General features: G+C 37.9%; 53 protein-coding genes (2 of these 53 running past the window's edge). 44 read left to right on the top strand and 9 right to left on the bottom strand.

Going from position 1 to position 57,671, the window contains the following annotated elements:
* Positions 1-555, top strand: the 3' portion of a protein-coding gene (locus tag KJS36_RS05180; RefSeq protein ID WP_213535020.1) for an L-lactate dehydrogenase. It extends 420 nt beyond the left edge of the window; the window shows 555 of its 975 coding nt (coding positions 421-975); the start codon falls outside the window, past its left edge; its stop codon occupies positions 553-555.
* Between the two features lie 62 nt (positions 556-617).
* Here KJS36_RS05180 and KJS36_RS05175 read toward each other — a convergent pair whose 3' ends face one another.
* The 5 genes from KJS36_RS05175 to KJS36_RS05155 form a co-directional block, all read right to left on the bottom strand.
* The gene (locus KJS36_RS05175; RefSeq protein ID WP_213535018.1) at positions 618-1,571 is read right to left on the bottom strand and encodes an ABC transporter permease; all 954 of its coding nucleotides are present in this window, start codon (positions 1,569-1,571) and stop codon (positions 618-620) included.
* Positions 1,571-2,650: an ABC transporter permease gene (locus KJS36_RS05170; RefSeq protein ID WP_213535017.1), complete on the bottom strand. Its 1,080-nt coding sequence runs from the start codon at positions 2,648-2,650 to the stop codon at positions 1,571-1,573. The genes KJS36_RS05175 and KJS36_RS05170 overlap by 1 nt, the downstream gene beginning before the upstream one ends.
* Positions 2,643-4,163: an ABC transporter ATP-binding protein gene (locus KJS36_RS05165; RefSeq protein WP_213535016.1), complete on the bottom strand. Its 1,521-nt coding sequence runs from the start codon at positions 4,161-4,163 to the stop codon at positions 2,643-2,645. The genes KJS36_RS05170 and KJS36_RS05165 overlap by 8 nt, the downstream gene beginning before the upstream one ends.
* A 64-nt stretch (positions 4,164-4,227) precedes the next feature.
* Positions 4,228-5,058 carry a putative RNA methyltransferase gene (locus tag KJS36_RS05160; RefSeq protein ID WP_213535015.1) on the bottom strand — a complete coding sequence of 277 codons (831 nt, stop codon included), beginning with the start codon at positions 5,056-5,058 and terminating at the stop codon, positions 4,228-4,230.
* 74 nt (positions 5,059-5,132) lie between these two features.
* Positions 5,133-6,752 (bottom strand): Rqc2 family fibronectin-binding protein, encoded by a 1,620-nt coding sequence (locus KJS36_RS05155; RefSeq protein ID WP_213535014.1) that lies wholly within the window; start codon positions 6,750-6,752, stop codon positions 5,133-5,135.
* Between the two features lie 248 nt (positions 6,753-7,000).
* Between KJS36_RS05155 and KJS36_RS05150 the strand changes: the two genes are divergently transcribed.
* The 18 genes from KJS36_RS05150 to KJS36_RS05065 all read left to right on the top strand — a co-directional run bounded on the left by KJS36_RS05150 (position 7,001) and on the right by KJS36_RS05065 (position 27,538).
* The gene (locus tag KJS36_RS05150) at positions 7,001-7,435 is read left to right on the top strand and encodes a hypothetical protein (protein WP_213535013.1); all 435 of its coding nucleotides are present in this window, start codon (positions 7,001-7,003) and stop codon (positions 7,433-7,435) included.
* A gap of 309 nt (positions 7,436-7,744) precedes the next feature.
* Positions 7,745-8,035 carry a WXG100 family type VII secretion target gene (locus tag KJS36_RS05145; RefSeq protein ID WP_373306160.1) on the top strand — a complete coding sequence of 97 codons (291 nt, stop codon included), beginning with the start codon at positions 7,745-7,747 and terminating at the stop codon, positions 8,033-8,035.
* 58 nt (positions 8,036-8,093) lie between these two features.
* Positions 8,094-8,567 carry a type VII secretion protein EssA gene (gene essA / locus KJS36_RS05140; RefSeq protein WP_280520332.1) on the top strand — a complete coding sequence of 158 codons (474 nt, stop codon included), beginning with the start codon at positions 8,094-8,096 and terminating at the stop codon, positions 8,565-8,567.
* Positions 8,564-8,836: an EsaB/YukD family protein gene (locus KJS36_RS05135; protein WP_213535009.1), complete on the top strand. Its 273-nt coding sequence runs from the start codon at positions 8,564-8,566 to the stop codon at positions 8,834-8,836. The genes essA and KJS36_RS05135 overlap by 4 nt, the downstream gene beginning before the upstream one ends.
* Positions 8,823-9,938, top strand: coding sequence for a type VII secretion protein EssB (gene essB, locus KJS36_RS05130; protein WP_213535007.1), 1,116 nt, complete (start codon positions 8,823-8,825; stop codon positions 9,936-9,938). Before KJS36_RS05135 ends, essB begins: the two co-directional genes overlap by 14 nt.
* Positions 9,939-9,947: 9 nt before the next feature.
* The gene (gene essC / locus KJS36_RS05125; protein ID WP_244842691.1) at positions 9,948-14,408 is read left to right on the top strand and encodes a type VII secretion protein EssC; all 4,461 of its coding nucleotides are present in this window, start codon (positions 9,948-9,950) and stop codon (positions 14,406-14,408) included.
* Position 14,409: 1 nt separating this feature from the next.
* Positions 14,410-14,865 (top strand): DUF4176 domain-containing protein, encoded by a 456-nt coding sequence (locus KJS36_RS05120; RefSeq protein ID WP_213535004.1) that lies wholly within the window; start codon positions 14,410-14,412, stop codon positions 14,863-14,865.
* Between the two features lie 11 nt (positions 14,866-14,876).
* A complete protein-coding gene (locus tag KJS36_RS05115; RefSeq protein ID WP_213535002.1) occupies positions 14,877-15,155 on the top strand; it encodes a hypothetical protein in 279 nt (92 codons plus the stop codon).
* Positions 15,155-15,511 (top strand): hypothetical protein, encoded by a 357-nt coding sequence (locus KJS36_RS05110; protein WP_213535000.1) that lies wholly within the window; start codon positions 15,155-15,157, stop codon positions 15,509-15,511. Before KJS36_RS05115 ends, KJS36_RS05110 begins: the two co-directional genes overlap by 1 nt.
* Positions 15,502-16,752 (top strand): hypothetical protein, encoded by a 1,251-nt coding sequence (locus KJS36_RS05105; RefSeq protein ID WP_213534999.1) that lies wholly within the window; start codon positions 15,502-15,504, stop codon positions 16,750-16,752. The genes KJS36_RS05110 and KJS36_RS05105 overlap by 10 nt, the downstream gene beginning before the upstream one ends.
* A gap of 9 nt (positions 16,753-16,761) precedes the next feature.
* Positions 16,762-17,430, top strand: coding sequence for a hypothetical protein (locus KJS36_RS05100; RefSeq protein ID WP_213534997.1), 669 nt, complete (start codon positions 16,762-16,764; stop codon positions 17,428-17,430).
* The gene (locus KJS36_RS05095) at positions 17,423-17,728 is read left to right on the top strand and encodes a DUF4176 domain-containing protein (RefSeq protein WP_213534995.1); all 306 of its coding nucleotides are present in this window, start codon (positions 17,423-17,425) and stop codon (positions 17,726-17,728) included. The genes KJS36_RS05100 and KJS36_RS05095 overlap by 8 nt, the downstream gene beginning before the upstream one ends.
* 162 nt (positions 17,729-17,890) lie before the next feature.
* The gene (esaA, locus tag KJS36_RS05090; RefSeq protein WP_213534992.1) at positions 17,891-20,677 is read left to right on the top strand and encodes a type VII secretion protein EsaA; all 2,787 of its coding nucleotides are present in this window, start codon (positions 17,891-17,893) and stop codon (positions 20,675-20,677) included.
* A gap of 481 nt (positions 20,678-21,158) precedes the next feature.
* The gene (locus tag KJS36_RS05085) at positions 21,159-22,841 is read left to right on the top strand and encodes a SpaH/EbpB family LPXTG-anchored major pilin (protein ID WP_213534990.1); all 1,683 of its coding nucleotides are present in this window, start codon (positions 21,159-21,161) and stop codon (positions 22,839-22,841) included.
* A gap of 46 nt (positions 22,842-22,887) precedes the next feature.
* The gene (locus KJS36_RS05080; RefSeq protein ID WP_244842689.1) at positions 22,888-23,775 is read left to right on the top strand and encodes a class C sortase; all 888 of its coding nucleotides are present in this window, start codon (positions 22,888-22,890) and stop codon (positions 23,773-23,775) included.
* A 37-nt stretch (positions 23,776-23,812) separates the two neighbouring features.
* Positions 23,813-24,520 carry an LPXTG cell wall anchor domain-containing protein gene (locus tag KJS36_RS05075; protein WP_213534986.1) on the top strand — a complete coding sequence of 236 codons (708 nt, stop codon included), beginning with the start codon at positions 23,813-23,815 and terminating at the stop codon, positions 24,518-24,520.
* Positions 24,498-26,846 carry a lectin-like domain-containing protein gene (locus KJS36_RS05070; protein ID WP_213534984.1) on the top strand — a complete coding sequence of 783 codons (2,349 nt, stop codon included), beginning with the start codon at positions 24,498-24,500 and terminating at the stop codon, positions 26,844-26,846. Before KJS36_RS05075 ends, KJS36_RS05070 begins: the two co-directional genes overlap by 23 nt.
* A 107-nt stretch (positions 26,847-26,953) precedes the next feature.
* The gene (locus KJS36_RS05065) at positions 26,954-27,538 is read left to right on the top strand and encodes a hypothetical protein (protein ID WP_213534981.1); all 585 of its coding nucleotides are present in this window, start codon (positions 26,954-26,956) and stop codon (positions 27,536-27,538) included.
* 129 nt (positions 27,539-27,667) lie between these two features.
* Here KJS36_RS05065 and KJS36_RS05060 read toward each other — a convergent pair whose 3' ends face one another.
* Both KJS36_RS05060 and KJS36_RS05055 read right to left on the bottom strand, forming a co-directional pair.
* Entirely contained in the window at positions 27,668-27,823 is a 156-nt protein-coding gene (locus tag KJS36_RS05060; RefSeq protein ID WP_213534979.1) for a hypothetical protein, read from the bottom strand.
* Between the two features lie 106 nt (positions 27,824-27,929).
* The gene (locus KJS36_RS05055; protein ID WP_213534977.1) at positions 27,930-28,466 is read right to left on the bottom strand and encodes a TetR/AcrR family transcriptional regulator; all 537 of its coding nucleotides are present in this window, start codon (positions 28,464-28,466) and stop codon (positions 27,930-27,932) included.
* A gap of 131 nt (positions 28,467-28,597) precedes the next feature.
* Here KJS36_RS05055 and KJS36_RS05050 point away from each other — a divergent pair, with 131 nt between their 5' ends.
* A complete protein-coding gene (locus KJS36_RS05050; protein ID WP_213534975.1) occupies positions 28,598-30,958 on the top strand; it encodes a YhgE/Pip domain-containing protein in 2,361 nt (786 codons plus the stop codon).
* A 58-nt stretch (positions 30,959-31,016) separates the two neighbouring features.
* Here KJS36_RS05050 and KJS36_RS05045 read toward each other — a convergent pair whose 3' ends face one another.
* A complete protein-coding gene (locus tag KJS36_RS05045; protein ID WP_213534973.1) occupies positions 31,017-31,871 on the bottom strand; it encodes a MetQ/NlpA family ABC transporter substrate-binding protein in 855 nt (284 codons plus the stop codon).
* Positions 31,872-32,041: 170 nt separating this feature from the next.
* On the opposite strand from KJS36_RS05045, the gene KJS36_RS05040 reads away from it, so the two are divergent.
* The 15 genes from KJS36_RS05040 to KJS36_RS04975 all read left to right on the top strand — a co-directional run bounded on the left by KJS36_RS05040 (position 32,042) and on the right by KJS36_RS04975 (position 45,576).
* Positions 32,042-32,377: a metal-sulfur cluster assembly factor gene (locus tag KJS36_RS05040; RefSeq protein WP_213534971.1), complete on the top strand. Its 336-nt coding sequence runs from the start codon at positions 32,042-32,044 to the stop codon at positions 32,375-32,377.
* 185 nt (positions 32,378-32,562) lie between these two features.
* Entirely contained in the window at positions 32,563-33,198 is a 636-nt protein-coding gene (gene liaF, locus KJS36_RS05035) for a cell wall-active antibiotics response protein LiaF (RefSeq protein WP_213534969.1), read from the top strand.
* Between the two features lie 69 nt (positions 33,199-33,267).
* The gene (locus tag KJS36_RS05030; RefSeq protein ID WP_213534967.1) at positions 33,268-34,239 is read left to right on the top strand and encodes a sensor histidine kinase; all 972 of its coding nucleotides are present in this window, start codon (positions 33,268-33,270) and stop codon (positions 34,237-34,239) included.
* Positions 34,226-34,855 (top strand): response regulator, encoded by a 630-nt coding sequence (locus tag KJS36_RS05025; protein WP_213534964.1) that lies wholly within the window; start codon positions 34,226-34,228, stop codon positions 34,853-34,855. The genes KJS36_RS05030 and KJS36_RS05025 overlap by 14 nt, the downstream gene beginning before the upstream one ends.
* A gap of 57 nt (positions 34,856-34,912) precedes the next feature.
* Entirely contained in the window at positions 34,913-35,716 is an 804-nt protein-coding gene (locus tag KJS36_RS10810; protein WP_244842682.1) for a Cof-type HAD-IIB family hydrolase, read from the top strand.
* 75 nt (positions 35,717-35,791) lie between these two features.
* Positions 35,792-36,382: a peptidylprolyl isomerase gene (locus tag KJS36_RS10805; RefSeq protein WP_244842680.1), complete on the top strand. Its 591-nt coding sequence runs from the start codon at positions 35,792-35,794 to the stop codon at positions 36,380-36,382.
* Positions 36,383-36,883 carry a S1 RNA-binding domain-containing protein gene (locus KJS36_RS05015; protein WP_213534962.1) on the top strand — a complete coding sequence of 167 codons (501 nt, stop codon included), beginning with the start codon at positions 36,383-36,385 and terminating at the stop codon, positions 36,881-36,883.
* 14 nt (positions 36,884-36,897) lie between these two features.
* Complete coding sequence (locus KJS36_RS05010) at positions 36,898-37,503, top strand: TVP38/TMEM64 family protein (protein ID WP_213534960.1); 606 nt, start codon at positions 36,898-36,900, stop codon at positions 37,501-37,503.
* Positions 37,504-37,675: 172 nt separating this feature from the next.
* On the top strand, positions 37,676-38,920 hold the full coding sequence (locus tag KJS36_RS05005; protein ID WP_244842668.1) for an FtsW/RodA/SpoVE family cell cycle protein: 1,245 nt from the start codon (positions 37,676-37,678) through the stop codon (positions 38,918-38,920).
* An 81-nt stretch (positions 38,921-39,001) separates the two neighbouring features.
* The gene (locus KJS36_RS05000; protein WP_213534958.1) at positions 39,002-39,433 is read left to right on the top strand and encodes a flavodoxin family protein; all 432 of its coding nucleotides are present in this window, start codon (positions 39,002-39,004) and stop codon (positions 39,431-39,433) included.
* A 245-nt stretch (positions 39,434-39,678) separates the two neighbouring features.
* Positions 39,679-41,124 (top strand): ribosomal protection-like ABC-F family protein, encoded by a 1,446-nt coding sequence (abc-f, locus tag KJS36_RS04995; RefSeq protein WP_213534956.1) that lies wholly within the window; start codon positions 39,679-39,681, stop codon positions 41,122-41,124.
* An 83-nt stretch (positions 41,125-41,207) separates the two neighbouring features.
* Positions 41,208-42,110: a DMT family transporter gene (locus KJS36_RS04990; protein WP_213534954.1), complete on the top strand. Its 903-nt coding sequence runs from the start codon at positions 41,208-41,210 to the stop codon at positions 42,108-42,110.
* Positions 42,111-42,173: 63 nt separating this feature from the next.
* Entirely contained in the window at positions 42,174-42,770 is a 597-nt protein-coding gene (locus tag KJS36_RS04985) for an HAD-IA family hydrolase (RefSeq protein WP_213534952.1), read from the top strand.
* 127 nt (positions 42,771-42,897) lie between these two features.
* Complete coding sequence (gene gyrB / locus KJS36_RS04980) at positions 42,898-44,853, top strand: DNA topoisomerase (ATP-hydrolyzing) subunit B (RefSeq protein ID WP_213534950.1); 1,956 nt, start codon at positions 42,898-42,900, stop codon at positions 44,851-44,853.
* Positions 44,854-44,943: 90 nt separating this feature from the next.
* Positions 44,944-45,576: an NAD(P)-dependent oxidoreductase gene (locus KJS36_RS04975; protein WP_213534948.1), complete on the top strand. Its 633-nt coding sequence runs from the start codon at positions 44,944-44,946 to the stop codon at positions 45,574-45,576.
* Here KJS36_RS04975 and KJS36_RS04970 read toward each other — a convergent pair.
* Positions 45,573-46,556, bottom strand: a complete 984-nt coding sequence (locus KJS36_RS04970) for a Gfo/Idh/MocA family protein (RefSeq protein ID WP_213534946.1) — start codon at positions 46,554-46,556, stop codon at positions 45,573-45,575. The genes KJS36_RS04975 and KJS36_RS04970 overlap by 4 nt on opposite strands.
* A gap of 234 nt (positions 46,557-46,790) precedes the next feature.
* Between KJS36_RS04970 and KJS36_RS04965 the strand changes: the two genes are divergently transcribed.
* The 9 genes from KJS36_RS04965 to KJS36_RS04925 all read left to right on the top strand — a co-directional run.
* A complete protein-coding gene (locus KJS36_RS04965) occupies positions 46,791-47,246 on the top strand; it encodes a MarR family winged helix-turn-helix transcriptional regulator (protein ID WP_213534944.1) in 456 nt (151 codons plus the stop codon).
* Complete coding sequence (locus KJS36_RS04960) at positions 47,239-48,792, top strand: MDR family MFS transporter (protein WP_213534943.1); 1,554 nt, start codon at positions 47,239-47,241, stop codon at positions 48,790-48,792. The genes KJS36_RS04965 and KJS36_RS04960 overlap by 8 nt, the downstream gene beginning before the upstream one ends.
* Positions 48,792-49,616 (top strand): DUF4811 domain-containing protein, encoded by an 825-nt coding sequence (locus KJS36_RS04955; RefSeq protein WP_213534942.1) that lies wholly within the window; start codon positions 48,792-48,794, stop codon positions 49,614-49,616. Before KJS36_RS04960 ends, KJS36_RS04955 begins: the two co-directional genes overlap by 1 nt.
* 233 nt (positions 49,617-49,849) lie before the next feature.
* On the top strand, positions 49,850-52,438 hold the full coding sequence (locus tag KJS36_RS10890; protein WP_213534941.1) for an LPXTG cell wall anchor domain-containing protein: 2,589 nt from the start codon (positions 49,850-49,852) through the stop codon (positions 52,436-52,438).
* Positions 52,439-52,494: 56 nt separating this feature from the next.
* Complete coding sequence (locus tag KJS36_RS04945) at positions 52,495-54,183, top strand: O-linked N-acetylglucosamine transferase, SPINDLY family protein (protein ID WP_213534940.1); 1,689 nt, start codon at positions 52,495-52,497, stop codon at positions 54,181-54,183.
* Positions 54,184-54,337: 154 nt separating this feature from the next.
* Complete coding sequence (locus KJS36_RS04940; protein ID WP_213534939.1) at positions 54,338-55,549, top strand: phosphopentomutase; 1,212 nt, start codon at positions 54,338-54,340, stop codon at positions 55,547-55,549.
* Entirely contained in the window at positions 55,549-55,827 is a 279-nt protein-coding gene (locus KJS36_RS04935; RefSeq protein WP_213534937.1) for a zinc ribbon domain-containing protein, read from the top strand. Before KJS36_RS04940 ends, KJS36_RS04935 begins: the two co-directional genes overlap by 1 nt.
* 61 nt (positions 55,828-55,888) lie before the next feature.
* A complete protein-coding gene (deoD, locus tag KJS36_RS04930) occupies positions 55,889-56,593 on the top strand; it encodes a purine-nucleoside phosphorylase (protein ID WP_213534935.1) in 705 nt (234 codons plus the stop codon).
* 151 nt (positions 56,594-56,744) lie between these two features.
* A protein-coding gene (locus KJS36_RS04925; RefSeq protein WP_213534933.1) for a formate--tetrahydrofolate ligase crosses the window boundary here: on the top strand, positions 56,745-57,671 show its 5' portion. Its footprint extends 741 nt past the window's final position; 927 of the gene's 1,668 nt are visible here — the first part of the coding sequence; it begins with the start codon at positions 56,745-56,747; its stop codon lies off the right edge, out of view.

The following is a 57,671-nucleotide window of genomic DNA, read 5'->3' as shown; positions in this document are numbered from 1 at the left end:
CGTGTGATTGGTTCAGGGACTTCTCTTGATACAGCACGTTTCCGTCAGGCTTTGGGAGAAAAAGTGGGAGTTGATGCACGTTCCATTCATGCTTATATCATGGGGGAACATGGAGATTCTGAATTTGCTGTTTGGTCGCACGCAAATGTCGCAGGTGTGAAATTGGAACAATGGTTTCAAGAACATAAATTTCTTAATGAAGAAGAAATTGTTGGATTGTTTGAATCTGTTCGTGATGCAGCTTATTCGATTATTGAGAAAAAAGGAGCAACATTTTATGGTGTTGCAGTAGCTCTTGCACGGATTACCAAGGCAATCTTAGATGATGAAAATTCAGTTTTACCTGTTTCTGTTTTTCAGGAAGGTGAATACGGGATTGAAGGAGTTTATCTTGGTCAACCAGCTGTGATTGGAGCTGAGGGCGTTCTCAATCCTATCCATATCCCATTGAATGATGCAGAAATGCAGAAAATGCAAGCTTCTGGTAAACAGTTAAAAGAGATTATCGAGCAAGTCTTTGCCAAAGATGAATTTGCTTCTGCTGTTAAAAATTAAAAAAATAAGTCTTGTATTTACAAGACTTATTTTGCTAAAGAAATACGTTGAAAGACGTATTTTTATTTTGATTTGATGTAGTTTGTTCCGTCAGCTTTTGGTGCGACAGCTTTTCCAAGGAAAAGAGCGAGAACTACGATGGTAACAAGATATGGTGCCATTTGAAGAAATGGAGCAGGAATATCTCGTACACCAGGAATTTGTCCGCCAACAACAGCGAGTGATGTTGAAAGTCCAAAGAGAAGTGAGGCGAGCATTGCTCCGATTGGGTTCCATTTACCAAAAATCATGGCTGCTAAACTGATGAAACCTTGCCCAACGATAGTTGATACTGAGAAATTTCCTGAAATGGCCTGAGCATAAATCGCACCACCGATACCGCCAAGGACACCAGAAAGTAAAACACCAATCCAACGATAAAGATAAACATTGATACCAAGAGTATCTGCGGCTTGAGGATTTTCACCAACTGAACGCAGACGCAAACCAAATCGTGTTTTAAAGAGGACAAACCAAGCGATGAAGGCAACTAAAATAGCAAGGAAACCGGTCAATGATGTTTGAGCAAAGAAGATTTTACCAATAACAGGAATTTTTGATAGAACTGGAAAATTCCAATAGCCAATCTGTTGGTTGATGTTAATCTGTCCTTGATTGTAAATGACTTGCAAGAGGAATACACCAAGTGCTGGTGCCATAAGGTTTAAGACGGTACCAGAAACGATATGGTCCGCACGAAGATTGACCGTTGCGACAGCGTGAAGTGAGGAGAAGATTGCTCCAACTAGAGCGCCAAAGAGAATGGCAATCCAAGGTGTTAAACCACCGAAAATATGAGCGGTTGTGAGGTTGAAAACAACGGAACTGAATGCTCCCATTGTCATGATGCCTTCAAGTCCGACGTTGACGATACCGCCACGTTCAGAGAAAACACCACCGATACTTGTGAAAATAAAGGGAGTTGAGTAAATCAGCATATTTGCAACAATGATTTGTAAAGTATTGACAAGATTCATTAGAATTTTTCTCCTTTCGCTTTTTTCTCTTTGACAGTTGGTAAGACTTTTTCAATGACAAACTTAATTGCAATGAAGAAGATGATAGCGGCTGTGACGACTTGTACAATCTGTGGTGGAATATTATCAACATTACTCATATTTCCAGCACCAGTTTGTAAAAGTGAGAAGAGGAGAGAGGCAAAGAGGATGCCGACTGGGCTATTTTCACCAAGTAGGGCAACTGCCATACCGTTAAATCCAATATCTAGTGAGGCTGACTGTGTGACGAAATTTTGCATATATCCAAAACCATAAACGACACCACCAAGTCCTGCGAGCGCACCAGCGACAACCATTGACATGACAATCGTACGTTTTGCAGAGATACCAGCGTATTCTGAAGCATAAGGATTAAGTCCGACAGATTTTATTTCAAATCCTAGAGTTGTTTTTGAGAAGATAATTGCCATGACGACAAGAGCAATCAGGGCGATGAAGATACCGATATTGAGGGTTGATTGGTTGGTTAAGTTGGAGAGCCAATCTGCACGAAAACTGGCATTTGCTCCGACAGGATTTGTTTGGTCGGTTGTATTGTTCATCAAAATCTTGTGGCTAAACATATCGTGAATCATGTAAGTCGAGAAGAAGAGGATGACATAGTTGAGCATGATTGTCGTGATGACTTCGGACGTTCCAAGAATGGCTCGAAGAATACCGGGAATTGCGCCCATGATGGCTCCGAAAAGCATTCCGATGATAACGACAAGTGGAATCATTATGAGTCGTGGAATATCAGGATTGGATAGGGCGAACCACATGGAGAAAATCCAACCAGCAAGTGCTTGACCAGACATTCCAATATTGAAAAGTCCAGCTTTCATTGCTACGGCAAAAGCAAGTGCTTCGAGTATCAATGGTCCCATTGTTTGAATGGTTTCACCTACTGCACGAGCATTTCCGAAGGCACCGATAAATAGGTCTTCATAGCCCCATATTGGATTGTATCCAAAAATTAACATGACAATCGCGCCAAGTAGAAAGCCTGCAACAACGGCTATGACTGGTACGAGCATCTTTTTTATTGTACTATTCATTTATTTTTCCTCCGACCATGAGAATTCCGAGTTCTTGTTTGTTTGTTGTTTCAGGACTGACTTCACCTTGGATTTTTCCGTCATGAATAACAAGAATGCGGTCGGAAACATTGAGAATTTCGTCTAATTCAAAAGAAACGACAAGAACAGCTTTACCTTCGTCGCGCGCTTGAATCAGGCGTTTATGGATATATTCGATAGCGCCGACGTCAAGTCCACGTGTCGGTTGACTGACAATCAATAAATCTGGATTGCGGTCAATTTCACGGGCGATAATTGCTTTTTGCTGGTTACCACCTGAAAGTGAAGCGGCTGAGACGAGTTCGCCTGCACCACGGACGTCAAATTCTTCCATGAGTTCACGTGCGTGACTGTTGATTTTATTGTAATCTAGGAAACCGTATTTGCTAAGTGGCGCTTTGTAGTAAGTTTGGAGGGCAATATTTTCGGCGACAGTCATTTGCAAGACGAGCCCATCACGTTGGCGGTCTTCTGGGACGTGAGCAACGGATTGTTCGGTGATTTTTCTTGGACGTTGATTGGTAATGACTTTACCTTTGAGAGTAATCTTGCCGGATTCTACTTTTTGCAGTCCAGTAATAGCGCGAACGAGTTCGGTTTGTCCATTGCCATCAATCCCTGCAATACCAACGATTTCTCCTGCGTGAACTTGTAGAGAAAGTCCTTTAATTGCATAAGCACCGCGATTTTCTTTGACTATGATATTTTCTACATCAAGGACGACTTCTTTGGGTTGGGCAGCTTCTTTTGGTGTGGTAAAGGATACGGCATGTCCAACCATCATTTCGGCGAGTTCTTGGTTCGTCTTGTCACCGAGTTCGACGGTTTCGATTGAAACGCCTCGGCGGATGACGGTGATACGGTCAGCAACGGCGCGGATTTCATCTAATTTATGGGTGATAAGAATGATTGACTTGCCTTCTTTTACAAGATTACGCATGATTTGCATGAGTTCGGTGATTTCAGCGGGTGTTAAAACGGCGGTCGGTTCGTCAAAAATTAGAATATCTGCTCCACGGTAGAGCGTTTTGAGGATTTCGACACGTTGTTGCTGTCCGACTGAGATATCTTGAATGTAAGCGTCAGGCTCAACTGCGAGTCCGTAACGTTCGGAAAGTTCAAGTATTTTTTGTTTGGCAGTTTTGAGGTCGAGGCTGATGCCTTTTGTGATTTCTGTGCCGAGAATGATATTTTCTGCGACAGTGAAAGCATCAACGAGCATAAAGTGCTGGTGAACCATTCCGATGCCAAGAGAAGCGGCTTTTGAAGGAGAATCTATTTTTTCAAGTTTTCCATTTACGTGGACTTCGCCTTCGGTTGGTTCTAGCAGTCCTGAGAGGATATTCATCAGGGTTGATTTTCCTGCTCCATTTTCTCCTAATAAGGCGTGAATTTCGCCTTTGTGTAACTCAAGGTTAATTTTGTCGTTGGCTACAAAGTCGCCAAATCGCTTGGTTACATCAATCATTTCAATTACATTTTCGTTCGCCATAGAGGCTCCTTCTAAAAAATAATTACAGCTTATTATATCAAATTTGTTGAGTTTGTGAAAGTGCTTAATTACTTAAAATATCAATGTCAATATCGACGGTTATTTCTAGTTGTTTGTAGTTTTTCAGGCGTTCAAGACTATCTGGCTTGATTTTCCAATAGTGCGGTGTCATGAGTAAAAGATGCTGGATGTCGGCACTATTGTTAATTGTTGTTTTGTAGGTTAATGGTGCTTTTTGGATGCTGAAAGTTTTGAATTTTTCATTGTCAATGGCTTGGGCTGATTTTTCGTGAATTTCTGGATAGATGATTTCCTTGAGTTCAGTCAGATGATGCTTGCCTGCACGGACGATGATGATTTTTCCATTTTCCTGTAAAATGCGGGAAAATTCGCTGATGTGATATTCGGCAAACATGGATAAAATGGTTTTGACAGACTTGTCAAAAAATGGGAGCTGAGCAAAATTGGCAACGAGCCAGTGAATGTTTGCATTGCGTTTGGCTGCCATTTTGATACCGACTTTGGAAATATCCATACCGTAAAAATCTACGTTGGACATTTTTGACAGTTCTGTCAGTTGCTGAAAACGGGATAAATAATAGCCTTCACCACAGCCGACGTCAACGATATTATTTTTGACAGAACTGTCAAAAATGACTGTCAGCAGTTGGTTAATGTGGTCTGACAGTGGTTCGTAGTAGCCAGCGTTCAAAAATTGCTGACGAGCGCGCATCATTTCCTTTGCGTCTCCAGCAGTTTTTTTCGCATTTAAAATCAGATTGAGATAGCCTTCGCGGGCGAGGTCAAATGTGTGATGGTCGACACATTCATAATGTCTGTCTTGCTTTGTTAATTGACTCGCGCAGACAGGACATTTTAGGATTTCTGGGAACATTTTTTCTCCATATTTTTGACAAAATTTTTTGACAGTATTATCGTAGATGTGAGTTTATATCCTGTCAAAAAAATTTATAGCTTTCTTGCCTTTATGACAGCTTCGTCAGGCGTGACACGAATGGTTTTTTCGCGGTCATAAGTGACAAAACCGGGCGCTGTTCCAGTTGGTTTGTGCAATTTTTTTGCTTCCAGTACATCGACTTGCACGAGGTTAGAATAGCGCGCTTTTGAGAAATAAGCCGCCAGTTCGCCCGCAAAGGTAATCGTTTCATCAGACGGCTCAGGATTGTGCGTAATCAGTACGTGGGAGCCGGGAATATCCTTGACGTGGAACCACAAATCGCCCTTGCGACTGAGTTTGAAGCTGACTTGCTCATTTTGCAAATTATTTTTACCAACAAGAATAATCGTGCCATCAGGCGCCTGATATTTTTCTGGTGGCAACATTTTTTGCTTTTTATTGCGATATTTTTGCTTGATATAACCTGTCTGAATCAGCTCCTCACGAATATCGGCAACCTCGGCTACATCAGCATTTTCAAGGTTTGTCTCAACAGATTCCAGATAGGCAATCGTCTGTTTCGTGTTCTCGATTTGCTCGCCCAAAAACTTGACTGCCTGTTTCAATTTTTGATAACGATGGAAATAACGTTGCGCATTTTGTGCGGGCGATAAAGCAAGATTTAGAGCAATTTCCAGCGGTTCATTCGTGTAATAATTGTCCAGTGTCACAGTTGATTTGTCATTTGGGACTTGCGCGAGAAAAGTGTTCAGCAATTCGCCTTTTTGACGGAAAATCTCAGCATTGTCAGTCGCCGCAAGTTCACGTTCTTGCTTTTTGAGCTTGTCGCGATTTTTCTTCAATTCGTTTTGTACCTTGTGAATGACAGCAGAAGCAACCTGTTTGACCCGGTCACGCTCCGCTTTATCCGCATAATAGCTGTCCAAAAGCTCTGACAGACTGTCAAATTTTTTGACAAAACTGTCAAAAAGTTGGATGCTTGAAAAACTATCATTGTCATAAATTGACGGCACAACAGTAGAAATTTTTTCCTTAAATTCAGGCACAGTCAAGTTTGACAGCGCATTTTTTGAATCTCGTCCAATTCCCTGAAAAACTTTTTGCAAATTTCCTGTCTGAAGTGCCTCAAAAATCTTCTCATCCGAGCTGTCAAAAGGATTTACCCCCGACATTGGTGGCGCAATATAAGTCGAACCCGGCAAAATCGTCCGATACTGATTTTGCGAAAAACCAACGTGTTTGATACTTTCGATAATCCGCTCAGAAGTCTTATCCAGCAGGATAATATTACTGTGCTTGCCCATGATTTCCGCGACCAGCGCAATCGACAAACTATCACCAATCTCATCTTTACTAGAAATATGAAAACAAATCTGCCGGTCATTTCCAATCTGCTCAATCTTTTCAATCAGCGCCCCAGCCAAATATTTTCGTAAAATCATCACAAAATTATTCGGATTTTGCGGATTTTGAAAATCAGTCTGAGTCAGCTGAACCCGTCCAAAAACTGGATGCGCAGACAATAAAAGTTTGTAAGATTTTCTCTCTGAACGAATGGTCAAAACCAATTCCTGTTCAAAAGGCTGAGCCACTTTTTGAATACGTCCGCCCGTCAAAATACTTACCAATTCCGCAGTCATATGATGTAAAAAAATCCCGTCAAAGGACATATTAAGCCTCTTTCATAAACTTATATTTTTTGACAACTCTGTCAAAAGTCACTAAATTCAATTTTACCACAAAATGTCCAAGTTTTCCCGTCTGTCAGGCGCTAATCTCAGATTTTTTAGATAAAAAATTTTTTTGACAATCCTGTCAAAAAATTCATCACGCAATTTTAAGCAAATTATGACATAAAAATGGTAGAATGGGTACAAGAATAAAGTTTATCAGAAAATAAAATTGACAGGAACAATGAATGAAAAAAACAGTCACCATTTTTCAACAAATTTTGCGGATTATTATGCTTATCGTGGCACTAGCCATGCTGGGAAGTGCCATTTTCCTGACAGGCGTTCATATGGCAAATAAAAACCTAGAAAAAACGCCAGTCCAAGCCAAAATAGTTTATGGCGATGATTTACGCTCATTTCACGAAGCTCGCTACACATTTGACGGAAAAAAACACCAAGTACGTCCCCTAGATGCCTATTTTCATAAATTAGGAAATGAAGGCGAGACAATCACAGTTTATGTTGCTAATAAATATCCAGAGCGCGTTTTTATCACTCCAAAAGGGAACGAACTCATCCAAACAGCCGCATTTATGGGAGGTTGGAGCTTATTGCTCCTTATTATTCTCCTAGGCGAGCGCCAACTTCTCAACCGCATGAAACGAATAGAAGAAGAATAAAAACTCATTTCTTATGAAATGGGCTTTTTTATTTTCTTCAAATCATAGAAAAATAATTCAAAATAACTACAAAAAGTTACTAAATAATACAATAGAGAAACAAAATAATCTCTCGTGAATAAAAATAACAATTATTTTATTATTTTTCTTGACGAACAAATAATAAAATGTTAATATTTAATTGTAATCAGGATAAGAAAGCGTTAAACGAAATTTGTCAGCAATAATTCAGATAATTTCGAGCAAATAACTTATCAAGAATACAGATAACCTATTTTTATCAACAAAAATCATAAGGAGAAAACCATTATGGCACAGATTTCAGTAACCCCTGAGGAACTAAAATCCCAATCACAAGTCTATCTACAGGCTAAAGAAGAAATCGAACAAGCGATTCAAAAAGTAAATTCAATGAATAACACAATCGCTGAAGAATGGAAAGGTCAAGCCTTCCAAGCATACTTGGAACAATATAACCAACTCCATCAAAACGTTGTTCAATTTGAAAACCTTCTCGAAAGCATTAACCAACAATTGAATAAATATGCAGATACTGTTGCAGAACGGGATCAACAAGATGCTCAAAGCTTCGGCTTCTAATTCAATTCAAGAGGACGCTACTTTGTTGTAGCGTCTTTTTATTAAAAAATCGAAAAATATGAAAAAAACACACATAATCCTTCTTGCACTTTGTTGCAGTTTCATCTTTTTGATAAGCATAAAAAGCAAAGCAGATGACAATGGAAGCCTCCAACTCAACAGCAATGTTGTCACCAATTCCAACGGTGGAGTAGGAACAGGAAGCGAATTTCCCATCCGTAACGCACTTTTTACAACTGCTATGAACCAAAAAGTTAAAGCACAAATGCAAGATAAAATCCCCGAACAGCAAAAAGCTCTCAATTTTTCAAAACAAACGGTAAATTCACTTTATAATACCGATACTTCAAAAATTACAAAAGCACTTTTTGTTGATTATAAACCACAAGTCATTGCGTCCAGCACAAATGAGAATAACACGCAAAAAACACTATGGTACTGGCTTCTTTTAATTATCGCCATTCCTTTAGTGTTTTTAGCGGTTTTCTTAGGACGAAAAAATGCAAAGAGGAGTTTAAGAAAGAAAAGATGAGTACACAGATTGACATTAGCCTTGAATTCAAAGAACAACAGCTAGATTTTCGAGTGCCTACAGAAGTCACAATGGGACGTCTCGTTGAACTAATGCACGAAACGCTAAAAAATGCTAGATTGCCAGAAGATTGGACACTCAAACTCAAAGACAAAGACATTCTCGTAGATGAGACAGACCTCATCAAAGATTTACCCATAGGAAATGGCGATGTATTTTGCATCATTCCATTACAAGAAAAACAGGAGCATAACAATGAAAGTATCTGATGGAACAACCACATTAACTCTCGAAAGAAATAAAATAAACTTTCAAGTAAATCTTTTAAGTACACAATTCAAAAAAGTTGCACTTCCTGAATTACCTGAAAACGTCACAGCCAAAGAAGAAGATGAAAACTGGATTCTTTCCTACTCAGTTCCAGAAAATGCAAAAAGTTTAGCCACAACGATTCAAAAAACAAAATCACGACTTGATAAGTTACAGCTTGCTCAAAAACTGGCAAGTCTCTCAAATTTAGCTAACCAATATAGCATTCCTTTCCTTCATCCCGAAAATATTTTCCTCGAAGGCGAGCATCTTTTTGTCGTTCATTTTGGTTTGCGCGATTTAGTAGCACCTTTTTCACTTAACTCAGAAGAATTTTTAAATTCATATAAAGCACTTATCTTTAACATTTTTACCCCGAAAAATTCCTTTGAAACACTCGTTTCTGGAACAAATACGACAAATGATAAATTTACCCAAGCAATTAACCAATTTGAAAGTATCCCAGAAATTATTGCATTTATCAACCAAGAAACGCAAAAAGAAACAACAAAAGTCAATCAAAAAGTAACTTCCGTTTCTAAAGGACGTTATCGATTTTTCAAATACTTCGGTATCTTAGCGATTGTACTTGCCCTAGTTTTAGGCTGGTTTACCTATTCATTTTATAGTAATAGCCACAAACAAAATGCGATTATCACCGCACAAACTGATTTCTTAACCAATAACTATGCTCAAACTCAAACAGATTTACAAAAATATTCCACAAGTTCACTTCCAAAATCCGCGCGCTACATTTTAGCAGTAAGTTCTGTCAATCTATCAGATTTAACCATGACACAAAAACAATCCATTTTAAACAACGTTTCAACAAAATCTGACAATAATACCTTAAATTATTGGGTAAATACAGGGCGTGGAAACTTTAATGAAGCATTAAACCTTGCCCAAAATCTAGGAGACAACCAGTTGACGCTTCTTGCATATACCAATCTCTACGAAACAACCAAACTCAATACAACGATGAATGGTGCCAAAAAACAACAACTCTTAGACAAATACAACAAAAAAATTCAAGAGTTATCCAAGAAATTAGAGAAGTAGGAGAAAGTTATGGCTGATATAGGATTTGAAATTATAGAAAAAGCAAAAGAACAGCAACTTTTTCTTGACAATCGTTTAGATGCAAGTGATACCTACTTTGTCATCTATATTTTAGGAGAAGCTCTCCATACAATTACCCTTTCAGAACATCGTGCGACTTTAACTTATCAAGGCATTCCTTTTAGTGCCTTTAATGACACACTGTGGATTGGTGGAAATCCCACAGCACTTGGCTATTCTGAAATAGCAGATACAGATTTAAAAATCTTTGTCATTTCCCCAGAAACTGCGAAAACCATGTCTTTTATCATCAATGAAGACGACTATTTTGTTATTGACTCAAGCGATATCGCAAGCATTATAAGCAAAGGAGATGGACAAGTTGTTATTCACAAAGACGGCTTTAGTTTAGAGGCAAAAGAAGATTTTCTGTATTTTAATGACAGCCCTATTAAAGGACATCATTATGTTCAAGGCATCAAAACAGGCTATCAGATTTTAACACCTTACTTTTTACTTGAAAAACGGCGGGAACAATGGAAAATTACTACCTTTACCAATGACCTTATGTTTGAAAAAGGACATTTCCTAAAACAAGCTCCAGAAGTAGAATTTCCAGAAGATTTTCCTAAATATAGAAGAAGCCCACGCCTTCACTTAGAACCACCCGAAGATAAATTTAAGATTGAAAAGATTGAAGCAACTCCAAAAGCAAGCAAAAATGGAATTTTTAAAGCCATTTTGCCGCCAATTGGAATGCTTGCAGTCACAGGACTCACAAGCGTGCTTTCTGGTAGAAATCCATTGATGATGCTAGGAATGGGCTTCATGAGCATTATCACAGCAGCCTTCACTGTTTCTCAGTACATAAGTGAGAAAAAAGAAAGAAAAATCGAAGACGAAGCACGCAAAGAAAATTACGATAGCTATTTGATTAACATTAGTGCGGATATTGCCGAAAAATACAAAGAAGAAACAAAAGTTTTAAACTTTAGAAATCCTTCTCCACAAGCGCTCTCTGACATGCTTGAAACCTACAATTCACGCATTTATGAGCGCATGGCAAACAACAAAGATTTCCTAGAAGTTTCTCTAGGAACAGGAAAACAAGCTTCACATCTTTCCGTAGAATCAGATGTTAATACACGAGATACAGATGAAACCACCCAACGAGTTAAAAAGTTAATAGAACTCTATTCAACTCAAAGAGATGTACCAACAACGCTTAACTTGACAAATCAAACATTAGGATTCGTCGGTACTTATCCTGTACTCAAAACAGCCGTTGCAAATCTTTTACTCCAACTCGCATTCTTTCACTCTTACCGCGATGTTAATTTCATTAGCCTTGTACCTGAAAAAGGCTACCGTAAAGACTGGGCAAGCTTCCGCGTTTTACCTCATTTCAAACTCCAAGAGTTAGGACTTAGAGGACTGATTCATGATGCAAAAACAAGAGATATTGTTTTAAGTAGTTTCTATCAACTCTTGAATAAACGCAAACAAGTATTACAAGAATCAGGCAAAGAAAAACCACAATTTAGTCCACATTATATTTTCACAATCTTTGATGACACTTATCTTGCAGGGCACGGAATTAACGAATTTCTCGCAGAAGATATGAGTGAATTAGGTGTCACCGTCATCTGGGCAAAAGAAGACCAAAAACTCCTTCCAGAAACAGTTACCGCACTTGTAGAATACAAAAATCAAAGTGCAGGTGAAATCATCAATGACAATAAAGTTTATGTTGTGAAATCCTTTGAACCTTACGACGCACTTCCAAACCTTGAAAAAAGCTTGCGCCAACTTTCAAACCTAGAACACGTCGAAGTTGAAAAAAATGCAATTCCTGAAAGTCTCTCTTTATTAGAACAATACGAAGTTAAAACCATAGAAGACTTAAAAATCCAAGAACGCTGGGCAGAAGCAGAGCCAAATAAATCTATCAAATCCCTTATTGGCTGGCGTGGAAAATCAGAATATATGTATTGGGACTTGCACGAACGTGTCCATGGGCCTCACGCATTGGTAGGAGGAACTACTGGTTCTGGTAAATCTGAATTCTTGACCACCTACTTGATTGGCTTAGCAATTAACTTCTCACCAGAAGATATTGGTATGTTGATTATCGACTGGAAAGGTGGAGGAATTGCCAATACACTTGCAGGACTTCCTCATTTTATGGGTTCAATTACCAACTTAGACGGCGCAGGAACAGCGCGTGCCTTAGCCTCTATCAAGGCAGAACTTGATAAACGCATGAAAGAATTTGCCAAATACGGTGTTAATAATATCAATGGCTATATGAGTCTTTATAAGAAAAGACATGAAAAGAAGCCTGATGTTGTTTATCCAGAACAACCCATTCCACATCTTATCTTAGTCAGTGACGAATTTGCTGAATTAAAATCAAATGTTCCAGAATTCCTAGACGAACTGACATCTGTTGCACGTATCGGACGTTCACTTGGTGTTCACTTAATCCTTGCCACACAAAAACCATCTGGAGTTGTTAATGACCAAATCGAAGCCAACTCAACCAGTAAAATCGCCCTTAAAATGGCAAGTGAACAGGATTCTAACGAACTTCTAAAAACACACGATGCTGCCCACATTACTCAACCTGGACGAGGTTACCTCAAAGTCGGACAAAACGAAGTTTATGAACTCTTCCAATCTGGCTATGCAGGTGTTCCTTACGACCCTGAGGCAATACAAAAAGAAACAGTAGATGAGCGTATCCACAGCATCACAGAATTAGGACAGATAGAAATTGCTTATGACCCAGGAGAAGATGTCGTCCAAGGACATGACACAAGTGATTTACCAACACAGTTAGAAGCAGTTATCGAAGGCATCAAAAAAACGTTCAAAGACTCAGCTCTAACATTACCAGCAAAACCATGGCTACCAAATCTCGGGACAAGCATAGAAACTCCTAAAGTTAAACAAGCTAAAAAACGCAAACTTAGCGTTCCGCTTGGTTTAATGGATATTCCAAGCGAACAAAGTCAAAAAACCTATCAATTTGACTTAGAAGAAGCAAGTCACACAGTAATCTTCTCTAGCCCAGGCTACGGTAAATCAACAACACTCCAAACAATCGTCATGAACCTAGCACGCCAAAACACACCAGAACAAGTACAATTTAATCTCTTGGATTTTGGTACAAACGGCTTGCTTCCCCTGAAAGATTTACCTCATGTGGCGGATATTGTAACGATTGAAGAAAATGAAAAGCTTACAAAAATGCTAGAGCGCTTGCGTACAATGCTTTCTGAACGTAAACAAGCCTTCAAAAATGAAGGTGTTGCTACACTTGGACAATATAGGAGAAAAACAGGATTTGAATTTCCAATCGTTGTTAACCTTTTAGACAATTATGATGCTTTAGCCCAAAGTAAACGCCGAGATGAAATTGATGAAGTACTGATTCAGGTATTGCGTGATGGAGCTGCAGTCGGTGTCTATCTCATCCTTACGGCTGGACGTTTCAATGCTATTCGTATGAATATGATGGGAAATATTCAAACGAAGATTGCTCTTTTCCTTAATGATGAAAATGAAGTTTCTAATCTCTTTGGACATGACCGTCTTGAACAGTCAGAAATTGTAGGACGCGCTCAGATGAAATTGGATTTTCCTGTAGCACTGCAAATCTATCTTGCCGCAGCAGGCGAAAATGATTCTGAAGTTTTGGAAAATCTTGAGCAAGAAGTAAAAACACTTGATAAATTATGGAAAGGTGAAAGACCTAAAGCTATTCCAATGGTGCCTGATGAATTAACACCTATAACTTTCCAATCTTATATCTCAAAGTCTGAAAATAATAAAGTGTATCTTGGCTTAGATAAAGAAACTTCAGAAGTAGAAGCTTTTGAATTATTTGCAAATAAGAGTTTAGGAATTTTTCCTACAAATAGAAAACAATTCAATGTTATTGAACCGTTTGTATTTCAAGAAATATTTAAAAATACAAATGGAGCAGAGATTATTTTGATTGATGAACTAAAAAGTATGGAAAAATATGCAGATAATGTTTCGCTTTATATATCACGAGATGAAATTGCTAACCAGTCTTTGAACTTTAAGGAAGCTATTCAACATCTTGTTTCTGAAAATTCAGAAGTTCGGCGCTTGATTATCTTTAACGGAATAGGCGATATTTTAGATAAATTAACTTATCAACAAATGCAATTTACTGCTTTAATTGAAAAAAATTCACTTAATACACAACTGATTTTCATAGATTATATGTCTAAAGTTGGAAATAATTTTGCTATGGCAACAATTACAGCAAAAGAAAATATAACTCAACTTCTCTTTGGAGGAGATTTGAATAGCCAACATTTTATTGAAAATCTTCCGTCAGATGTGAAGAAAGAAATTTTTGAGCGTAATGTCCTTCATTGCGTGAGAGATGAAAATCTTTCTCATATTGTAATTCCAATGAATGAGGAGAAGTGAAGTGAGCGAAGAAAATGAAAAAAAACTCAAATTTTTAGGTTTAGGAACGATGGTTGAAGTTGAAAATACGGCAGCTCTTCCAGATACGAAATATGTTGTTATTGCTCGTGCGGTTGGAAAGAATAGAGAGGGAGAGACTATATTAAGATACCGTTTGGCTCCTCATCCTTTTGGAGATGTATCAGCGAATCAAGGAGACATTCTCACGGTTGAGGAGTCTGAAATTACTAATACTTATGTAGAGGGCTATCGTGACAAAAAAGACGATGATTTTCTTGATGACATGATGAAGCAAATGACAGGAGCTTTAAAAGAAGTAAAAACAACAGAAAAAGCTGTTATTCCTATCAAAGATGTAGAAGTCAAAGAGAAAATTTTGGTAGTAGAACAACATTTTGATATAAATAAGGAACAAGAAATGTTAAAACAAGATCCATTTTATAAATTTAGAAAATAAGGAGGTTAATAATGGCAACGGCGGTTAAATCAAATTTGGGCGATGCTCAGAATGCAGTTTCAAAATTTAAAGAAAGTGGAACTACAGGACAAAAATATTCATTGGGTGAAAGTAATATTTCAGGGATGAAGCGAGCAGCGAAGCTTTCTAATGAAATTATTGGTGATTTATCTAAACTTGAGTCAGGAATCAAAACACAAGCAGACAAGTTTCCAAAACTTGCAGCAGTAATGGAAGAACGAGACAAAAAAGATGCCAGCAATTTATCGCAGATGAATTGGGGATTTTAATGCCAAAAGATAAAAATGCAGATAAACGGTTTGAATATAATCTTAAAATTTCAGAAAAAGAGCGCGAAACGGAAGAATTACAACTTGAAGAGAGACAAACAGTCCAGACGTTTGAAAATTTTGAAGAAATAATGATGCAAAGTTTTCGAGAAATTCAAGAAATTGAAGCTGACATTAACAAGCGCAGTCATATCCAAAATGCTTTTAGCGAAACAGAACAAAAAAAGAGATATTTCTCACAGCTTATTTCCAATCAAAAAGAAGAACTATCTCAGGAGTACAAAAAGAAAAAACAAATGCTTGAAGATGAGCGAGAAACGCTTGAGAAAGAGAGGGACAATCTAGCATGGGACTAATCTATGATCCATCAGATTCAGAAGCGCTAATAAGTGCAATGCAAACAAATATTGCTACAGGGAAAGAAATGGTAAGTGGCATGAAAGGAGCTAGTCAACATTTAACTTCTGCACTAAATGGGCATACGCTCTCAGGCGCAACTTATACGGCAGGAAATGGAATGTTCACAGAACTTGTCATACCTACAATTTCAAAAGCTGCTTCAGCGCTTACTAATCTTAATTCACAATTGAGTAAATATAAAAGTGCATCAAATGCAGCTGGTGGAGAGCTTTTAGATGAAGATAAGCTTAATCAACAACTTCAAGCCTTACAAGTTCAACAAGCAGCGTTGGGAACACAAATCAACCTTTTAGGATTATTAATGTCAGCCCATAGTGATGATAGTGATAATAAAGCTCTAAACACTATGTACACAAATTTTCAGCAACAAAATAAAAATCAACTGAAGACAACGGAAGCAGATATACAAAAGGTTCAGGATAAACTAAAAAGATTGCATACTTTTAATACTAGTGTGAGTTCGTTGTTTACTGATAATGTAGATGAATTTAAGATTATATTACAGGATATAGTATTATTGAGCGCTATAGTTATCAATAATAAAACAGGTGAATACACTTTACCTAAAGGAGTTGATAAATCTTGGTTCAAGAATCTTCATAGTAGTAAAAAGGATGCAGAGATTTTAGATAAAATGAGTCATTCTGCAAATGATGGAGGTTATGTTTCTGCTGGTTATGTGGGTGTAAGAGAGGGATTAGCATGGTGGACAAAGCATAAAAATAATACAGGATGGAAGTCATCGGTATCTACTAGAAGTTCAAAATCTGGTTTTAAAACAATTAAACAGGTAAATGGTGATGTTAATCGTTTTAAGTCTGTAAAAGGAGCTAAAAATGTAGATGAGGTTTTAAGTGGAACTGGAAAAATAAGTGATGGTTTAAAAGGAGTAGGTGCTTTAGGTGGTGCTGGAGCAGTACTTGATGGCGTTTCAACTTACGAATCTCGTAAAGATAAATATGGAACAGAGAGTGCTATAGTTGATGGAACAGTTCATACTGCTACTGCAGTTGGCTCTATATATGCAGGTGCCGCTATTGGAACAGCAATTCCTATTCCAGTTGTTGGTACTGTTGCAGGAGCTGTAGGAGGATATGTTGTAGGTGGTGTTGCCAATACTCTTTATGATGGATTTGCACATGGGACTTGGAATTTAGATAATTTTAAGCTTTGGTAAGGGTGGCAAATGATGAAAAGAATAATATATATTGGTGAGGCTGATGGGAATGCGATATATTTTGATACAAAAAAACAAATACCACTAAAAGCTCCCAAAAGTAAGATGTTAAATACAAAAAAAAATAATAATAGTTCACGAAATATTATTATAATCTTAGGGATAATATTATTGTTAGGGAGTTTGGGTTCAATTATAACTATCAGACCGAATATTCTTTCAGGTAAGTATACTATTGATACTTTTATTTTACTAGTACTATTGTGGGGAATTGAATTTTTATTTTTGAGTTTTTTAGTGTATAGAGCTTTATATAAAAACCAAAATAAACTGTCTTTTGCGAATAGTAAGGAATTTGGTTATGCTATTCGTAATAATAATTATTGGAATATTTTCAGTAATAAAAAAGTGACTTTTTGGAAAAAAGCTGGTATGTTTCTTCTTACAGTAGCATTTATCGGTCTTACTATATCTATAGTTCCTATAGCATACGCTATTAATGAACAAAGCCAATTTCTGGGTAAAGCAATAGGAAGTGAAATTATAGGTATTAGTTTTTTAGGAATAATGCCTTTTGTCTGTGTGCTTTTTCTGTGGATAAACAATCCTGTACGTTGGTTAAATGTTGTCGAAAAATATCAAAAAAGAAAAATAGAATATGGAGTTAAAAATGAATAAAGAAATTTTACCTTTAGGTAGTGTTGTGACATTGAAACATGGAGATGGTTCAGTTTTGATGATTATTGCTAGGGCTAGTGTTGTGAAAGAAAACGAAGAAGAAGTTTATTATGATTATGGCTCTGTACTAATCCCTTTAGGAATGGCTCGACCTGAAGTAGTTTATTTCTTTAATAAAGAAAATGTAGAGGAAGTACTTTTTAAAGGATTTGAAAATGAGGATGAAAAAGAATTTGCACAACAATATGATGAAATGATTGCTCGTTCTAAATTTTCTAAAGGAAGTGTAGAGAAATAAAATGACAATTATAGGTTTGAATTTGGATAGAAGTCTTTATCAAGTATAGATTCCACAAGAAGGTAGAAGCAACCTAATTATAAAGAATATGCGAAGAAGTATTTATCAAATCAATAAAAAGTATTTTAGTTGCAGTGGTTATACTTAGGATAGGAAAAAACAATGATTTATAATAAAAATTTAAAGAAAATAAGAATAATTACGATTACTTTGTTGACGGTGGTTCTGCTGGCTTTGGTGGGGACTTTTGTCTTTTTGAGTTTACGTGATAATGCTAGTAGTAAGGGGCAGAATAAAAAACCAACCATTGCGCTTGTCAATGAGGATGAAACTGCGAGTTTTAATAAGCAAAATTATAATTTTGGTAAAAATTTTGTGAATTTGGTATCTAATGATAGTAAATATAATTGGCAGGTAGTACCACGAGCTGTAGCAAATAAAGCTTATGATGATAAGTCTGTGGATGCTGTCATTTATATTCCTCAGTCATTTTCCAAAGATATCCTGACTTTGCAAGATATAGACCCGACGAAAGCGGAATTGGACTATAAAGTTGCAAATAATCAGTCTGCTTTGTCAAATCAGATGTTACAGAATAAGATTGTAAATATTCTTTATGATTTTAATCAAAATATTGTTAAGATGTATTATGCAAGTGTTGCAGGTAATGTTGCTCAAGCTCAACTGAATATGAATAATGTGGTTGGAAGTCAGGGAAGTTTGTTAAATCAATTAAGTAATACTATTTATACGCCTTTTCAAACGACGAATCAGAACTATTCCACAGTTATTTCATCTGCTGATGCTTTAAAAGGTGTGAATAGTTCTTGGATAGAGGCGCAAAATTCATTTACTACAGCGACAGTTGGTTTGTTAAAAAATACGAGTCAAACTTTTAATGAACAGCTGCCGGATTTGACAACTTATTTTAACACGCAAAAGAAGATTGCTGATATCAATTTGCAAAATGCGAATGCTGGTATTACGGACCAAGCAGGGAGTGATGCGACATTTTATAAGGGACTTTCTGATACTGCTTATAATGATAGCTTAAAAGAACTTGGTGATTTTTCTAATCCTGACACGGGAACTTATGCGAAGCTCCAAAATCAAATCTCACAATATAATGATTTAATTTCAAATGTAAAAAATCATTTAGATACACAGTCTCAAGCTTTGGAGGAGAAAGAATCAGAATTGCAAGACTTAGAGAATCAGCTGTATTTACAATTTTTTAATCAAACATTAGATGTTAGAAATACTCCTGATAGTAGTCTTGAGTCTTATCAAAATTCGGATAATGCGCGTGCTGCGCTGGCTCAACTTGTACATTCATCTTTTGAACAAAAACCTATGTTGCCAAATAGTTATCCTAATCAAATTGCTGATTTATTAAGTTCTATTTCGGTTGGCCAAGCAAATTATGCAAGCTTGTTTGAAGCGTTGGGAAAAAATTCTCCACAATCTTTGAGTACCACTAGTATTGATAAATATAATAATGAACTTACTTTGTTGCAGAATTATGCCAGTGCGTTTGATTTGCCAACGGGAACGGTGAATTTTGAAGATGCTCCTACTACTAATGACCAAACTGGTGAGAAAACTTTAACAATCACGGTTCCTGCGGGACAATCATATACGCTTAACTATTCAACTACAAACGCAACAGTAACACTTTTATCATCAACGATTGTTAGTCCTTCTAATGCGTCGGAAACAGATATAACAACTTTGCCAAATAGTATCATATTAAACAATCCTTCAACTAGAACAGTTACAAATGCTGACGGTTCAACGACAATCGTACCTAATGCGACGCCAGAAACATTTAAACTTGATTTCCAGATAGACTTTAATTTAATTCCTAATATTACACCGGTAGATGCAACAGTTAATTTTTCTTGGACCAATCCTAGCAATCAGGAAGTGGGGCAAAGCACATATACTTTTTTGCCAGTGAGTGAATTAAGTGCTTATGCAGGAGGAGCAAAGTTTGATACAATCACAAGTATTTTAAATAAAATTGATACAGCAGCCTCTTTGATTAACTTTATTTATGGGGCGCCAGGTTCGGATTATCAATCATTAGAAAATTATACGGCAGTAAGCGAGTTTGAAGCTAATAAAGAATCTGTTTATAATATGTACAATAATGTGGATATGAATGATATTTCTATTCGTTTGAGTGATACAGATGTTAATAATTACATGGACTTAGGAAATAGTAATATTGAAAAAGTTGCTGATGCTGTGAAAACAGTGCAGTCAAGTATTTCTGTTATGACTAACGATAGTGCGAAGTTAGATAAAAATATGCCAGCGAATTATTTTACAGAGTCTGAACAAAATTTGCAGGCTTGGTATAAACAAATAACAGCAACGATTGATAATGACCATGCAGCTTGGAAGAAGAATAAGACAATTTTGCTTGCGGAAAATCCTTGGAAAGATTATTCTTCGACAAATAAGGCGCTTTACTATGATAAAGATGATAGTGATGGTCTTTATAAGACTATTTCTGGCTTGGTCAGCTCGACAAGTAAAGCAGCGACAGATACACAAAAGAGTTCACAACTGATTAAGGATAATTCAAAAGATTTTGATCAGTTGGTAGCAAATGTGACACAAACTCAAAAATCGGCGCAAACAGTGATTAAAAACACTAATGATATGATTGGAAATACGAATAGTGATTTGAAGAAGAGTAAGGATTATTCTACAAACTTTTCTACTGTACTTTCTAATACGCGAGCTACAGGCGCAAATCCTAACAATATCTTCAATTTCTTTGCAAAACCTTTAACTACAAAAAATGTAACACCTAAAGTGGCTACTGTTACTAGTAAGAAGTTTGATGTGAGGTGGTTGCTTGTGTTTACTTCAGGGCTTCTGATTGGTGTGCTTGGTATGTTTGTTTCTAGGAGAATTCCTAGGAAAAAGAGTGAATAAATATTAGTAAGATATAAAAGCACTTTCTGTAAGAGACGCTTTAAATAAAATCCAAAATAAAAAGATATTCAAATATGGATATCTTTTTATTTACTATTTATCATAAAATAAATATAAATGAATAAGTATATACGAAAAACCTAAGATTTTCGTATAAAAATAACTTTTTAATACATAGTTAGAGTTATTTGAATTCAAAGTGTGATTGCTATATTAATAGTATGACACAGTTAAGATAAAATGTCAATAGTTTTACTAAATATATTTATGTTTTTGAAACAAATGTAAGACAGATGACTAACTATTAGCTGTAAAAGTGGTATTTCTAGGGAGGTTTAAATAAAAATGTGCTATAAAATCTTGCTAGGATATATTAGAAAAGTATTCCGAAAAACTTAGGTTTTTCGGAATGTTTTTTTGAATTGATATGTGCATTGCTTGTAACACGTCGTTAATAATTTATTTTAAAGGAGAAGTAGATATGACAAATTCTACATTCAAAACACTCAATCGCAAACTTTCACTGGCTACAGTATCCCTTTTAACGGTTACCACCCTAGGAAGTTCAATTTTAGCAGTATCTGCTGATACATCCGGTTCGCCAGATACTGCGACCCCACGTTCCTTGGTTATTCATGCGAATGCAGGTGCTAATACCACTCCTCCAACAGAAAACTTGGATGGAACAGATAACACAGATATGGATAATATTGATCCAATGAGTAATGTGACATTTAGTTATACTCAAATTGAGCCATTGGCTGGTCAGTCCGCCACAACCATGAATCCAAACGATTCAAATACTTATGTTGTTGTTGAAGGAGGAAAAACAGGAACATTAACAACAGACGAAACAGGAACAGCTACCGCTGATTTGGGTACAACAAATGGTTACTATCTTGTGCAACAAGTAACGCAAGGTGGTGGGATTACAGCTATGGATAATTTTATTGCTCAAGTTCCAATGAACGGCGGTGGGACATCTACGGATGGAGAATGGAACTACAATGTGAATGTCTATCCTAAATTGGATATGGATAAGGAAAGTGGTTCAGATAAAACGCTTGGTTTAGGAACTTCTAGTGCAGATGGTTCTTATAAGCAACAAAGTATTTTTGCAGGTCAAGATGTAACGTGGAATCTTGTCCAAGGCTTCCCAGAATCTATGCGTTCTGAAAATCCTGATAATACTTATAATTATGGAAGTCTTTCATTAACAGATCAATTAAGTGAGGATTTAACTTATAAATCAATCAGTTTTAGTATGGCACTTCAAGATACAACAGATAATTCGATTAGTAACCTTACAGATTTAACCTTGACTGAAGGAACGGATTATACTTTGACAGGGACTTCTGGAGCTGGCAGTAAGGTTGTTCTTACATTAACGAATGTAGGGATTGATAAAATTATGGCAGCTTATCCTACGGTAGGAGATAATCAAAAAGCAGTCTTTGTTACGAATTTGACAACAACGGTTTCATCTGATTATAAATATGGACAGATAGGAAATAGCTACCTACCAGATGTTGAAAATGCTTATGGAACAGACTTAACACCAGGGGAAAATCCATCTAATCCAGAAGGTAATCCTAATAATCCAGAAGATAACACACCAGGCAATACGCCAGACGTTTATCTTGGGGCCGTTAGTATTGCGAAAGTAGATTCAACATCTGGTACAGCTCTTGCAGGAGCTACTTTTGCCATTGCTATTGATGAAGACCATGCAAAAAATGGAGATTATATCCAAAAAGATACAACAACAGGAATGCTTTATCCAGATAAAGCGGCTGTGCCAGAAGGTGTCACCACAGAAGATTATACTGAAACGACTTCTGCAACGGGTGCTGCTACTTTTGGCGGGCTGGAATTAACAGATCCTGGAACAGATGAAGCAGGGGATGCAAAAACTACAGCGAAAGATTATTATCTCGTGGAAACAGCTGCGCCAGAAGGCTACGATGTTGCCCCTACGCCGTTCAAAGTAACAGCTACTTATGATAATTCAGCAACTGCTAATATTGATAACAATCTTGACGGGGATTCAATCCACCTTCCATTTACTGGCGGACAGGGCATGATTGGTTTGGTTGTTGTTGCAGGGGTTGCTGCAAGTGCTTCTCTTGTTATTCGTCGTCGTAAAGCCAATAAGGCAGAATAAGAAAAAGTGACATTCAGCGTCACTTTTCATGAAAGGAGCGTCCTCAATGAAAAATAAAAGAAAAAAACGTTCCTTTCGTGATTTTCTTAGTCCTATGTTTGCGATAATAGCCCTTGGTATCTTGTTTTATCCTATCGTAGCTAATCTTCTCGTTTCTCACAAAACTTCAGAAGTGGTTTCTACTTTTACAACGAAACGTTCTCAGCTTTCACAAGGTGAAATCAGTCAACAGCTTCAACTGGCAAAGGAATATAACACTTATATCTATGATATGAGTCAAAAGATTTCTTATAATAAATCTATTCCTAATTATGATAAAGCATTGAAGATTGATGCTTCTGGAATGATAGGTTATGTGAGTATTCCACAAATAAAGGTTTCGGATATTCCTATTTATCATGGTGATTCTGAAAGAACATTGTCTGTGGGAATTGGTCATTTACCTCAAACGAGTTTACCGATTGGTGGAAAAAATACCCATGCTGTTCTTTCAGCACATTCGGGGCGAGCGAATAATACCTTGTTTACCAATCTTGATAAGCTAAAAATTGGAGATGTCTTCTATGTGACGACCTTGAATTTGAAGTTGAAGTATAAGATTACTCAAACCAAGGTGGTATTACCTGAAGATGTGTCATCTTTAGGTATTCATAAAGGGAAAGATGAAGTGACTTTGGTAACCTGTTACCCTACAGGAATTAATGACCATCGTCTCTTAGTGACTGGGAAACGTATTCCTTACACAGAGCAGACACCAACTGAGAAAATTCAAAGAAATCAATATGGTTATAATTTTTGGATTATCCTGCTTTCCATAGTTCTTGCTCTGATAGCAAGTGCTTATATGGGTTACCAGTGGATAAACTATCAAAAAAGAAAGAAGGAAAAGAAAGGAAAGGAGGCAGAATCAATTATAGAAAATGATGAAAAATAAAACAAAATTTATACTCTCCCTTTTGATACTTAGCATCATGGGATTAGGATTTAAAGTGCAAGCACAAGGGCAATTAGGTTCGACACATACACAAGAATTGATTATTGTGAAATATGGTTTGAATGCGACTTCGAGTAGTTTTAGTCAAGAGCAGACGATAAATACTGGTGAGAAGATTAATAATCTCCCAGTAGATAATCAAGGGAATGAACTTTCACCAATGGGAGGCATAGAGTACGAGATTCAGAAACTTTCTCCTACTGGCGATGGGGATGCGATTCAGTTATCAAATCCTTCGAGTTATCAAACTGTTGGTGATGTTATGACAGTTGTTACAGGAAGTGATGGAATTGCTCAGAGTGTGTTGCAAGATGGTTTTTATAGTGTGAAAGAAGTGGCTAATCCATCTGTTCATCTTTCGCACCCAGCAGCCACTATTTTATTAAGATTGCCTGTTGTCAATGGAAGTAAGGATGGCTATTTGGATAAGGTTTATATCTATCCTAAATCAAGTATTGATCCCTCACATAGTAAGGCGGTAACTCCTGCTAAGAAGGTGCCTCAATCAGAGAATAATAAAGCATCTGTGAAAAAAACAGTCGTGAAAAAAGGGAATAATGTTCTTCCCAAAACAGGAGAGATGACGAGCATGAGCTTAGGATTATTAGGTGCTTTCATTATTTTTGGAGCGCTAATGACTAAAAAAAGAAAGGGGGAAAGTAATGAGAGTAAAGCGAATAAATAAGAGAAGAACTATCAAGAAATTTTTCCCTCGTCTTTTCACTACTTTAAGCGTGATGGTACTTACTGTGGGTTCAACTACCAGTGGTATTAATAATGCGCTTCCTGATAATTTAAAAGTAATAACAGCTCATGCCGCGGCTACACCTACTATAACTGTGACACCAAGAAACTTTTTGAACTATTTTCAACTTGCAGGAACAGCGACTTATTTCTCTGATATGTTTCTTCACACTGATGGTACAGTTACTAACACAAATCTTGGCGCAAGTGATACTTCAGTAGGTCTTCTTACTCTTACAACAGCACTTAATAATCAGGCGGGAATTGCTACGATGAAAAATCAATTTGATATGTCGGGCGATTGGGTTATTAATGGTTACCTAAATATAGGACATTTGAATGGTGCGGATGGTGTAGGATTTGGATGGACGACAGCATTGCCTGGTAAAGTAGGAGATAAAGGTGGGGAATTAGGAATTGGTAGTTTGCCTGGTACATTTGGCTGGGGAGCAGATACTTACTGGAACCCTGATGCTATTGTTGGGAAAGTGACTTCGACTAATCCAAATACTTGGAGTATAGGAGATACTAACCCTGTTCCTTCTGGGAATGGTGGTCCTTATGGAAATGCTGGATGGATGTTTTCAAGTCCGACGCATAGCTACTATAAAACAATGTATAACGGAACGGATTCTCCACAAAAAGATATTCAAGCATTAGAAGATGATAAATTTCACCCTATTACGTTTGGCTACACTGCATCAACTGGTCTTGTAAATGTCAATTATGCAGGGCTTTTATGGTCAATTCCTATTACAACACTTGAACAGATGGCTGGAGTTTCCTCAGCTTCTACAGTACTTTCATTCTTTATATCTGCAAGCACTGGAGGTTATTTTAATAATCAACAATTCGCATTGACATCTATGTCGTTTGTTCCTGCACAGGGAACGTTAAATGTTAATTATGTAGATACAGATGGAAATACGATCGCTCCTTCAACAACCCAGTCAGGAAATGCAGGCTCAAATTATAGTACAAATCCCCTAAATCCTATTCCTACGGGCTATGTGTTAGATCATGTTACAAGTACTGATTCTAGTGCTAGTATTAATGCAGATGAAACCACAACGGGTAATTTTTTGGTAAATGGGACAACGGTTACTTATGTTTATAAAAAAATTATTCCAGCGACAGTGACATATATAGATGATGTGACTGGGAAAACATTAAGTGTGGATGATTTTACTAATATTAGTAATTCTAACTATAGTACAAGTAATTCGATTTCTGCCTATGAAGGTCAAGGTTATCAGGTGGTTTCAGATGGTACAGTAGGAGTATCTAATCTTTTTGCAGATACGACGGGTGCAAATAATAATTATGTTGTTCATTTGACTCACACATACTCTACTGTCAATCTCCATACAACAAAGGAAACGATTCATTATCTTGCGGATAGTGATAAAACAACGGTTTTAGCTCCGAACTATAATGCTTCAATTTCTTTTGTTTCTGTTAAAGATAATGTGACACAAACTACGATTGGTAGTTATTATATTCCTAGTAATGTTACAGATTCCAATGATATTGCATTGGATAATACGGGGAAAGTAACTACAGAGGGATGGCTACCAGTACAGGCTGGAGAGACGGCAACTTTTGATGCTGTAACGAATCCAGAAGTAGAACATATGAAAGTTGTTTCAACGGATGACCCAAATCAAGCAACGCCTCCAGATTTGACTCGGGTGATGGCACAAACAATTCAGCGTTCTAATCAGGCGGATTTATCTATCAATGTTTATTATGCACCTTTAACTCATATAGTGGAGCAATCTAAAACGATTACTCGCAATATCACTTATGTGGATGCGAATGATCATAATATTGTTTTAGGAACAGCAGAAACTCAAAAAGTTACTTTTACAGCTCATGCTGTTGAAGATGATAAGGGGACTGTTCTAGGATATGATACGGATGGTGATGGCGCAGTAGATGTTCCTGCAAATGAAGATGGAACAGTTCCTGGAGCAGCGTGGGGAGCTGATACAAACTCTCAAGGGAATTTTAGTGCAGTGTTTTCTCCTGATTATTCTGCTAAGGGGTATGGCGCACCTTCACAAGAGAGTGTTCCAGAATTAGCTGCGGATAAGACATTGGCAGATGGGACAGATATCGAAGTAGTTGTTAGCTATCCTTATAATGGTCAAAATATTAAATTGCCTTTCACAGGTGGTTCAGGTCTGATAGGCTTAGTTGCTGGAGTGAGTGTAGCTCTAGGATTATCTATTGGTACTTATAGACGTCAAAGGAAGAAACACTAATACTTTTGTTCCATATTAGGTCAGGTCAGTAAATTGACTTGACCAGTTTTAGTATTTGTATAATCTCTACTTATACAAATACTAAAACTGGTCAAGAAAGGGAAAAAATGAAAAAAGTAACTTATAAGAAGAAGGAATATCCTTCATATGCGGCATTAGCTCGTGCATTTAATTTAAGTAGTACTCAAACAATGAAACGGTTGGAAATGGGAATTCCTTTGGAAGCAATAAGAAATACAGGAACAAAAGCACGTCCTATAATCTATCAAGGAAAGTATTATCCTTCTAGGAAAGCATTGGCGGATGTGATGGGTTTGAGTCCATCTAATTTAAATCGGCGTTTAAAACGAGAGATTCCTTTGGAAAATCCGTTGAGAAAGCACGTTCATTTAAAAAGAGGTGTAGAAATACAGTATGCTGGGAAAGTTTATGCTTCAAAGACTGTTTGTGCGAAAGCATATGGTATTAGTCTTTCACAATTATGTGAACGATTGGCAAAGGGAATTCCGTTAGAAAGTCCGAATATGCGTGGGAAACGAGGTGTTCTTGCAATTACTTATGAGGGGAAAACGTTTGAAAGTAAGACGGCTTTGGCAAAATATCTTGATATCACTCTTTCTACTCTTACACGGCGTGTAAAGAGGGGAGAAATAAATATAGAAACGATTAGTTTGGAAAATGCGAAAGAGTAAGTGGGAAAAGATTTTATTAAACAATTTTTTAGGCATAAGGTTTATTTTGAATAATAAAAAAGTATCTACTCGCATATCAAGTAGATACTTTTATTGTGAGGGATAATTACCCATTGTTTTTGCTCTCCTTTAAGCGAGTGCTTCTAAATTTTTTACAGCATCTTCAATCGTCTCTCCTGAACCACAAATAGTGGGGTTACTAACGAGATAGACTTTGAAGATGTTTTGTGAAATATCTAGTGTGACAGTGTACTTAAACAATTTGTTTTTACTGATAAATGTCATAATACAATCTCCTTTCTCTTGAGTTGACGAAAGGCTTATCACGAAATTCCTTATAAAAATTGTAACACAATGGACGTGTGATAGCAAAAGAAACAGCTTATATAAATTAAATAATCAGTTTTAGAAGCATTTCTGTGAGTTGTTCGGGAGTTTCTTTTTTATTGCGTCGAATCCAAAGTTGAGTAATTCCGAAAACTGCGTTAGAAAAATAGGCGGAAATATAGATTTTTTCTAGTTTGTTGAAAGTTTTGTGAGTGAGGTTTTGTGGTACAAAAGAGCTTTCTAGTAAATCTTTGAGTTTGTAAAGGAAAAACTGATGGATTTCTTTGCTGCCATTTTCGGAAAGAAGTGCGGCATAAATTTCGTTACGATTGAGAAATTGGTAGGTTTCAAGCAGTGTGGCGCGAAGATTTCCGTTATTTTTTTCAAAGACGTATTGAATGGTTTCAAAAAGTGTTTGTTGATAAGCTTCAATCATATCGTATTTATCTTGATAGTGGGTGTAAAAGCCACTACGACTGACTTTTGCGACTTTGACGAGTTCAGTTGTTGAAATTTGGTCAAAGGACTTTTCTTGCAAAAGCTGAATCATGGCATTGCGTAATTGTGTTTTGGTGCGGTCTTTTCGATTATCTGTTGACATATTTTTTATTCCTTAGACAAATTTATACAGATTGTCCAAAATCCAGTTCGGAATAAGTGACAATTCTTATAAATGCGATATAATACTATTATAACATTTTTAGACGAAATGTCTATAAAATTGGAGGTAATATGTTAAAAAAAGAATGGCAAGCAATTTTAAAACATAAATTTTTCTTGGTTATTATGGTTGTTCTTGCGTTGGTACCAGCGCTTTATAACTGGATTTTTCTAAGTTCAATGTGGAATCCTTATGGACATTTGCAAGATTTACCAGTTGCTGTGGTGAATTTGGACAAATCGTCTGAATTATCCGGTGGAAAATTGAATTTGGGAAAAGATGTGGTGAAGGAAATGAAATCTGGGAAAGAATTAGATTATCATTTTGTATCAAAGGAGAAAGCAGCTAAGGGAATGAAAAATGGCGATTATTATGTCGTTGTCACATTTCCAAAGAATTTTTCGTCTCATGCGGCAAGTCTGATGAGTTCTTCTCCTAAACAGGTTACTTTAAATTATCAGACGTCACAAGGTCATAATTATATTTCATCAAAAATGGGTGAGAGTGCTATGGCGAAGCTAGAAGCAGAAGTTTCAAAGAATATTACCGAAAAATATACGCAAGCGATTTTTGACAATATGTCCACTTTGAAATCTGGTATGAATCAGGCTTCTGATGGTGCTGATAAACTTTCTGACGGAAGTTCAACGGCTTTGACAGGCTCAAAAACTCTCTCAGAAAATTTGACAAAACTGTCAAAATCGACAGTGACATTTTCTGATGGTGCAAAAGACTTAAATGTTGGTGTTGATAAGTATTTATCGGCTGTAACACAGGTACAAACAGGAGCTGTGCAGCTAGCTAATGGTTCCAATCAATTTTCAGCGGCAACGGAACAACTGGCAGCAGGAACACAAACTTTAACGGATAAGTCGAAAGATATTTCGGACGGTCTGTCTAAATTCTCTGAAACAAATGATGCTGCTCAAAAATTACAAACAGCGAGTCAACAACTTTTGGATGGTTTGACAACATTGTCAGCCAAGACGACATTATCAGCAAGTCAAAAATCCAATATTGCAACTCTTCAATCAAACTTGACTCAGCTCAATCAAAGTATTCAAGATGGGACAAAAAATACAGATTTATCAACGGATTTGACGAAGCAACTGAACAATGTTTCTAGTAATTTGAAAGACCTTAGTTCTCAACAGGCAGAAGCAGTAATGAAGTTGGATTTGACAGCGGCGCAAAAAACAGAAGTATTGAATGCTTTGCAACAATCTTCTAGTCAAAATCTACAATCTGTACAAACAAGCTTAAATGCGGTCGCAGCAGATTTGACAACATTACAAGCTCAAACGCAAACTCTGGCGACAGCTGCCAATCAAGTGCTTCCAGGAGCAAATGAAGCTTTGACAACTCTGTCAAATGGTATGAACCAAGTAAATACAGCTATGACAGGGCAAGTGCTTCCTGGTATGAATCAACTGAATACTGGTTTAACAAGTTTCCATAGTGTGTTGCAAACGGGGACAAGTCAGCTTGATACAGGATTTGGACAATTTAGTCAGGCGCTCAATCAAGCAAATTCAGGTGCACAACAATTAGCTCAAAAATCTGAAACACTTAAGACTGGTTCAAATCAGCTTGCGACAGGGTTAACACAACTTCAAGGAAATAATGGCACTTTGACACAGGGAAGCAATCAGTTAGCGCAAGGCGCAAGTCAGCTTGCTTCAGGAAGTAAAGAACTCTCTGCAGGCGGAAATTCTCTGGAAAATGGTTTAAGCACAATAAATACAGGAGCCAATCATCTTGCCGGTGCATTGACAGGAGCAAAAAATGGATTATCTGCTACTAATACAGCGAAAATCAATGCAGATAGTATTGCGAGACCTTTGAAAGTGAGCCATACAGATAGAGATAATACAGCAAATAATGGTGTGGGTATGGCGCCTTATATGATTGCTGTGGCACTCTTTGTCGGGGCAATATCGACGAATATCATGTTGGGAACGAGTCTCTCACACAAACAATGGAAAAATGGACGTGATTTCATTCTGGCAAAAATCGGTACAAATGGTGTGATTGCTGTGGGACAAGCGCTCATTGTTACTGGAGCAGTTTATGCACTCGGTTTACGAGCAAACTATGGTTGGGGAATGCTTTTTGGCACAATTTTAATTAGTCTTTCCTTTATGGCACTTGTGACTTTCCTCAATATGTGGCTGGGTAAAGTCGGTGCCTTTGTCTCGCTTGTTTTATTGATTGTACAGTTGGCAGCATCAGCTGGGACTTATCCGCTCCAACTTACGGCTAAAGTCTTCCAAGTTATCAATCCTTGGATACCAATGACTTATGCTATTCGCCTTTTACGTCAAGTGATTTCACTTCAGGGAAATGTCGGAATTTATGTGCTGATTTTAGGAATGATAACAATTATCTTTACCGCAGGATTAGGTTTATTTGGTAAAAAAGTTTCTATCTAATTGAACTAGAAAATAGAAAAATGAGAATTTCATCAAGAAATTCTCATTTTTTTATTGTTTATTTTAGATTTAAATTCCAAGCGGGGATTTCGCCACCATCAGGATATTCTTTTTTGATAATTTCTGATACGTTTTTTTGTTCGTAAGCTTTGACGACTTCTTTATAAAGTTTCTTATTTTTATCTTTTTTTCTTGCGGCAATAAAGTTAATCCATTGAGCGGAATCTTTATTTAGTGGTTCTTTATAAATAGAATCTTTTTCAGGTATTTTTGCTGAAATAGCAAAATTATAATTGATGACTGCAGCGTCTATTGAGGTTAAAGTTCTAGGGATTTGAGAAGCGTCAACTTCTTTGATGGTCAATTTTTTAGGATTGCTTGTGATATCTTTGATTGTTGATAAAGCACCGTTACTTTTATCTAGTTTGATTAAACCTGCATTTTTTAAAACATAGAGGGCGCGACTTTCGTTGGAAGCATCATTTGGAATGGCAATCGTTGCGCTATCAGGAATTTCACTGACTTTCTTATATTTGAAGGAATAAAGATGAATGGGTGTGATAATCGTATCACCAATAGAAACAATATCTCCATGATTTGCCTTATTCCATGAGGAGAGATAAGCATAATGTTGAAAAGCATTCAGGTCAATTTCGCCAGATGTTAGGGCTTTATTTGGCTCGTCGCCATCTGTGAAATTGATAAATTTCAAGTTGATGTGATATTCTTTTTTTGCATTAGCTTTCACTTGCTTCCAAATAGCGTCTTCTTGCTTTCCACCAGGCATCAAACCTAGCTTTACAGTGTTTTTGGCTTCTTTTGTGCTTCTTGATTTTTCAATAAAAACACTAGCAACAATGATAAAAATGACGATAAAAATTCCTATTAAAATTTTCTTGTTTCTTTCGCTCATAATCTTCTCCTTTTTTATATAAGTTTATCATCTTGGCTTGTCGCTGAACTTTAAAATTATAAAAATTCGTGATTGCCTTTTTCTAATACTTTGAACTTAAAAGATGTTATTTTTCAAGAATTTTGATATAATCAAATTGTCAAAGAAATTTTACATAAAGGAATAAAGTCATGGCAGAAGATAAATACAGTGTAGAAGAAGTTGAAGCAATTAAAAATAAAATATTGGAAGCTCTTGAAAATGTGATTGACCCGGAACTAGGAATTGATATTATCAACCTTGGACTTGTTTACGAAATCAGTTTTGAAGATAGCGGAGTGACTGAAATCAAGATGACCTTGACAACAATGGGCTGTCCGTTGGCTGACCTTTTGACAGAACAAATTCATGATGCGTTGAGAGATATTGCCGAAGTAACTGAGATTAAGGTTAATCTTGTCTGGTATCCTGCTTGGACAGTTGATAAAATGAGCCGATATGCTCGGATTGCGCTTGGTATTCGATAAAAAATTTTTTGACAGGGTGAGAATAAATTCTCTAGCCCCTACGGCAGTTCTGTCAAAAATAAAAAAAGCCGTTTGACAAAGATTTTTATGGTAAAAAAGTGAAAATGAGTTTTGACAGCTTTGTCAAAAAAATAATCAGTCTTTAGGCTGATTATTTTCTTATCAAAATTTGATAAAATGGAGTTATGAATAGACGATTAAGAGTTATACTTATTATAGAAGCACTTATCATTTTTGGTTTGTTGTTTCACATGGCGCGCAGTCCACATTTCCTTGTGATGCTCGTTTTATCTATCGTTTTCAGTCTTTTGGCGAGTCGTCTGCGTTCAGGATTTTTCCGCGTGATAAGTACAGTTTTGTGGGCAATCACGGTGATTATTCTGGTGACAGCAGGTTGGTTCTGGCTGGCGATTATTTTCCCAATCATCACAGTGATTGTTTTTTGGAAAAATCACCCACGTGAGATGCAAGGAAATCCAAGTTCGGTTTTCTTTGGACATCAGACGGAAAATCCTGAAACGAGGATTAACAAGAATAATGGCAATGATATTATCGACCTTGATGATATCAGTTTTAAAGCAACTGGCAACAGCTTATCTATAAAGAAAGCAACAGGAAATACGAAAATTATTGTGCCTGATGATGTCGCAGTTGTGCTTGATGTCACGACAAATACTGGCATTGTCAAAATTTTCGATGAAGCAGCAAAAATCAATGCAGGAAATATCCGTTATTTCAGCGAAAATGCTGAAAGTATGACGAAACGTATTCGGATTATGATACGGGTAGAAACAGGAAATATCGAAGTTGTACGCGGTTAAATACAGACATAAAATTTAGGCAGGAAAATTTCTGGCTAAATTTTTGTGAGAAATGAGCAGGAAAATTTTATGAAAAAATCAATCTTAACCACATTTACGGCAGTTTTTCTGATTATTGTTGTCGTTGATGTGTTGCAACTTTTGATAACGAATACGACTCCGATGACTGGCATGATGAATCAGGTGAGCAATAATCTCTATTATCTCTGGATTTTTCTGTCTGTCGCGGGTGTTTTGGCGCTGGTTTTCACGATTTTCAATTATGTAGAAAATGCGAAAATTAAACAAGAATTTACAGAAGATGTGAAGCGTTTGGAGCAAAATCAGCAACCTGCAAATCCTGAATTGCAGATTGTCCATGAAAAAATCATGAATATGTCCAATGAACTTCAAGAATTGTCCAAGCAAAAATCGGTGGATAAGGCTGAAATCATTGAAACAGAGCGCAAGAGAATTTCGCGGGAATTGCACGATTCAGTGAGTCAGGAACTTTTTGCGGCAACGATGATTTTATCCTCGGTCACAACGGCAAATAATCTTTCAGAAGAACAAGTCATGACACAAACAACGCTTGTTTTGAAAGTCCTGCATGAAGCGCAAAATGAAATGCGCGCCCTGCTTTTACACTTGCGTCCTGTGGAATTAGATGGGAAATCATTGGTTCAAGGTTTAACAGCATTAACAGACGAATTGAGTGCAAAAATCTCAGCAAATATCAATATCAAACTGAGTGATATCAGTGCTTCAAGTAATATTGAGGATAATCTTTTTCGGACAGCACAAGAAATTCTAAGCAATACTTTGCGTCATTCGCAAGCGGACAATATTGATGTGTCTTTAAACGAAAAATATGGTAATATTATACTTAGAATAGCAGATGACGGTGTCGGTTTTGATACAAGCGATGAAAAATCGGCGAGTTATGGGCTGGCAAATATCAAAGAACGCGCGCTGTTACTTGGTGGAGATGCAAAAGTTGTTTCTGCGCCAAATCAAGGCACGATTGTCGAAGTAAGGATACCGAAAATTGAACAAAATTAAACTTTTGATTGTAGATGATCATCAGATGGTTCGGCTTGGATTGTCAAGTTTTATGGGCATTCAGCCAGATATCGAGGTGGTTGGCGAAGCTTCAGATGGAGAATCTGGTTTTTTGAAGGCAGAAGCGCTGAAGCCTGATGTGATTTTGATGGACTTAGTGATGGATAGGCTAGATGGCATTGGCTCGACACAGAAGATTTTGGCGCGTGACCCTGAGCAGAAAATCTTGATTTTAACAAGTTTTATTGATGATGAGAAGGTTTTTCCAGCACTTGCTGCGGGAGCGAAAGGTTATATCTTAAAGACGTCACAGGCGGCAGAAATTGCGAATGCTGTGCGTAAAGTAGCTGCTGGTGAGGACGTATTGTCTGAGGCGGTTAAGGAAAAGATTGCCCAGCAAAAACATCGCAGGCATGAACTTTATGATGATTTGTCAAAACGTGAACTGGAAGTCTTAAAGGTGCTTGCGACAGGTTTGAGTAATCAGGATATTGCTGATAAACTTTATATTAGTCTGAAAACAGTGAAAACGCATGTTTCCAATATTTTTACAAAGTTAGAAGTATCCGACCGCACGCAGGCGACGATTTACGCGATTCAACACGGCTTGGTTTAAGTAGGAAAAATACGAAAATCTGCGCCGAAAATATGGAATTTATGATATAATATAGCAATGGAAAATTTAGTAAAAAAGGCAGAAAAAATCAAGATTATCTTTTTTGATATTGATGATACACTGCGCGTGAAAAATACGGCTTTTATGCCGGAAAGTATCAATGAAGTTTTCGCTAAACTCCGTGAAAAAGGAATTATGACAGGAATTGCCACAGGACGCAATCTTTACGGCGTTGTGCCAGAAGTGCTTGCACTTGAACCTGATTATTTTGTGACAATCAATGGTGCGTATGTTGAAAATCAGGCACATGATGTGATTTATAAACATCCCTTTGCGACTGATTTGGTTGAGGAGATTATGACTTGGCTCAAGAGCGTTCATAGCGAATTTGCCTTTGTTGGAAGTGACCAGTTGCGCGTGTCCAAATGGGATAAAGTGGCTGAGGATGCGATTGCTCCTGTTTATGCGGAGTTGCTTGCCGATGAGAGTTATTATCAGACACATGATGTTTTTCAGATGTTGACGATTTCTGACCATGATGACAAGATTGCTTTACCGGAAAATCTGGCGCAAAAAATTCGGATGGTACGTTGGCACCCAAATAGTTCAGATATTGTTCCGATGACAGGCTCAAAAGCGGAAGGTTGCAAGCAAGTGCTTGATGTTCTTGGATTGACGGCGGAAAATATGATGAATTTTGGTGATGAACTCAATGACCGCGAGCTGTTTGACCTTGCTGGCTTGTCTGTTGCTATGAAAATTTCGCACCCAGAAATCCTTGAAAAAGCTGATTATGTCACGGACACAGTTGAAAATGACGGGATTTTAAAAGCTTTGCAAGTTTTACAGATGATTGATTGAGAAAAATTTTTTGACAGGGTACAACTTTACATTTTGACAGAATTGTCAAAAATAAATTTAGAAGGAAATATAAAAATGACTTATCCACAAATAGATATTACAAACGCAGTAGGTACAACGGCTGTTATCAAGACTAATCACGGAAATATGACAGTCAAATTGCTCGATGAACTTGCACCAAAAACAGTGAAAAATTTTGTTGAGTTGAGCAAACAAGGCTATTATGACGGAGTTATTTTCCACAGAATTATCAAAGATTTCATGATTCAAGGTGGTGACCCAACAGGTACTGGAATGGGCGGCAGCTCAATTTACGGCGATAAATTTGAAGATGAATTTTCTATGGATGCATTCAACCTGCGTGGTGCTTTATCTATGGCAAATGCTGGCCCAAATACGAACGGCAGCCAATTTTTCATTGTTCAAAATAAAAATTTGCCTTACTCAAAGGATGCGCTCGTTGATGGTGGCTGGCCAGAAGAAGTTGCGGAAGTTTATACAAATGGCGGAACGCCACATCTTGACGGACGTCACACCGTTTTTGGACAGCTTGTTGATGACGAAAGTTTTGCTGTGCTTGACGAGATTGCCAATGTGAAAGTCGGTGTTCAAGACAAGCCAGTTGATGATGTCATCATCGAAAATATTGAAATTATTGAAAAATAAATGGATATGAAACAAATGAAAATCGGTGATATTGTTGAAGTAGAAGTCATTGGAATGCAGGATTACGGGGCTTTTGTCAAACTTATCATCCCAGAAACTGCTGACAATTCTGTCAAAAAGTCTAAAACGGGCGAAAAAGTTTTTGACAGTTCTGTCAAAAATCTTAAAAATGAAAAATCAAGTCTGTCAGAAGAAAATGAGGAACAAAAAGGACTCATTCACATCTCAGAAATCCAGTCAGGCTTCATCAAAAGCATTCATGAACTTGTCACGATTGGTCAACGAATGAAAGCACAGATTATCGACCTTGACGAATACAATGGCAAAGTCAGCCTTTCCATTCGTAGTTTAGAAGAAAATCCACAAATTCACCATTATTATCGCAAAAAACATTTTACAGATACACGAGACAAAATTGGTTTTGCGAGCTTAGCAAAAGAGCTTCCAGACTGGATTGTTGAAGGCGAAACTTATCTTGCTCAGCATCAAAAAAATAACTAAAGTGAGGAAAGTTCTTGAACGATAATGTATTAAAATATATTAAGAGAATTTTTAATATTATCACGATACTTGGCCTTTTAGCGACGATTATCGGTGGAATTTATCTCTGGCGGCTTGGTGCTTTCCAAAACAAAGCAGTTTTGCAGCAACTGATTATCGCTCATAAATTTATGGGCCCACTTATTTTCTTTTGTATGCAAGTCATTCAAGTTATCGTCCCAATCATTCCAGGCGGCTTGACAATGGCAGCCGGTGTCTTGATTTTTGGACCAGTTGAAGGTTTCTTCTACAACTATATCGGTATCGTTTTGGGTTCCCTTCTCCTCTTTCATTTTGGAAGAAAATACGGTCAATCGCTCGTTCAAACTTTTGTTAAAGAAAAAAATTATAAACGTTATATGGGCTGGCTAGACAAAGGACAGAAACGTTTTAACATCATCTTTGCTTTGCTCATTCTCTCACCGATTGCGCCAGATGATGCACTCGTTCTCATCGCAAGTCAAACGAAAATGAGCTGGCGTTTCCTCTTTTGGACACTCATCTTATGCAAGCCTCTCCCAATTTTCCTCTATTCCTATTTGCTAATATTTGGTGGCGGATTTTTGGAACATATTCTTTAGAAATCAATACCACAAAAGTGGTATTTTTTCAAAAAAATTTTAAAAAGTTTCCCAAATTTTAACTAAAAAAATGTATAATAGAACTATTGATTTTTAAAAAATGTGTAAAAACACACAAATATATCAGAAATAATAACTTTCTAAGAAAATATAAGAACTACTGGAGCAAGTTTTGAATAAAAAAAATAAGAACGGATTTTCTTTTGATAGCCGTATTGACTATGCGCTACTTTTACCCGCCTTTATGCTAATTCTCATCGGACTTTACGCACTTTATGTTGCTGTCAGTCACGACCATCCAAGTCAGGCTACGCAAATGGTTGCCCAGCAAGGTGCGTGGGTTGTCATCGGTATTTTTGTCGGTCTTATTGTCATGCACTTAGATTCACATCTTCTTTGGAAATTAACCCCTTTTTTCTACGTCCTCGGACTTTGTCTCATGGTGCTTCCAATCTTCTTTTATAGTGCTTCAACAGCATATTTGACAGGAGCTAAAAACTGGGTAGCTCTTGGAGGACATAACCTTTTTCAACCGTCAGAATTCATGAAAATTTCCTATATTCTCTTTCTCTCGCGGCTGGTCGTACAATTTCAAACACAACTAAAAAAACGTTACATCAAAGACGATTTTCGCTTGATTGGACGCTTACTTTTAGCAACGTTGCCCGTAGCTATTTTAGCCGCTTTACAGCATGACTTTGGAACTTTTCTTGTGTTCTTAGTTATTTTGGCTGGGATTATCCTTATTTCAGGGATTTCTTGGAAAATTTTAGTACCAGCAATTGCGATTGTTGCCGCGATAGGAGCAGGAATTGTTGCAATGGTACTCAATCCAACCACACAAAGACTTTTGGAAGGTCTTGGTTTTGGTCAATATCAGATTAATCGTTTTATCTCTTGGCTACATCCTTTTGAATATATGCAAACAATCAGTTTGCAACAGTCGCACTCATTGATTGCCATTGGGATTGGTGGACTTTGGGGCCATGGATTGGGTGTTGCAAATGTCAATGTTCCCGTGCGTGAATCCGATATGATTTTTACTGTCATTGGCGAAGATTTCGGATTTATTGGCTCTACTTTCTTAATCATTCTTTATTTTATTCTCATTTATCGCATGATTCGCGTAACTTTGAAGTCAAATAATCAATTCTACACTTACATTTCAACAGGAATTATCATGATGATTCTCTTCCACGTTTTTGAAAATATTGGCGCAGCAATCGGTGTTGTTCCGTTGACTGGTATTCCATTACCTTTTATCTCACAAGGCGGTTCAGCTCTGATGGCAAATATTATCGGACTTGGACTGGTTCTATCTATGAAGTACAATCAGCTGCCAGATTTTGTCGAAGTGCGCGAGCGTGGCAAGCAAAGTTTAGAAAATAGAAAACAGCGTAGAGCAAAAAGAAAGTGAAAACTTTTTACATCCGCTTTCAAATATGATATACTGAAAACGAAATCATTTGAACTTATTATTAGAAAAGGAAGTTTTATTATGAAGTTTGCAGTAAGATATGCCTCACGTGGAGGAAATACACGAGCAGTAGCAGATGTCATCGCCAAAAAAGCAGGTGTGACAGCAAAACGCGTCTCAGAACCACTCAATGAAGAAGTAGATGTTCTTTTCGTTGGTGGCGGTGTTTGGTTCGCCAATGTCACAAAAGATATGAAAGAATTTTTGAACACATTAGACAAATCAAAAGTTAAAGAAGTAGTTGCATTTTCAACATCTGGACATTTGGATTCTGCCATCAAAAAAATCCAAGCAGCAGCTCAAACAAAAGGAATTAAAGTCAGCAATCATGCGATTGATTTACATATGAATATGCAAGGCTTTTCACTCTTTTCACAAGCAGGTGGAGATTTGACGGAAGCTCAAACAGCAGAAGTTGAAAAATTTGCGGACGAAGTCCTCTCAGAAGCCTAAAAAAATTTTGACGAAACTGTCAAAAATATGTTATAATAAAACCAATAAAAATAAAGGAAGTACAGTCTATTGAAATTTTAAGTCATGCAAAGTAGAAAATTTAAACCTCTGAAAAATAATTTTCAGCAGATTTTTTTACCGCACGACTTGAAAATGAAATAGACTTTTTAACTGTTAAATTCTAACAAATTTACGGATTTTTAAAGCTCTTTTTTCACATCAAGTCGTGAGAAAGGAGCTTTTTTATGTCATCTATCACAATCAAACAATTAACATTTAGCTACACAGATACAACTATTTTCAATCAAGCAAACATCAACATTGATGACAGTTGGAAATTAGGACTTGTCGGACGAAATGGTCGAGGTAAAACCACCTTACTTCACATTTTACAAGGAAAAATAAAAACTGACAGTTCTGTCAAAACAAATAAACAATTTATTTACTTCCCACAAAAAATAAAAAATACAAAAGAACTCACTTTATATGCGCTACAAGACATCATAGATTTTGAGCAATGGCAATTAGAGCGTGAATTAACCTTGCTCGATGTCAACCTTGACCGTCTTTGGCAACCTTTTGAAAGCCTATCAGGAGGTGAGCAAACAAAATGTCTTTTAGCTCTTTTATTCTTGGACAAATCTAACTTTCCTCTCATTGATGAACCAACAAATCATCTGGATATTACTTCACGAGAAAAAGTAGCAAATTATCTAAAAGAAAAATCAGGTTTTATCCTAGTTTCACATGATAGAGATTTTTTAGATAAAGTCTGTGACCATATCTTAGCGATTGAACGTCAAAAAATTCAACTTTATCAAGGAAATTTTTCAATCTATGAAACAGAAAAAAAGCTGCGTGATAACTTTGAAATTGCCGAAGATGGGAGATTGCGTAAGGATATTTCTCGTTTGAAACAAACATCACTAGAAAAGAGAGATTGGAGTAATCAGCGAGAAAATGTTGCTGGAGCAACTTTTGTCGATAAAAAAGTTGCCAAAAAACAAAATCAACGAGCGAAATCAATGGAAAAACGCATGAGTCAAGAAGTTGAAAATAAAGAAAAATTGCTAAAAAACATCGAAAAAACAGTTCCCCTAGCCATGAATTTTCAAATATCACATCATAAAAGATTAGTCCAGTTTGAAAAATTTTCACTCGGTTTTGATGAAAAAATGCTTTTTGAAGCCATTGATTTTTCCCTAAAAGTAGGAGAAATAGTAGCAATTACAGGCTCAAATGGACACGGAAAATCAAGTATTATTAAATACTTAGAAGGAAATTTTTCAGGAGAACATGCAGGACTTGTTCATCTTCCCCAAGGATTAAAAATTTCTTATGTTCAACAAATTTTTCAACACGAAGGAAGTCTCAAAGCTTTCGCTGAAAAAGAAAAGTTAGATCCAGAACTTTTTCTTTCAAATTTGCGTAAACTCGGCATGGAACGTAAAACTTTTGAGCAAAAAATAGAAACAATGAGTCAAGGGCAGCAAAAGAAAGTAGAACTTGCAAAAAGTCTCTCTCAACCTGCCAATCTCTATATCTGGGACGAACCGCTCAATTATTTGGATGTTTTTAATCATGAGCAAATCCTTCAAGTTCTCAAAACTTTTCAGCCCAGCATGATGATTGTCGAGCATGATAATCACTTCATCAAAGAAGTTGCAGATGAAATCATTGAATTAAAATAATAAAATATAATAATTCACATGAAATTAATAAAAAATCATATTAACGATGGAGAAGAAAACATTTTCATGTTATAATGAGAGTTATGGGTACACAACATCAAATTTTCAAAGGCACACTTTTAGCTGTTCTAGCAGGTATTTTATGGGGTATTTCAGGTATTTTCGGACAACTCTTTTTTGAAACATATCATGGAAATGCTCTATGGATTACCTCTTTTCGTCTGATTGTCGCAGGAATTATCTTACTCGCGATGTCTTATTTAAAAGACCGCCAATCATTTTTTAAACTGGTGAAAACCAAGAAAAATATACCACTTTTATTGCTCTACACATTTGGTGGTGTTTTTTCTGTGCAATTTTTCTATTACCTGACAATTCAACTTTCAAACTCAGCAACAGCAACGATTTTGCAGTACACAGCACCTGTTTTTATCATGGCTTTTCAGGCACTTGTTCAGCATCAACTTCCAAAACTAAAATCTATTCTGTTTGTTTTGCTAGCAATGCTAGGTGTTTTTTTGCTGATTACAAATGGAGATTTCACACATTTAGTCATCAAACCACTTGCTTTACTGGCAGGATTTATCACGGCTCTCGCCGTTGTGATTTACACAATTTCCCCCAAAAGATTATTGGACGAATACGGAGCGCTCAATGTTTCAGGTTGGGGAATGTTGATTGCAGGGATTGGTAGCAATATTATTTATCCCCTTTGGAGAGTAGATTTTAAGATTGAACCCTTGTCTATTTTTTATGTGCTTTGTATTGCAATTATTGGAACAGCCTTTGCCTTTCTACTCTGGTTGCAAGCAGTCCAGTACGTATCTCCTTTAGTTGTCAATGTTGCCACAGCCACAGAGCCACTGAGTGCTGTTTTATTGAGTATTTTTCTTTTTGCCATGCCACTCACTCCCTTATCTGTTATTGCGATTATTTTAGTCATCGTTTCAGTTATTCTTCTCTCAAGAACTGAACAAGAAATCTAAAAAATCCATTAAAAAAATGACTTGCGCAATACTGAACAATCTTATTTTTGTTATAATATCAGTATGGACTACAAAAATTATATTTGGGACTTAGGCGGCACATTACTTGATAATTATGAAAGCTCAACACACGCTTTTGCTGCCACGATTTGGAAAATGTCAGAGCGCGTCGTTTTACATGATGAAGTTTATGCTGCCTTAAAGATTTCAACAGCTCATGCGGTTGAGACTTTTGCCGCTGACCTTCCTGATTTTTTAAAAAATTATAAAGCATTAGAAGCTGAAACATTACGAAAACCAATTTTATTTAACGATGCTCAGCTACTTTTAGAAACTATAAAAAAGAATAACAGTCAAAATTTCATGATATCGCATCGAGATAAACAAGTCTTAGATATTTTATCCGCAGCAAACATAAAACAGTATTTCACAGAAGTTGTGACTGCCGACGATGGTTTTCCGCGTAAACCAGCACCAGATTCAATTTTGTATCTTTTAAAAAAATACCAACTTAATCCAAAAGAAACCGTAATGATTGGAGACCGAAGTATAGATATCGAAGCTGGAAATGCAGCAAAAGTCAACACGATTTTCTTTGACCCAAAAGCAAGTCTTTCAATAGCAACTAAGAATATTAAAAGTCTCTCAGAACTACTTTAAATCAAAAACAAAATTCACAAAGCCGATGAATTCGATAAGTCACGGCTTTTTATATTGAAAAAAGTAAGAAAAAATCACAAAATTGTGGTATAATAGAGATAATAATTCCACAGAAATGAGATTTATTTTGAACGAAGAAAATAAAGATTTAGAAAAGCGTGCTGACGAATATGATGCCAGTCAAATTCAGGTACTTGAAGGCTTAGAAGCCGTTCGTATGCGACCTGGTATGTATATCGGCTCAACGAGTAAAGAAGGACTCCATCATCTTGTCTGGGAAATCGTAGATAATTCGATTGATGAAGCCCTTGCAGGCTTCGCCACACATATTGAAGTTTTCATTGAAGCAGATAATTCTATCACTGTTATTGATGATGGACGTGGTATTCCTGTTGATATTCAAGAAAAAACAGGACGTCCTGCTGTTGAGACAGTATTCACAATTCTTCACGCAGGTGGTAAATTTGGCGGTGGCGGATATAAGGTTTCTGGTGGACTGCACGGAGTAGGTTCTTCCGTTGTCAATGCCCTCTCTACAGAACTTGATGTGACCGTCCACAAAGACGGAAAAAAATACTTCCAAGAATACCATCGTGGTATTGTCGGTGAAGATTTAAAAATTATTGGCGATACAGATTTGCGCGGAACAAGCGTGCATTTCACACCAGACCCAACGATTTTTACTGAAACAACAGTATTTGAATTTGATAAACTCTTGACACGTGTACGTGAACTTGCTTTTCTTAATCGCGGATTAAGGATTTCGATTACCGATAAACGTGAGGGAAATGAAAAAAATAAAGCAAGTTTTCATTATGAAGGTGGTATTCAGTCTTATGTAAGCTACCTCAATGAAAATAAAACTGTTTTATTTGATACACCTATCTTTACAGAAGGCGAAATGGACGACATCACAGTCGAAGTCGCCATGCAATATACAGATACTTATCATGAAACAATCTTAAGTTTTGCCAACAATATCAATACACATGAAGGTGGCACACATGAACAGGGTTTTAGAACAGCACTCACACGTGTGATTAACAACTATGCTAAGCAAAATAAAATCCTCAAAGAAAGCGAAGATAACCTCACAGGAGATGATGTTCGTGAAGGATTAACAGCCGTTATTTCTATCAAACATCCCAATCCACAATTTGAAGGACAGACAAAAACGAAGCTTGGTAATAGTGAAGTAACAGGGATTGTCAACAAACTTTTCAGTGAAGCTCTACAAACTTTCATGCTTGAAAATCCACAGGTTGCCCGCAAGATTATTGAAAAAGGTCTCTTGGCAAGTAAAGCGCGTATCGCAGCAAAAAGAGCGCGTGAAGTTACACGTAAAAAATCAGGACTTGAAATTTCCAATCTTCCCGGAAAACTTGCAGACTGTTCATCAAATGACCCAAAGCAAACAGAACTGTTCATTGTCGAAGGAGATTCAGCCGGAGGTTCCGCAAAATCAGGACGTAACCGTGAATTCCAAGCCATCCTACCTATTCGTGGTAAAATCTTGAATGTTGAAAAAGCAACGATGGATAAAATTCTCGCCAATGAAGAAATTCGTTCTCTTTTTACTGCGATGGGAACAGGCTTTGGTGCAGATTATGATTTGAGTAAAGCACGTTATCATAAACTGGTTATCATGACTGATGCCGATGTCGATGGCGCACACATTCGGACACTACTTTTGACACTCTTTTATCGTTATATGCGTCCAGTTGTTGAAGCAGGTTATGTTTATATTGCCCAACCACCAATCTATGGGATTAAAGTGGGTTCTGAAACAAAAGAATATATCCAACCCGGTCCAGAGCAAGAAACTCAATTAGCCGAAGCTATGGAACGCTGGTCACAAGGACGTTCAAAAGCGACAATTCAGCGTTATAAAGGGCTTGGCGAAATGGACGACCATCAACTTTGGGAAACAACGATGGATCCAGAAGCTCGTCTGATGGCACAAGTATCACTTGAAGACGTAGTAGAAGCAGATAAAATCTTTGATATGCTCATGGGAGATAGGGTAGAACCACGTCGTGAATTTATCGAGCAAAATGCAGAATTTTCAACGATTGATGCCTAAGTAGCAATCAAAAAATAAACTATAAAAAGTCTCAATAGAGACTTTTTTGATACAATTATAGTTAGAAAAGTAGAGATTGGAGAAGATGAGATGACAAAAATAGCAGTAATTGGAGCAACAGGGAAATCTGGAAGTTTAATTGCAAAAAAAGCTTTAACAGCAGGATTTGACGTCACAGCGATTGTTCGTAATGCCAAAAAATTAACGATTAAACCACAAGCGGTGATTGAAAAAGATGTTTTCAACTTGACAAATGCAGATTTATTGGGTTTTGATGCGATTGTCCTTGCTTTTCGAGCAAAAGCGGGAGATGAAAGTTCATATAGTCGTTTATTTGAACATTTGATTGAGATTTTGACTGATAATCCAGCACGTTTGATTATTGTTGGTGGTGCGGGTTCGCTTTATACGGATGAAAGTCGTGCAACAAAATATGTAGAAACTTTCCCTAAAGATTTGAGTTGGGTAGCAGAACCTCGTGAAATGGCAAAAGCAAGTGAACTGATAAAAGCTTCCAAACTCAATTACACTTTCTTTTCTCCGGCAGCTACATTTCTTCCGGAAGGAGTAGAAACTGGAAATTATACATTAACAAATGATGTGTTTCAAAAAAACTCGGCAGGAAAGTCTGAAATCTCGTACGCAGATTTTGCGGCTGCCGTGATAAAAATAATCAAAGAAGGCAGTTACGAACGCGAACACATAGGAATTTACCAAAATTAATTTGAGCTATTGTACCAGTTCCCGCCATACCAGTTTTTATAACATTCCTCGACAGTCTTGACATTAGTCATTGTCAACGCTTGTGTGACAATAGGACTTTCTGTTTTCCCTTTATGGAGAAGGTCGGCAATATGCTGAATTTCATAAACGAATTCACTTTTTTCTGGATGAGAAAAGTGAATTTTTTTGATTTTCCCAGTATTCAGCTGAATTTCGGCGTCCTCAGTCTTCCAATAATCAGGAACAATGATTTTTCCAAGACTTCCACGAATTTCTAAACGACTTTGAAATCTCATCAGACTACTAATAAATAGGCTGATAAGAAGTTTGTTTTTGCGCAAAATGAGATGACATTCATCATCAGCTTGCAAAGGGTTGCGTGTAGTATGAAGACTTTGAACATCATCAAAAGCTGTGCCAAAAAGAAATTGAAGTACAGACAGTCCGTAACTGGCGTTAGAAATCAAAGTACCACCACCTTTTGAGAGGTCCAAAAACCACGGAATACTTTCACTCCCTGCACGACTTTCTTGAATATCAACCCACTCAACTTTACCAATCTCTCCTGAAAGGATACGAGACTTTACTTCGTGAATAATAGGAAGAAAGAGTGCTTTTTGTGCTTCCATAAGAAGAAGTTTTTTCTGTTTGGCAAGTTCAAAAAGTTCTTTTGTTTCATCTTCTGTGACAGTAAATGGTTTTTCAAGTAAGACATTTTTTCCAGCATTCAGGGCGAGTTTTGCTCCTGAAAAATGCTGATTATTAATCAGAGGAATGTAAATCAAATCAAGTTCTGAATCAGCAACTAGTTCACCGTAGGAACTATAAGTTCTTGAAATTCCTAATTCTTTTGCAAGCTGTTTTGTTTTTTTATCATCACGTGTGGCAATAGCTGTCGCTTCGGCAACTCCAGAAGCACGAATACCTGCAACAAAGCGTGGGACGATAGAAGCGCCCGACATTATTCCTATTTTTATCATGAGTTTATTGTAACTTATTTTTTCTTTTTTTGAAAGTGCTATCAAAAGAAAAAATGTTTTTATTTCTGAAAAATATTACTTTTTCATCTGAGGTAAAAGCCTGCTATAATAGGCTTTGTGCTGAAAAACTTAAAAAATTTTTAAAATCGGACTCATATTCTTGACAAATGAAATCTAAGGGACTATAATAATTAACGTCGTTAGATAGTATGGACGTTAGAAAGGAATAGAGTTATGGATTACAACAAACTTGCAGAAGCTTTTTTGGTTCAGGTCAAAGATACTGCGAAAAGTCAGGTAATGAATAAGTTGAACAGCTATTCACATGGAGAAAATCAAGTACTTTTCTTCTTACATAAACAGACAGGAGAACCGATTGTCCCAAGTGATATTGCAACTTTTACAAATACAAGTACCGCACGTATCGCTACGATTTTGAACAATCTTGAAGAAAAAGGAATGGTGACACGCGAGATTTCACGTGTTGACCGTAGAAAGATTTTGGTTGCCTTGACTGATAAAGGAAGAAAGTTAGCCGAAACACAACGTTGTACATTTATTAACAATATTTCCCGTGCCTTTGAAGCAATGGGCGAAGAACGTGCCACACGTTTTGTTGATGACTTACTTCTCTTTTTTGAAGAGGGAAGAAAAATTGCGTTAGAAGAAGAGGAGAATAAAAATGCCTGATACATTAGAAAAAGATTATAGCATTGATATTCACGGCAAAAAATTTAATCGTATTGCCATGTTAATCTTAATCTTAATCGGAACTTTTGGTGCCATGTTGATGCAAACATCACTTGGTACAGCTATTCCGACTTTGATGAAAGATTTTAGTATTTCGATGTCAACGGCACAAGAAGCAACAACTTGGTTCTTACTTGCCAATGGTATTATGGTCCCTATTTCGGCTTATTTAGCTACGAAATTCCCTACACGTTGGCTCTATGTCGCTGGCTACGGTGTCTTAGTTATCGGGATGTTTATGTCTTATGTGGCACCTACATCAAACTGGACGATCTTCCTTGCTGGACGTATTTTACAAGCCTGTGCTGTAGGTATTACAATGCCTTTGATGCAAGTAGCTTTGGTCAATATGTTTAGTCCTAAGCAAATGGGAGCTGTCATGGGTGTCGGTGGTATTGTTATCATGGTTGCACCTGCGATTGGTCCTACATTTGCGGGTTGGTTGATTGTTAATAAATTGCACTTGTTCTTTTGGACATTCGCAGCAAGCTGGCGGACAATTTTCTTAATTCCAATGATTGTCGTCGCTGTGGTAATGCTGATTTCCATCTTTGCGATGCGTGACGTTATCCCTAACCGTCCAATGAAACTTGACTTTTTGAGTTTGGTTCTATCTGTTCTTGGTTTTGGTATCTTCCTTTTAGGATTTACCAATGTTGCAAGCGATGGCTGGGGCGATGTGACAAATGTCATCTTACCAATCGTTGGTGGTATCGTTATTATTGGTTTGTTTGCTTGGCGTCAGTTGACGATGAAAGACCCATTCTTGGATTTGCGCGTCTTTAAAATTAAACAATTTACAGTGGTAACTATCACACTTTCTCTCGTTACGATGGCGATGATGGGTGTTGAGATGATGTTACCTCTCTATCTCCAAGAAGTACATGGTTTGTCTGCCTTTAACTCTGGACTTGTCTTATTACCTGGCTCATTGATGATGGCAGTTGTTGCACCGCTTGCTGGTGGTGCTTATGATAAGATTGGTGCGAAACGTTTGGCACAAGTTGGTTTTGCAATCCTTGTTCTTGGAACTTTGCCATTCATGTTCTTTACGACAAGTACGCCTGACCATTTCGTTACATTACTCTATGGATTGCGTATGTTTGGTATTGGTATGATTATGATGCCGTTGACAGCTTCTGCGATGAATGCTTTGCCTGTCAATGAAGTCGCACAAGGAACAGCGTCTAACAATACAGCACGTCAAGTTGCTTCATCTGTTGTCGTCGCTCTGCTTTCATCTGTGGCACAAAATATCATCACGAATAATATGCCAAGTTCTCATCTTAAAACGACCAATCCTTTAGGCTATGCTGGAAAAGCGATTGATGCGATGCTTAAAGGTTATCATGCGTCATTTGCGATTGGTTTGGCTTTTGCGATTGTTGGTTTGATTGTGGCAATGTTCTTACGTAGTGGTAAGGTTCTTGCAGGAAAGACAGCAACGGACTTAAAAGCTAAGGAAATGAAAAAGGAGGCAAACTAATGTTAATACTTGCATTGATTATTGTATTTGGTATTTTGACTTTCTTTGGGTTTATGTTCCTCAAAAATGCAGCCGCGCGCTATATCGTCGGTGGCGTGTCATTGATTATTCTGGCTCTGTCGGTTGTGATGTTGACATTCCATATCAGAGATAATTGGGGAATGAAAGAAGTGACGACTTCAACAAGTCATGTGGTTTATACGGCAGGTGATAAATCTGCAGCGTACGGCATGATGATAAAAGCTGAAATCGGTAAAAATACTGGAAATTATGTTTTGATTTATCGTAATGATAAAAATTCAAAAAATCCAGATACAAACTTTAAACCTGATGAAAAAAATATCGTGGAAGCTGTGAAAAAATCAGCGACTTACAAACAAGTAGCTGGTAATACGGCAAAAGTGACAACAAAAACAACACGTCGTGTTTGGAAATCAGATTTCTTCAAAGTCTTATTTGGAATTGGCGATGAAAATAAGGAGCTTGTGAAACAACACTCTGTTGTCTCTGTTCCAAAAGATACTTGGCTTGTTTTAACAGCTGACCAAGTAAAAGAACTCCAGAAAAAAGCTCCTGAAATGGCTGCTGCTGCGAAAAAAGAACAAGAAGCACAAGTTCAAGCAGCAATCCAAAAAGCTCTGACAGAAGCTGTCGCCAATGTTCCTGCTGCTCAAAAAGAAGCGGCTATGGCAGCAGCAAAACCTGCAGTGACTGAAAAAGTAGAAGCAGCCGCAAAAGCTCAAATGGCAGAACTACAAAATAATCCAAAAGCTTATGCGAAATTACAAGTCACACAAATCCGCGAAACACTAGGGATAAAATAAGTTTTGACGGTTTTACAAAAATAGAATTTGAATAATGAAAAGTCTGTCAAAGTTTTGGCAGACTTTTTTGAATGATTAAATGATTGACATTCATATTATTGTGTATTATAATGATTACATAAAATTAAAAAGCGGTAAATTATTAAAAACGTCTTTTTGTCCCCAAAAGAGTGTTTCTCCTAGTAAGGAGAAACACTAACATTCCAAAGCAAAAATAAAAAAGAGGATTGCCTATGAGATATGTCAGCATTCATGAAAAAGATTATGTCGCAAAACAGCAAAAACTTGCGAAATCAGCTCAACAAAAGACCACGCATTTTCGAGCATGGAAAGTCGGCAAGTCATGGCTTTATGCCGCAGCAACCCTGACTTTAATCTTGTCAAACAATCAATTAACACAAGGGGTTATTTTGACAGGGCAGGCAGTAGAAGCACTCACAGAAGGACAGACCGTCCATGCTGACGACCTGACACCACCTTTGCAGTCTTCAACGACCGTCAATGACAGCTCACAAACCCAAGGCACATCGCCAACAATCTCTAGCTCTACCGTAAATGGTCCCGGCGCTAGTTCTGGCGTTATAAACGGCACAGGTATGTCCTCTTCATCAGGTTCTACCAACATGAGTTATGGCTCATTAGTAACGACAGGCTCAGACTCTGGTGCGACAGGAAGCTCTACTCAAGTCACAGGAACTTGGGCAAGCTCGCAGTCCACAGGCTACAATGGGAATGCTTCGGGCTCTTTTGAGTCTGGTTCGGGTCAAACGCTAGGTCCATCAGGCTCATCCTTAACAAATACAAGTAATCCAAATTATCCTGGTTGGGTAGGTACGGGTATCACAAACTCTGGTTCATCAGGCTCCTCTTTTGCCGGTTTAGGAACTGGAAATGTGGATATCAACTTTTCTTCTAATCAAACCGGAAGTGCAACCACAGGAATTTCTAATAACCCAACGTCGCCGACGGTCACTATCACCTCAACAGCGACCAACGGCTCAACAGCCACAGCAACCACCCAACTCACTGTCACAGCCACCACAGGCTCAAGTGTGACAGCAACGACAGGTTCGACGAGTTCAGCTGTGACCTTTACCCTTGGTTCTTCAACAGGTTCGACAAACTCCTATGAGGCAACGGGCTATACAAGTTCATCTGCACCCGGTCAGGCTTTGAATGACGGGAGTTCGGCTTATAACTCAAATTTTGGTTTTACGCCAACAGGAACGACACTTTCAGGCGCAACTGAGCAGACAGGAGCGACAGGTTCTTGGACGACCGCGACGACTGGAACGGCGTCATCAACAAACAGCACGGCAACAACCCTTACAGCAGCACCACCAACCGATTCAACCAGTAGCAGTGATACTTTAGGGGGTGCAACGAACGCGACAGGAACCACCAGCTGGACGCATTCGAGTTGGACATACTGGGATAGTTCTGGCACCACCGCATCGAGTGGTTCAACCGTCAACTCCACCTTTACAGGCTCGACCGCCTCATCTGCCACGATGGACAGCGATGGCAACTGGGTTTACGGCGCACCGACCGATACCGCTAGTACCGATACAGGACAAAATACTCAAGAATCTTCAGGCTCATGGGGACTGACCGCAGAGTCCTCAACCGCGTGGTCTGAAGCGACAAATATCACAACGATTACAGAAACGTCCTCTAGTACAAACTCAACCAGTACAACAGGTTCAACCTCTGGACCATCAGGCTCGACCTTTACCTCAGGCTCCACGCAAAGCTCGACCAATAGCGGAACGACCAATACTTGGTCTTCATCAAGCTCAACAGGTTCGAGTTGGACGACTGGCTCAACAGGTACGACCAATTCAACCTTTAGCTCGACTTTCTCGACTGGAAGCTCAACGACGAACTCGACAGGTGGCACAGGCACAACAGCCAGTACAATGTCTAGCACAGGTACGACGAACTCCACAGTCACCTCAACTGGAACGACTGGTAGCTCATCAAGTGTAAGTAGTGGTTGGTCAGAAGCCACCAATACAGGTATTACCATTACCAACAGTACATCAACAAGTGGGACAACGGTAAGTTCCAACTCAACTGGACCAACAAGCTCAACAGGTACGTCAAACTCAACAGGCTCTTCTTGGACCAATACTTTTTCATCAGGAACGACAGGCTCAACGTGGACATCTGCTTCTAGTTACAGTACGATATCTAGCTTCTCCTCTGCCACAACCAACTCAACAGGCGGCACAGGCTCAAGCACATGGACAAGTGAAACAACAGGATCAACAAGCACCACAGGATCAACATCTGGCACATGGGTAAGTAGCTCAACAGGCTCATCATCAATATCAAGTAGCACACCGAGTGATTCAACTCCACCGCCAACGAATCCAACGACTCCGACAAATCCGACGAACCCAACGAGTCCGACGAACCCAACGACTCCAACAAATCCGACGAATCCAACGACTCCGACAAATCCGACGAACCCGACGAACCCAACGAATCCGACGAACCCAACAAATCCGACGAATCCAACAAATCCGACGAACCCGACGAATCCAACAAATCCAACGAATCCGACGAATCCGACGGTTCCAACAACATCAAGTACGCCACCGGCAACTCCAACGAATTCAAGTTCTACGCCGACAAGTCCTTCAATGATTGTGAACAATAATGGAAATAATTCGCCGAGCGTTGCTGTTTTGCCAAAAACCGGAGATAATTCCTTAGATAATACGCTCACAATGGTTGGTGGTGCAGCAGTCATTGCGACAGCCGCAGGATTATTGTTTAAAAAACGCAAAGAAAAAGGTAAATTTAAGAAAAATTAAATTTGTATAAAAAAGAAAGCTCTCCAAAAAGGAGCTTTCATTTATGAGAGGAAAATATGGTAACAGAAGAAGAACGTCTAAAAAAGCATAATGATGACCCAGATTTTTTATCTTTGGTACGCGCCGCCGATGAAATGTATATGCGAAATGCAAATAAAGCCAATCATGTTTCTTTGAAACGTGCGATTGAGCTTTATCAATCAGCATTTAATTATCTTGATGATAGTTTTGAGTTTGATAATTGCGAGCTCTATCGTAAAATCGGAGATTGCTACTATGCGATGGACGATATGGATAAGGCGCGAGTAAATCTGGAAAAAACCTTGGATTATTCGACGACTAATCCGAGCATTTATATGCGTTTGGCAAGTATTTATTATTCTTTTGACCAAGATAAGGGGATTGAGTACAATGACCGCGCTTTTCAATTGGATAATAACTTTTCAAACTATGGCGGGCGAAATTTCCTGACAATCAAGACAGATGCTTATACACAGTTGGGAATTAAAAATAAACTGGAAGAATATGCCAGTGATTGGCCAATGAAGTTTCAGGCGAATGGGACGGTTTATACTTATGAGAAACCAGCAGATGCAGAAGAACGTAAAAAAATGCTCCACAAAAAGTTGCGGATTGGTTATATTTCTTCGGACTTTTATAATCACACGATGATGAGTTTTATCCTGCCTTTACTGGAACATCATGATACTAAGAAGTATGATATTATCTTGTATTCGACTGTTGACCGCCAGTATGATGATACGACGACACGAATTATGGCGTGTGGCAATCGTTTTGTCGATTGTAGTAAACTCAATAATTTTGACTTTGCGAAACGTATCCATGATGACAAAGTCGATATTCTGATTGATTTGGGCGGGTTTACGCATAATCGTAGCTTTGCCATGCTTTTTAAGCCAGCACCTATTCAAGCGCAATATATGGGATTTTTGAACACTTATGGCTTTAAAGAAATTGATTATATCATGTGTGATGAATTTACTATTCCTAAAAATAAGGCTGACCTTTATACGGAAAAACCAATGTATATTGAGGCTGGAATGGACAGATTTAACTTCACACGCAAAAATATTGATTTGCCAGAAATTACGCCACTTCCGATGGAGAAAAATGGTTATATCACTTTTGGAAGTTTTAATGATATTTCTAAAATCACGACGTCAACGATTCGTTTGTGGTCGAAACTGTTGCTTGCTGTACCTACGGCAAAACTTTTGATTTATCGTTATGGCCCACAGTTGACCGATGATAAAATTGCACAGTTGAAAGAGCGTTTTAGAAAATTTGGGATTTTGGAAACACGTTTAGAATTTTCTCGTGAAGTGCCAGATATGCACTTTAAGGCTTATTTGAAAGCTGACGTCGGACTTGACCCAACACCATTTGGTGGGCTGTCGATTACGATTGAGGCGCTTCACATGGGCTTGCCCACTTTGACGATGCCTGCTGAGGGAATGCAATCGCGAGGAACTGCGCGGATTAATCGAATGCTCGGCATTGATGGCGCTTTTAATGCGTCAGATGAAGAAAGTTTTGCTCAGAAAGGGAAAACTCTGGCAAATGATATTGAATTAGTGCGTTTTTATCGTGAAAGCTTGCGTGAAACAGTTGAAAAGTCAGCACTCAAAAATGACTTAGATGGCTTTGCACGTTCCGTTGAGGCAGCTTATGAACGAGCTTGGGCGGATTATGTAGATGTGAAGTTTAAGAATGATAATCATTAAAAATAATTGAAAAAGTCTGTCAAAATTTTTGATGGACTTTTTTGACAGTTTTGTCAAAAAATTGACAGAAAAATAAAGCATTTTCAGGCAGTTTTTTGTATAATAGAGGTAGAAAACTTTTTGATAGTTCTGTCAAAAAATAAAAGGAGACAAAATGCCTAAAAAATTTAAACGTGTCCATCTTGTTGTCATGGATTCTGCTGGGATTGGTTATGCGCCTGATGCAGGGGAGTTTTTCAATCATGAAACGCCTGATATTGGTGCCAATACAATCGGTCATATTTCTGAAAAAGTTGGACTCAATGTGCCGAATTTCCAGAAAATTGGTCTGGGAAATATTACTGAGCTAAAAACGGTTGCGCCGACAGATAAACCGCTGGGTTACACGACGAAATTGCAAGAAGTGTCGCAAGGTAAGGACACAATGACAGGTCACTGGGAGATTATGGGACTTGACATTACCAATCCTTTTCCTGTTTATCCTGATGGCTTTCCAGAGGAATTACTGACGAAAATCGAAGCATTTTCAGGTCGGAAGATTATTCGTGAGGCAAATAAACCTTATTCTGGGACAGAAGTGATTAAAGATTTTGGTGAGCGTCAGCTGGAAACGGGAGAGTTGATTATTTATACGTCGGCAGACCCTGTGTTGCAGATTGCGGCAAATGAAGCGCTTATTCCACTTGATGAACTTTATAAAATCTGTGAATACGTCCGTAAAATCACGGATGTTGGCTCTGAATGGATGCTTGGTCGAATTATTGCACGTCCTTTTGTTGGCACGAAAGCAGATAATTTTGAGCGTACGGCAAATCGTCGGGATTATGCTCTGGCGCCATTTGGACGGACAGTCATGAACAATCTTGATGATGCTGGATTTCCTGTAATTTCAGTTGGTAAAATCCATGATATCTACGACGGTCAAGGGATTAACAAAGACATGGGACATAATCTCAATGACATGGACGGCGTGGATCGGATGCTCAAAGCAATAGCGTTGCCCGACTTTAAAGAAGGCTTGCTCTTTGTGAATTTGGTCGATATGGACGCGAAATATGGGCATCGTCGCAATCCTGAGGGCTATCGTGATGCAATTCAAGACTTTGACGGTCGCTTGCCAGAGATTATGGCGACAATGGACGAAGATGATATTTTGATGATTACGGCAGACCACGGCAATGACCCAACATTTACTGGGACAGACCACACACGTGAGTATATTCCGCTCGTGACGTTCTCAAAAGCTTTTACAGCGCCAAAACCATTGCCAGTTGGACACTTTGCTGATATTTCGGCAACGATTGCTGAGAATTTTGGGGTGGCTAAGGGCGATATTGGTGAGAGTTTCTTGGATGCACTTGTCTAATGGCTGAAAAAATAAAACAAGCGATTTGTCAGTCTTGTGGCATGCCGATTGCTGATAATTCCTACAAAGGAACGGAGGCGGACGGGACATTTTCTGCGGATTATTGTATCTATTGTTACAATCAAGGGCGCTTTATGCAATCTGACATTAGCTTTGAGGAAATGCTCGAAAAAGGGCGCAAGGGTCTGGACGCGACACCAATGCCGAAAATTCAGAAATGGCTCTTTAAAAAACTTTATCCCATACAGCTCAAAAGTCTCAAACGCTGGAAAAAATAATTTTTGACAGCTCTGTCAAAAAAATATCATTAAAAATTAAGAATAAAAAGGAAAAATAATTATGCCAACACCACACATTGAAGCACAAAAAGGCGAAATTGCTGACAAAATTCTTTTGCCGGGTGACCCACTTCGCGCAAAATTCATCGCAGAAAATTTCTTAGAAGATGCAGTGCAATTTAACAGCGTCCGCGGTATGCTTGGATTTACAGGAACTTACAAGGGCGAGCGTGTCTCTGTCATGGGAACAGGTATGGGGATTCCGTCGATTTCGATTTATGCCAATGAACTCATCACAGAATACGGCGTGAAAAAGCTGATTCGTGTAGGAACAGCGGGTTCACTCAACGCCGATGTGCATATTCGTGACCTTGTGATTGGACAGGCAGCAGCGACGACATCAGCGATTGTGCGCAATGATTTTCCACAATTTGATTTTCCAATGCTTGCCGATTTTGACTTGCTCGATAAAGCCTATCATATTGCCAAAGATCTTGGTATCACAACGCATGTTGGCAATATTCTCAGTTCAGACCTCTTTTACAGCGACATTGACCAGATGAAACTTGGCGAATTTGGTGTGAAAGCTGTCGAGATGGAAGCAGCTGGATTGTATTATCTCGGCGCGCGTCATCATGTGCAAACTCTTGGCATCATGACGATTTCTGATAGTCTTGTCACAGGCGAAGCGACAACCTCAGAAGAGCGTCAACTGACTTTCACAGATATGATGAAAGTCGGACTGGAAACATTGATTGCCAAATAAATCAGTTAAAAAAGAGCGCAGAAGTTGCTCTTTTTTTAGATTTCCGAACGTTTGAAAGTGATTTTACGAAAAATGAACACTTTCAACAGTAAAATCCAAACTTTTTTTGTTAAAATGAGATTAAAATTAAAAAGAGTAACGAGGAGAATTTATGAAAACAGACATCGAAATTTCACAAGAAGCAGACTTGCGCCCGATTACAGAAATTGCTGAAAAAATTGACTTAAATAGTGATGACATAGAACTTTACGGCAAATACAAAGCGAAAATTCCACTGTCAGTCTTGAAAAAATTTGATACTAATCCAGATGGAAAGTTGATTTTAGTCACTTCCATCAACCCAACCCCCGCAGGCGAAGGAAAATCAACCGTTACCGTTGGTCTGGCAGATGCTTTCAATCGTCTGGGAACAAAAGCAATGGCAGCTTTGCGTGAACCCTCACTTGGACCTGTGATGGGAATTAAAGGTGGCGCGACAGGCGGTGGTTATGCTCAAGTCCTACCGATGGAAGACATCAATCTGCACTTTACAGGCGATATTCATGCGATTACCACGGCAAATAACGCAGTTGCAGCTTTTCTTGATAATTCACTCCAACAGGGCAATCCTTTGAACATTGACCCACGGCGGATTACTTGGAAACGTGTCCTTGACTTGAATGACCGCTCATTACGTCATGTGAACATTGGACTTGGCGGTGTTGTCAATGGGATTCCGCGTGAAGATGGTTTTGACATCACTGTTGCCAGTGAAATCATGGCAGTTCTCTGTTTGGCGACATCTTATGCTGATTTGAAAGCTCGTCTTTCAGTGATTGTCGTGGCAAATACTTATGATAGAAAAGCAGTTACAATCGGTGATTTAGGCGTTGCTGGTGCGATTGCCATGCTTCTAAAAGATGCGTTAAAACCCAATCTTGTACAGACGATTGAAGGTACTCCTGTCCTCATTCACGGTGGTCCTTTTGCCAATATTGCTCACGGTTGTAATTCAGTTTTAGCAACGAAAACAGCCTTGAAATTAGCAGATGTGACCATTACTGAGGCAGGATTTGGGGCAGATTTGGGAGGAGAAAAA

Origin of the sequence: Lactococcus nasutitermitis (assembly GCF_018403765.1) — a bacterium.
Classification (GTDB): Bacteria; Bacillota; Bacilli; order Lactobacillales; family Streptococcaceae; genus Lactococcus; species Lactococcus nasutitermitis.
Note: the sequence above shows the minus strand (reverse complement) of the source record. Positions and strands in the feature narration are given on the sequence as shown.

What these genes read in the sequence shown, in the direction of transcription:
- KJS36_RS05085 (WP_213534990.1), top strand. Translation starts at nt 21,159, where the DNA reads ATGACAAATTCTACATTCAAAACACTCAATCGCAAACTTTCACTGGCT.
- KJS36_RS04975 (WP_213534948.1), top strand. Translation starts at nt 44,944, where the DNA reads ATGACAAAAATAGCAGTAATTGGAGCAACAGGGAAATCTGGAAGTTTA.
- KJS36_RS05135 (WP_213535009.1), top strand. Translation starts at nt 8,564, where the DNA reads ATGAGTACACAGATTGACATTAGCCTTGAATTCAAAGAACAACAGCTA.
- essB (WP_213535007.1), top strand. Translation starts at nt 8,823, where the DNA reads ATGAAAGTATCTGATGGAACAACCACATTAACTCTCGAAAGAAATAAA.
- essC (WP_244842691.1), top strand. Translation starts at nt 9,948, where the DNA reads ATGGCTGATATAGGATTTGAAATTATAGAAAAAGCAAAAGAACAGCAA.
- KJS36_RS05155 (WP_213535014.1), bottom strand. Translation starts at nt 6,752, where the DNA reads ATGTCCTTTGACGGGATTTTTTTACATCATATGACTGCGGAATTGGTA.
- KJS36_RS05100 (WP_213534997.1), top strand. Translation starts at nt 16,762, where the DNA reads ATGATGAAAAGAATAATATATATTGGTGAGGCTGATGGGAATGCGATA.
- KJS36_RS04970 (WP_213534946.1), bottom strand. Translation starts at nt 46,556, where the DNA reads ATGATAAAAATAGGAATAATGTCGGGCGCTTCTATCGTCCCACGCTTT.
- KJS36_RS04960 (WP_213534943.1), top strand. Translation starts at nt 47,239, where the DNA reads ATGCCTGATACATTAGAAAAAGATTATAGCATTGATATTCACGGCAAA.
- KJS36_RS10805 (WP_244842680.1), top strand. Translation starts at nt 35,792, where the DNA reads ATGACTTATCCACAAATAGATATTACAAACGCAGTAGGTACAACGGCT.
- KJS36_RS05115 (WP_213535002.1), top strand. Translation starts at nt 14,877, where the DNA reads ATGGCAACGGCGGTTAAATCAAATTTGGGCGATGCTCAGAATGCAGTT.
- KJS36_RS05045 (WP_213534973.1), bottom strand. Translation starts at nt 31,871, where the DNA reads ATGAGCGAAAGAAACAAGAAAATTTTAATAGGAATTTTTATCGTCATT.
- KJS36_RS04990 (WP_213534954.1), top strand. Translation starts at nt 41,208, where the DNA reads ATGGGTACACAACATCAAATTTTCAAAGGCACACTTTTAGCTGTTCTA.
- KJS36_RS05015 (WP_213534962.1), top strand. Translation starts at nt 36,383, where the DNA reads ATGGATATGAAACAAATGAAAATCGGTGATATTGTTGAAGTAGAAGTC.
- KJS36_RS05175 (WP_213535018.1), bottom strand. Translation starts at nt 1,571, where the DNA reads ATGAATCTTGTCAATACTTTACAAATCATTGTTGCAAATATGCTGATT.
- KJS36_RS05050 (WP_213534975.1), top strand. Translation starts at nt 28,598, where the DNA reads ATGTTAAAAAAAGAATGGCAAGCAATTTTAAAACATAAATTTTTCTTG.
- KJS36_RS04985 (WP_213534952.1), top strand. Translation starts at nt 42,174, where the DNA reads ATGGACTACAAAAATTATATTTGGGACTTAGGCGGCACATTACTTGAT.
- KJS36_RS05170 (WP_213535017.1), bottom strand. Translation starts at nt 2,650, where the DNA reads ATGAATAGTACAATAAAAAAGATGCTCGTACCAGTCATAGCCGTTGTT.
- KJS36_RS05040 (WP_213534971.1), top strand. Translation starts at nt 32,042, where the DNA reads ATGGCAGAAGATAAATACAGTGTAGAAGAAGTTGAAGCAATTAAAAAT.
- KJS36_RS10810 (WP_244842682.1), top strand. Translation starts at nt 34,913, where the DNA reads ATGGAAAATTTAGTAAAAAAGGCAGAAAAAATCAAGATTATCTTTTTT.
- KJS36_RS05075 (WP_213534986.1), top strand. Translation starts at nt 23,813, where the DNA reads ATGGGATTAGGATTTAAAGTGCAAGCACAAGGGCAATTAGGTTCGACA.
- KJS36_RS04940 (WP_213534939.1), top strand. Translation starts at nt 54,338, where the DNA reads ATGCCTAAAAAATTTAAACGTGTCCATCTTGTTGTCATGGATTCTGCT.
- essA (WP_280520332.1), top strand. Translation starts at nt 8,094, where the DNA reads ATGAAAAAAACACACATAATCCTTCTTGCACTTTGTTGCAGTTTCATC.
- KJS36_RS05160 (WP_213535015.1), bottom strand. Translation starts at nt 5,058, where the DNA reads ATGTTCCCAGAAATCCTAAAATGTCCTGTCTGCGCGAGTCAATTAACA.
- KJS36_RS04935 (WP_213534937.1), top strand. Translation starts at nt 55,549, where the DNA reads ATGGCTGAAAAAATAAAACAAGCGATTTGTCAGTCTTGTGGCATGCCG.
- KJS36_RS05110 (WP_213535000.1), top strand. Translation starts at nt 15,155, where the DNA reads ATGCCAAAAGATAAAAATGCAGATAAACGGTTTGAATATAATCTTAAA.
- KJS36_RS05150 (WP_213535013.1), top strand. Translation starts at nt 7,001, where the DNA reads ATGAAAAAAACAGTCACCATTTTTCAACAAATTTTGCGGATTATTATG.
- KJS36_RS04955 (WP_213534942.1), top strand. Translation starts at nt 48,792, where the DNA reads ATGTTAATACTTGCATTGATTATTGTATTTGGTATTTTGACTTTCTTT.
- KJS36_RS05165 (WP_213535016.1), bottom strand. Translation starts at nt 4,163, where the DNA reads ATGGCGAACGAAAATGTAATTGAAATGATTGATGTAACCAAGCGATTT.
- abc-f (WP_213534956.1), top strand. Translation starts at nt 39,679, where the DNA reads ATGTCATCTATCACAATCAAACAATTAACATTTAGCTACACAGATACA.
- liaF (WP_213534969.1), top strand. Translation starts at nt 32,563, where the DNA reads ATGAATAGACGATTAAGAGTTATACTTATTATAGAAGCACTTATCATT.
- KJS36_RS05055 (WP_213534977.1), bottom strand. Translation starts at nt 28,466, where the DNA reads ATGTCAACAGATAATCGAAAAGACCGCACCAAAACACAATTACGCAAT.
- KJS36_RS04945 (WP_213534940.1), top strand. Translation starts at nt 52,495, where the DNA reads ATGGTAACAGAAGAAGAACGTCTAAAAAAGCATAATGATGACCCAGAT.
- KJS36_RS05065 (WP_213534981.1), top strand. Translation starts at nt 26,954, where the DNA reads ATGAAAAAAGTAACTTATAAGAAGAAGGAATATCCTTCATATGCGGCA.
- KJS36_RS10890 (WP_213534941.1), top strand. Translation starts at nt 49,850, where the DNA reads ATGAGATATGTCAGCATTCATGAAAAAGATTATGTCGCAAAACAGCAA.
- KJS36_RS05030 (WP_213534967.1), top strand. Translation starts at nt 33,268, where the DNA reads ATGAAAAAATCAATCTTAACCACATTTACGGCAGTTTTTCTGATTATT.
- esaA (WP_213534992.1), top strand. Translation starts at nt 17,891, where the DNA reads ATGATTTATAATAAAAATTTAAAGAAAATAAGAATAATTACGATTACT.
- KJS36_RS05000 (WP_213534958.1), top strand. Translation starts at nt 39,002, where the DNA reads ATGAAGTTTGCAGTAAGATATGCCTCACGTGGAGGAAATACACGAGCA.
- KJS36_RS05095 (WP_213534995.1), top strand. Translation starts at nt 17,423, where the DNA reads ATGAATAAAGAAATTTTACCTTTAGGTAGTGTTGTGACATTGAAACAT.
- deoD (WP_213534935.1), top strand. Translation starts at nt 55,889, where the DNA reads ATGCCAACACCACACATTGAAGCACAAAAAGGCGAAATTGCTGACAAA.
- KJS36_RS05060 (WP_213534979.1), bottom strand. Translation starts at nt 27,823, where the DNA reads ATGACATTTATCAGTAAAAACAAATTGTTTAAGTACACTGTCACACTA.
- KJS36_RS04965 (WP_213534944.1), top strand. Translation starts at nt 46,791, where the DNA reads ATGGATTACAACAAACTTGCAGAAGCTTTTTTGGTTCAGGTCAAAGAT.
- KJS36_RS05105 (WP_213534999.1), top strand. Translation starts at nt 15,502, where the DNA reads ATGGGACTAATCTATGATCCATCAGATTCAGAAGCGCTAATAAGTGCA.
- KJS36_RS05145 (WP_373306160.1), top strand. Translation starts at nt 7,745, where the DNA reads ATGGCACAGATTTCAGTAACCCCTGAGGAACTAAAATCCCAATCACAA.
- KJS36_RS05080 (WP_244842689.1), top strand. Translation starts at nt 22,888, where the DNA reads ATGAAAAATAAAAGAAAAAAACGTTCCTTTCGTGATTTTCTTAGTCCT.
- KJS36_RS05070 (WP_213534984.1), top strand. Translation starts at nt 24,498, where the DNA reads ATGAGAGTAAAGCGAATAAATAAGAGAAGAACTATCAAGAAATTTTTC.